At 69.7% G+C, this 43,540-nt stretch carries 41 protein-coding genes (1 of these 41 only partly in view); 31 read left to right on the top strand and 10 right to left on the bottom strand.

The window, feature by feature from the left end; translation table 11 throughout:
• Positions 1-1,774 precede the first annotated feature (1,774 nt).
• On the top strand, positions 1,775-2,443 hold the full coding sequence (locus IH48_RS0116235) for a hypothetical protein (protein ID WP_030904185.1): 669 nt from the start codon (positions 1,775-1,777) through the stop codon (positions 2,441-2,443).
• 178 nt (positions 2,444-2,621) lie between these two features.
• Here IH48_RS0116235 and IH48_RS0116230 read toward each other — a convergent pair whose 3' ends face one another.
• From IH48_RS0116230 to IH48_RS0116210, 5 genes are all read right to left on the bottom strand, one after another.
• The gene (locus tag IH48_RS0116230; RefSeq protein ID WP_051839905.1) at positions 2,622-3,677 is read right to left on the bottom strand and encodes a phosphotransferase; all 1,056 of its coding nucleotides are present in this window, start codon (positions 3,675-3,677) and stop codon (positions 2,622-2,624) included.
• 118 nt (positions 3,678-3,795) lie between these two features.
• Positions 3,796-5,529, bottom strand: coding sequence for a mobilization protein (locus tag IH48_RS0116225; RefSeq protein WP_030904181.1), 1,734 nt, complete (start codon positions 5,527-5,529; stop codon positions 3,796-3,798).
• Positions 5,526-6,170, bottom strand: a complete 645-nt coding sequence (locus IH48_RS0116220) for a plasmid mobilization relaxosome protein MobC (protein WP_420705490.1) — start codon at positions 6,168-6,170, stop codon at positions 5,526-5,528. The genes IH48_RS0116225 and IH48_RS0116220 overlap by 4 nt, the downstream gene beginning before the upstream one ends.
• Before the next feature lie 571 nt (positions 6,171-6,741).
• Positions 6,742-7,998: a DUF3631 domain-containing protein gene (locus IH48_RS0116215; protein WP_037841968.1), complete on the bottom strand. Its 1,257-nt coding sequence runs from the start codon at positions 7,996-7,998 to the stop codon at positions 6,742-6,744.
• A 140-nt stretch (positions 7,999-8,138) separates the two neighbouring features.
• Positions 8,139-8,363, bottom strand: a complete 225-nt coding sequence (locus IH48_RS0116210) for a helix-turn-helix transcriptional regulator (protein ID WP_030904175.1) — start codon at positions 8,361-8,363, stop codon at positions 8,139-8,141.
• A gap of 438 nt (positions 8,364-8,801) precedes the next feature.
• Here IH48_RS0116210 and IH48_RS33365 point away from each other — a divergent pair, with 438 nt between their 5' ends.
• Together IH48_RS33365 and IH48_RS0116200 are read left to right on the top strand one after the other, a co-directional pair.
• A complete protein-coding gene (locus tag IH48_RS33365; RefSeq protein ID WP_051839843.1) occupies positions 8,802-9,122 on the top strand; it encodes a helix-turn-helix domain-containing protein in 321 nt (106 codons plus the stop codon).
• Between the two features lies 1 nt (position 9,123).
• On the top strand, positions 9,124-10,425 hold the full coding sequence (locus IH48_RS0116200) for a tyrosine-type recombinase/integrase (RefSeq protein ID WP_420705493.1): 1,302 nt from the start codon (positions 9,124-9,126) through the stop codon (positions 10,423-10,425).
• 124 nt (positions 10,426-10,549) lie between these two features.
• On the opposite strand, the gene IH48_RS0116195 is transcribed toward IH48_RS0116200, so the two are convergent.
• Positions 10,550-11,146, bottom strand: coding sequence for a hypothetical protein (locus tag IH48_RS0116195; RefSeq protein WP_107059307.1), 597 nt, complete (start codon positions 11,144-11,146; stop codon positions 10,550-10,552).
• 116 nt (positions 11,147-11,262) lie between these two features.
• Between IH48_RS0116195 and hemL the strand changes: the two genes are divergently transcribed.
• The 7 genes from hemL (at position 11,263) to ccsB (ending at position 19,341) form a co-directional block, all read left to right on the top strand.
• Positions 11,263-12,591: a glutamate-1-semialdehyde 2,1-aminomutase gene (hemL, locus tag IH48_RS0116190; RefSeq protein WP_030904167.1), complete on the top strand. Its 1,329-nt coding sequence runs from the start codon at positions 11,263-11,265 to the stop codon at positions 12,589-12,591.
• Positions 12,592-12,699: 108 nt separating this feature from the next.
• On the top strand, positions 12,700-13,383 hold the full coding sequence (locus tag IH48_RS0116185) for a histidine phosphatase family protein (protein ID WP_030904165.1): 684 nt from the start codon (positions 12,700-12,702) through the stop codon (positions 13,381-13,383).
• A gap of 216 nt (positions 13,384-13,599) precedes the next feature.
• Complete coding sequence (locus IH48_RS0116180) at positions 13,600-14,856, top strand: twin-arginine translocation signal domain-containing protein (protein WP_030904163.1); 1,257 nt, start codon at positions 13,600-13,602, stop codon at positions 14,854-14,856.
• 146 nt (positions 14,857-15,002) lie between these two features.
• Entirely contained in the window at positions 15,003-15,638 is a 636-nt protein-coding gene (locus IH48_RS0116175) for a TlpA family protein disulfide reductase (protein WP_030904161.1), read from the top strand.
• A gap of 52 nt (positions 15,639-15,690) precedes the next feature.
• On the top strand, positions 15,691-16,413 hold the full coding sequence (locus IH48_RS0116170; protein WP_051839903.1) for a cytochrome c biogenesis CcdA family protein: 723 nt from the start codon (positions 15,691-15,693) through the stop codon (positions 16,411-16,413).
• 4 nt (positions 16,414-16,417) lie between these two features.
• A complete protein-coding gene (gene resB, locus IH48_RS0116165) occupies positions 16,418-18,235 on the top strand; it encodes a cytochrome c biogenesis protein ResB (protein WP_051839841.1) in 1,818 nt (605 codons plus the stop codon).
• Entirely contained in the window at positions 18,232-19,341 is a 1,110-nt protein-coding gene (ccsB, locus tag IH48_RS0116160) for a c-type cytochrome biogenesis protein CcsB (protein WP_030904155.1), read from the top strand. Before resB ends, ccsB begins: the two co-directional genes overlap by 4 nt.
• Before the next feature lie 64 nt (positions 19,342-19,405).
• Here ccsB and IH48_RS0116155 read toward each other — a convergent pair whose 3' ends face one another.
• Positions 19,406-20,836 carry an alkaline phosphatase family protein gene (locus IH48_RS0116155; RefSeq protein WP_030904153.1) on the bottom strand — a complete coding sequence of 477 codons (1,431 nt, stop codon included), beginning with the start codon at positions 20,834-20,836 and terminating at the stop codon, positions 19,406-19,408.
• Between the two features lie 188 nt (positions 20,837-21,024).
• On the opposite strand from IH48_RS0116155, the gene IH48_RS0116150 reads away from it, so the two are divergent.
• Genes IH48_RS0116150 through IH48_RS0116140 form a run of 3 tightly spaced genes read left to right on the top strand, consistent with a single transcriptional unit; the run spans position 21,025 to position 23,956 of the window.
• Positions 21,025-22,476 carry a menaquinone biosynthesis decarboxylase gene (locus IH48_RS0116150; RefSeq protein ID WP_030904151.1) on the top strand — a complete coding sequence of 484 codons (1,452 nt, stop codon included), beginning with the start codon at positions 21,025-21,027 and terminating at the stop codon, positions 22,474-22,476.
• A complete protein-coding gene (gene mqnP, locus IH48_RS0116145) occupies positions 22,473-23,396 on the top strand; it encodes a menaquinone biosynthesis prenyltransferase MqnP (RefSeq protein WP_030904149.1) in 924 nt (307 codons plus the stop codon). Before IH48_RS0116150 ends, mqnP begins: the two co-directional genes overlap by 4 nt.
• Positions 23,393-23,956 carry a Uma2 family endonuclease gene (locus IH48_RS0116140; protein ID WP_030904147.1) on the top strand — a complete coding sequence of 188 codons (564 nt, stop codon included), beginning with the start codon at positions 23,393-23,395 and terminating at the stop codon, positions 23,954-23,956. Before mqnP ends, IH48_RS0116140 begins: the two co-directional genes overlap by 4 nt.
• Before the next feature lie 17 nt (positions 23,957-23,973).
• Here the strand turns inward: IH48_RS0116140 and IH48_RS0116135 are convergent, their stop codons facing one another.
• Entirely contained in the window at positions 23,974-24,525 is a 552-nt protein-coding gene (locus IH48_RS0116135; RefSeq protein WP_051839901.1) for a rhomboid family intramembrane serine protease, read from the bottom strand.
• Between the two features lie 213 nt (positions 24,526-24,738).
• On the opposite strand from IH48_RS0116135, the gene IH48_RS0116130 reads away from it, so the two are divergent.
• The 7 genes from IH48_RS0116130 (at position 24,739) to IH48_RS0116100 (ending at position 32,142) form a co-directional block, all read left to right on the top strand.
• Positions 24,739-25,440, top strand: a complete 702-nt coding sequence (locus IH48_RS0116130) for a UbiX family flavin prenyltransferase (RefSeq protein WP_030904143.1) — start codon at positions 24,739-24,741, stop codon at positions 25,438-25,440.
• A 74-nt stretch (positions 25,441-25,514) separates the two neighbouring features.
• A complete protein-coding gene (locus IH48_RS0116125) occupies positions 25,515-25,970 on the top strand; it encodes an Lrp/AsnC family transcriptional regulator (RefSeq protein ID WP_030904141.1) in 456 nt (151 codons plus the stop codon).
• Positions 25,971-26,085: 115 nt separating this feature from the next.
• Positions 26,086-27,249: an aminofutalosine synthase MqnE gene (mqnE, locus tag IH48_RS0116120; RefSeq protein ID WP_030904139.1), complete on the top strand. Its 1,164-nt coding sequence runs from the start codon at positions 26,086-26,088 to the stop codon at positions 27,247-27,249.
• A gap of 16 nt (positions 27,250-27,265) precedes the next feature.
• The gene (locus IH48_RS0116115) at positions 27,266-27,808 is read left to right on the top strand and encodes a GNAT family N-acetyltransferase (protein ID WP_030904137.1); all 543 of its coding nucleotides are present in this window, start codon (positions 27,266-27,268) and stop codon (positions 27,806-27,808) included.
• A gap of 50 nt (positions 27,809-27,858) precedes the next feature.
• Entirely contained in the window at positions 27,859-28,158 is a 300-nt protein-coding gene (locus IH48_RS0116110) for a DUF4229 domain-containing protein (RefSeq protein ID WP_234434260.1), read from the top strand.
• A 459-nt stretch (positions 28,159-28,617) separates the two neighbouring features.
• Entirely contained in the window at positions 28,618-29,961 is a 1,344-nt protein-coding gene (locus tag IH48_RS0116105; RefSeq protein ID WP_030904133.1) for a dicarboxylate/amino acid:cation symporter, read from the top strand.
• A gap of 195 nt (positions 29,962-30,156) precedes the next feature.
• Complete coding sequence (locus IH48_RS0116100; RefSeq protein ID WP_078849755.1) at positions 30,157-32,142, top strand: AMP-dependent synthetase/ligase; 1,986 nt, start codon at positions 30,157-30,159, stop codon at positions 32,140-32,142.
• Between the two features lie 109 nt (positions 32,143-32,251).
• Here IH48_RS0116100 and IH48_RS0116095 read toward each other — a convergent pair whose 3' ends face one another.
• Positions 32,252-32,455 carry a cold-shock protein gene (locus tag IH48_RS0116095; protein WP_003967102.1) on the bottom strand — a complete coding sequence of 68 codons (204 nt, stop codon included), beginning with the start codon at positions 32,453-32,455 and terminating at the stop codon, positions 32,252-32,254.
• 641 nt (positions 32,456-33,096) lie between these two features.
• Here IH48_RS0116095 and IH48_RS0116085 point away from each other — a divergent pair.
• The 4 genes from IH48_RS0116085 (at position 33,097) to IH48_RS0116070 (ending at position 36,621) form a co-directional block, all read left to right on the top strand.
• Complete coding sequence (locus IH48_RS0116085; RefSeq protein ID WP_030904127.1) at positions 33,097-33,981, top strand: menaquinone biosynthetic enzyme MqnA/MqnD family protein; 885 nt, start codon at positions 33,097-33,099, stop codon at positions 33,979-33,981.
• Positions 33,982-34,101: 120 nt separating this feature from the next.
• On the top strand, positions 34,102-35,316 hold the full coding sequence (mqnC, locus tag IH48_RS0116080; RefSeq protein WP_030904125.1) for a cyclic dehypoxanthinyl futalosine synthase: 1,215 nt from the start codon (positions 34,102-34,104) through the stop codon (positions 35,314-35,316).
• A 34-nt stretch (positions 35,317-35,350) separates the two neighbouring features.
• Positions 35,351-35,887 (top strand): hypothetical protein, encoded by a 537-nt coding sequence (locus IH48_RS0116075; protein ID WP_030904123.1) that lies wholly within the window; start codon positions 35,351-35,353, stop codon positions 35,885-35,887.
• Between the two features lie 41 nt (positions 35,888-35,928).
• Entirely contained in the window at positions 35,929-36,621 is a 693-nt protein-coding gene (locus IH48_RS0116070) for a demethylmenaquinone methyltransferase (RefSeq protein ID WP_030904121.1), read from the top strand.
• Positions 36,622-36,735: 114 nt separating this feature from the next.
• On the opposite strand, the gene IH48_RS0116065 is transcribed toward IH48_RS0116070, so the two are convergent.
• Positions 36,736-37,233 (bottom strand): GNAT family N-acetyltransferase, encoded by a 498-nt coding sequence (locus IH48_RS0116065; RefSeq protein ID WP_030904119.1) that lies wholly within the window; start codon positions 37,231-37,233, stop codon positions 36,736-36,738.
• Between the two features lie 209 nt (positions 37,234-37,442).
• Between IH48_RS0116065 and IH48_RS0116060 the strand changes: the two genes are divergently transcribed.
• From IH48_RS0116060 to IH48_RS0116030, 7 genes are all read left to right on the top strand, one after another.
• On the top strand, positions 37,443-38,723 hold the full coding sequence (locus IH48_RS0116060) for a geranylgeranyl reductase family protein (RefSeq protein ID WP_030904117.1): 1,281 nt from the start codon (positions 37,443-37,445) through the stop codon (positions 38,721-38,723).
• A 45-nt stretch (positions 38,724-38,768) separates the two neighbouring features.
• Positions 38,769-39,584, top strand: coding sequence for an SAM-dependent methyltransferase (locus IH48_RS0116055; protein WP_030904115.1), 816 nt, complete (start codon positions 38,769-38,771; stop codon positions 39,582-39,584).
• A 435-nt stretch (positions 39,585-40,019) separates the two neighbouring features.
• Complete coding sequence (locus IH48_RS0116050) at positions 40,020-40,625, top strand: TetR/AcrR family transcriptional regulator (RefSeq protein WP_199809952.1); 606 nt, start codon at positions 40,020-40,022, stop codon at positions 40,623-40,625.
• On the top strand, positions 40,622-41,377 hold the full coding sequence (locus IH48_RS0116045) for an SDR family NAD(P)-dependent oxidoreductase (RefSeq protein WP_030904112.1): 756 nt from the start codon (positions 40,622-40,624) through the stop codon (positions 41,375-41,377). The genes IH48_RS0116050 and IH48_RS0116045 overlap by 4 nt, the downstream gene beginning before the upstream one ends.
• A gap of 26 nt (positions 41,378-41,403) precedes the next feature.
• The gene (locus tag IH48_RS0116040; protein ID WP_030904110.1) at positions 41,404-42,282 is read left to right on the top strand and encodes an ABC transporter substrate-binding protein; all 879 of its coding nucleotides are present in this window, start codon (positions 41,404-41,406) and stop codon (positions 42,280-42,282) included.
• A gap of 77 nt (positions 42,283-42,359) precedes the next feature.
• A complete protein-coding gene (locus tag IH48_RS0116035) occupies positions 42,360-43,121 on the top strand; it encodes a nitroreductase (RefSeq protein WP_078849752.1) in 762 nt (253 codons plus the stop codon).
• Positions 43,118-43,540, top strand: the 5' portion of a protein-coding gene (locus IH48_RS0116030) for an SDR family oxidoreductase (RefSeq protein ID WP_030904105.1). The gene runs 312 nt beyond the window's last position; only the first 423 of its 735 coding nucleotides appear in the window; the start codon lies at positions 43,118-43,120; its stop codon lies beyond the right edge, outside the window. Before IH48_RS0116035 ends, IH48_RS0116030 begins: the two co-directional genes overlap by 4 nt.

The raw sequence follows: 43,540 nt of genomic DNA, 5'->3' as shown, positions 1-43,540 counted from the left end.
GCCGCAGCGTCACGCGACGGCCCGTCATCCACCGGCCCAGGACATTACGGGCAAACCGCCGGGTCGATCAGCGATCGAACCCCGCTGACGAATCGAGGCCAATGGGTGGATTGACTCCATAGCGGGGAAGCTGCAAGAAAATACGGATATCGGCCGTCGGTACCCTTGCGGAAAATATGAGTAAACACGCGATTTATGCTCAACTCTGCTGCCGAAACCAGACGAGACGGAAGCATCGCATAGCGGGAAGGCGACCTGTGTAGGAGATGCAATTCTGCGCGGCGGCTAGTGCATCACTTAATTCGAGGATGAAGCGGTCATAACCGACTCATCCACTACGAAACCTCAGAACATCTCAAACTACCCTGAAGGGCCGAGACCGGCAGTCGCCGGTTGTGTTGTGTGCCGTCGTTTCGTGCTGGAACGGGGACATCGTTCGTACGGTCGGGGTTTGTGTGCGTCGACTTGACGGAGTTATTGATCCGGAAATAGAGAGTGTGGTGGCCTGCGGGTTTAATTATTTCCCTTCTTCCGAATAGCTAAAGGAGCGTTAAATTCCGCTTATTTTTTCACAGTGCCCCCTCGACGCGTGAATGGCGCTGGTTGTAGGCTCAGCGGAGCCGGTTGATCACTCAGGGTGAGCGGGGGAGTTTAAGGTGCAGCCCTGATGATTTCGTATGCGCGAGAGGAGAAAAATGAAGCTTCGTGTTCACGGTTCGAGCACCAGGTCGCGGCGAGGGATCGTGGTCGTCGCCGCCGCAATTTCCCTCATGGGTGTAGTCGTTGCGGAACCCGCAATCGCGGCCACTCATGCCTCTGTCTCTCCGAAGGAGCCCCGTCCCGACTGTGGGGACACCGTTTACCTCACGAGTCAGCAGTACTCGGGCGGTAAATGGTCCTTCAAGATCGTCGGGACCGGATTGTCGAAGTGGCTCGGCAGTTCTCATGGCACGATGCACTATCAGGCTGCAGTGCTCGGTTCGACAGTCCAAAAACAGGGTCAGGTGAACGCCACTTCAAGCGCCGGTGCGAGAACGAGCACCATCACTATCTCGGTCAGTAGTGGCCACACAGGGACGGTGGAGGCGGAAATATACAAGGGGAATTATCAGGCTTGCACGACGCAGTTCGAGAGGACCTTCTAGGCCAGCGCTGCTTCCATCGCTGGTTTCGCCGACAGACTAGGAGAACGTGTTGTTTCGTCACGCGATAACAGTCGCTGCCATAGCCTTCGCGGCAGTCGGAGTAGCGCCCGCCGTCGCCAGCGCCGCCCCGGGTTCGCCTGCCCCCACGCCTCTGGTCCTCTCCGCTCCCAAGCCCTTGGACCTACAGCCTCAGTCAGCCAACGGCTGTACGGGATCGCAGGTGTGCATCAACGTCATAGGCAGTGGGCTCCACGTCGATGCCGTCAGCGGAGACGTGAACCTGAGCGGCAGCCTCAAGTGGTGTGGCCGCATTGAGATCAGAATCACCAAGGGTGGCAACACCTACAACGACAAGACGTCCCCTTCTATGTGCGGCACGGCCGGGAAGTCCGCTGTCTATTCCGAGCAGCCGAACGCCAGTTACCCGGACGGATCGCGGGTGTGTGTGTATGCACGGACCTCCAGCGGGCACAATCCTGGTGGCCCCGCTTGCGAGACCGTCGAGAGCTGATCTGACTCGCCCAGGCATGCCGGCCGTCTGCCAGCAGACGGCCGGCGTAGCGGATCCGGTGACGGCATCGCCTGCAGAGCCGATGAGTTGTCGCCCTCACGGTGGGATACTCGAAGCCATGGAGAAGCATGTGCACCCCCCTCTCGGATTCATCCCCTATGGTCTTCCTTTGGACTGGTCAGGGGATCGGTGGATCGAGTTCTACGACGGCTCGCCGGGTCACCCGGTCTGGTCGGTCTGGCTCGCGCATCGAGACAAGGACTCGGCGCTGATCGTCGAGACCGTCGAGGACGCTCGGCACGTCGAGAACATGAAGCCCGAAGACGCTCGTGCCGACATCGCTCTCGCCGCCACTTTCGCGCACCTGAACATGATTCTTCCCCTGGCCACCGATGCCGACCGTGAGCGGATCCTCCGCCCCCTCTACGAGATCGCTGAAGAGGAAGCTGCGCGGGCGGGTGACTGGCCGGCCGAGGAGTGGCAGCTCCACGATCAAGCCTCAGAGACCGTTGTCGGCCGCCGTTGGGAATTCGCGGGCCTCTGGACAGTGGTGCTGCCGAGCCACCTGGGACGTACGGTGATCTTGCACGGACTGGGTCCCGGACCTGACGAACGAACCTTGACCACTGTGACAGACACCTCGCCGTACGGGTTCCATCTGGACCAGCCGCTACATTACGAGGATCTCGGAGATCAGCGTGGCGTCTGGCCGCTTGCCGATCACGTTGCCGCCTCCACCCACCCTGACATCATCCAGCGCTTCGGGCTGGATCCCGAAGCGACTTGACGCTGCCGAAGGCCGGCGTCCGAAGCTGTCACAATTACTTTTCACGTGCAGTGCGCTGAGCGTACATCTCAAGCAGAGGCGGTGGTCCTCGGCAAAGGACCGTTGCTGACCGCGGAGGTCCTGAGGGAACCGCTCTTGGCCAGGATGCCCGCCGAATCCCCTTCTTCCGGGACTCGCTCTAGACCGATCGAACTGCCCCCAAGCGCCGTGGCCCGTGGTGTGTGGCGAACGCTGTTCGCACCTCATCGAAGTGGTCCGTCCACCAATGAAGCAGGGCCTCGTCGGCGAGGAAGAGGTCTCCGAAGGCGGGGTCGCGGCGCTCGAAATAGAACTCCAGCTGCCAGAAGTCCGTCGCTCTCTTCCACCACAGCCGGTGCACCGCGTCGGCAAGATCCCCCTCAGACAGCGGGATCAGTGACCGGTAGCCGGAAACGAACGCAGCTACTCGATCCAGGCTGAAGCGGCCACCCCCACCGAACTGCACCTGGGCGGTCCTGGCGACCTCCTCCGCATAGGAGCGGACCGCGACACGGTCCCAGTCGAGGATGGCGACGATGGCGCCATCCCGCCGTAGGAGGTTGCGGTACTGGAAGTCCCCGTGTGTCCATCCGTGGGGTCCGGCGAGCCGGCTACCTTGTGGCTGCCGGCCGGCGTGTGAGGCAAGGAGGTCCTTCCGCTGGTGCAGGGCCTCCACCGTCTCCTTATCGAAGACTTCCGTCGGCTGGGCGGGAAACCTCGCGCTGTGCTCATCGGCGGCCCTGGAGGCGGTGCCTGCGTCGGTGGTCCTGGGCACCGGTGCCCCGCTCGGTGACGGGGAGGCGTGCCGGGACAAGCTGCGATGCAGCCCGGCCAACAGCTCTCCCAACTGATGGGCTTGATCATGGTCGAGGTCGGTGCCTTGGACGTGAGTGCCCTCCACCCAGGGCAGGGCGCAGAATCCCTGTCCGGCGACCTCCACCACGCACTCGGCGTCTGCGGTCTGCAGCGCTGCAGGGACGGGGAGCCCGTCATGGGCCAGTCCGGGCAGCATGGCCAGGTTCCGCCGTACCTTCGCCAGCGGCACGTCGGTGATCTGCTTCACCGCGTAACTTCCGGTGGACGTTTCCACCAGCCAGTTCCTGTTCATCAACCCGTCGGCAAGGAACCGTCGTCGCCGTACCTCGCCCAGCCCGAAGGCTCCGGCCAGATCCGGGAGCGCGGCGTCAAGGCAAGCTTCGGGGGGCGTCTCGGTCACCCTCGCACGATACGGGCTCGGGGCTCTGGCCGCGGCCCTGGACCGGCGGGTCGGCTGGGCCGGTCCGGCCGACATATGGGGCCTGGCCTGCCCCGCCCGGGCCTCCTTCACACGCCCGTCAGCGGCGAGGTCCATCGGGTCTTGTTGTCGCCTTGTGGGTTGTCGCGGGCGTTGCCGCTTTGCTCGGGTATCGCGCATTCCTGCCGAGAACGGGAGTGCCGGGAGCCGAGCCGTGGGCTTGCGCCGCGCGCGCCGGCGAGCTCGTGTCGGCGCCGGCGTTGAGGCGTTGGAGGCGCCAGATCAGCACCTGCGCGGGGTAGCGGACATCGTCGAGCGGACGCTGCTCGATGGCTTGCTGGAGGGCTCGTTCGGTGTCGTGGCCTGTGGCCTCCGCTTGGGCGAGCGTGGCTGCGAGTGCATTGAACGCGTCGTCCTCCACGACCCGATCCGCGTGTTCGGGCACAACTCGGCGGATGCGGCGGATCTGCCGGTTCACTGTCCGTTGGTCTGGGCAACGCGAAGCGAGGTCGGTCAGGGGCGCGGCTGCGGCCTGTGCGTAGCAGGTTTCGAGATGCCGGAGAGTCTGTCTGGTGGCGGCGACCTGCTGGTCGTGGCAGTGGAGCTGGTGCCAGCGGGTGGCGGCGATGGCGACGAGGACGGCGATGTCGAGGAACATCGCCAGTGCGGCACCGTCGCCTGCAGAAGCAGGATCGCGCAGCATCGTGCGTACAGCGCGGCGAAGGGCGAGGGCATGGTGGTCTTCAGCGCGGATACGGGAGCGGGTGGCGCGCTCGAACGCGGTGGCCGCTCGGCGGAGCTGGGGCCGAAGGGCCTGTGGTGCGAGGAGCGGAAGAGCATCGAGGGCTTCGCCGAAGGCCGCGAGATGGGCCTGAGCGGCCCTGTCATCGGTCTGGTCGAGGTGGTGTGGAATGCGTTCCGCGGCGTCCGCGGCCCGGTGCCACGGGGCACGTCGTAGGTGCTTCTGCTGGCCAAGGGACAGCGGGGTGACGTTGGTCAGGCGTGCCCGGATCTTGGGGAAGGACAGGTCGGGAGCGAGCTTGGAGCCGGAGAACCAGATGGGCTGACCTGCGGCGTTGGTATCTCCTTCGAGGGCGACCTTGTATCCGCGTACATCGCCGGAGGGGAAGCACTGGGCCTCGACGAGGACGCCATCGGCATCACCGAGCAGGCCGAGGAATTCCTCAGCGCTGGTGGAGGCGGCCACCGCCGTGCGAACGGCGCAACGCAGACGCTCGCGAGCCGTTGCGGGCTGGTTGGCACGGTGTGATTGCTCCACCTCGGCGCGGGTGGGGCGTTTGGCGGCTGTACGGTCGCCACGTATGACACGGCGAAGGCTGTACTCCTTCTCGATCGCGGCGAGTTCGCTGTCGGCGGTGAGGTAGTCGTTCCAGTGGCGGGCCGGCCGAAGGTCGCCTCGCACCGTCGTGGCGGCGATGTGGATGTGGTCGTCGGCGTGGCGGACGGCGACCCAGCGGCACCCATCGGCATCGTCTTCGGGGGCGATGCCGGTGGCTGCGACGATGCGGCGTGCAATGTCAGCCCATTCGGTGTCGCTGAGGTGACGGTCTTCGCCGGCGGCCCGGATCGAGCAGTGCCACACCTGCTGCTTCGGAGTGCGGCCCAGGCGTCTGGCTTGGTTGACGCGGAGATTCAGGTCCGCCACAAGGAGCCGCCGGGTGGAGACAGGAGTGTTTGCGCGGCCGGGGTCCGGGGCAAAGCCGTCGAAGGAGGCGACCAAGTGGGGGTCTGTGTGCTCGTTGGCCCTGCCTGGGCCGTAGAGGTAGCGGATGAGGCCGGCGGTGTCCTTGCCGCCGCTGATCTTGGCGATCACTGGGCCGCCGTGCCGGAGACGGCTTGGTCGGCAGTCTCAGCAATGGTCCGCACGGCCGCGTCGACCGCATCCAGGGCTCGCGCGGCATGGGCCAGGGTTGCGGTGTCCCCAGGGTGTGGATGAGCGCCGGAGTTCAGCTTCTTGGTGACCTGGTTGACGAGGTGGCCGATCTTGGTGACCTGCTGGCGCAGGGCGGCCAGCTCATCGATGTAGTCATCGAGCTGGGTGCGCTGGCCAGGCAGCGTGAGGTCAGCTTGGACGTGAGCGAGGACGAGGGCGCCGACGTAGTGCGCGGCGGCGATGTTCATCGATCGTGCCTTGGTGAGGATCGCGGCCTTTTCCTCGACGCTGTAGCGCACGTCGACGCGCTCTTTGCGCTGGGTCTCTTCGCGCCTGCGGCGACGGGCCACCCGGTGCAGCGCGGCGATGTCAGCGGCGCGCGTCGGAGGCGCCGCGACAGGCTGCTTCCCCTCGGGCACCCCCTGGTGCCCGTCCTCCTTCGCCACTCCCGGGGCGAAGGAGCCCTCGCGGTGCCGACCCTTGGACGGTCCAGCGGGATACCTTGCTGCGTCTTCTGCGGTGGTGACGTCGGCGGGCGGGGCGTCGAGCAGGTTGCGTTCCTCACGATGCTGGCTGGGCAAGCGCGTTTCTCCTCGGGGCGTGCGTGATGTGGGGGCGTTGGTGAGGCGTGTGCCCGAGCCGGATCGGCCCGGCCGGCGGGGACCCGGGTGGCGCGGGCGGGGACCGGTCCCGGAAGTCATGCGTGCGGTCCTCGACTGCAGCGGAAGGCGGGACCGTATTCGACGTCCGACAGGCACGGTCCCCCTGACGCTGCGTCACGGGGACCGTCCTCGATCCGGCGGTCCCCGTGCGGAGACTCCGTTCCCCCGGGACCGGCCCGATAGCGGCCGTGTGCAGGACGTTCTGGGGACCGGTCCCCAGAACACCGCTTCGCGGTCCCCGATCCTCTTGGCTCGGTCCCGGCGGGATGCTCGCAGTGCCGTATCGGGACCGCGTCCCCGGTCCCCGAATCCGGCGGCCTCGGTCCCCAGCGTGCGAACAAGAGGGACGGCGTGATGGAGCGACACCCGTCGCACTCGTCGCATGCCTGGTCAGGGCAGGTACGAGAGGCTGGCCCGGTACGGGAGGACTCGTCACGGCGACGGCACTCGTCACTGGACTGACCTGCGCTGCGACGGGTGTGACGAGTGCTTACGGGTGCGGGCCCGCACCTTGCGGGACACTCCCGTCGCGGTTCTCGGCTCCCGGCTCCTCGGGGCAGTAGCGGGCCCATGCGTCCGTGAAGCGGGCGCGGGCGAAGCCCTTGGCCTGCCTGCCGCCATCGAAACGATGGGTGGCGGACTTGATGCCGAAGCCCTTCAACAGCAGAGCCAGGTGACGCGGACTCAGGCCGTTTGCGCCGTACTCCGCCCATGGCGCCTCGTGGTCGTTGACCAGGTCGCACAGCAGGTCACTGGTGCGCAGGATCTCGGGATCTTCACGACGCGCGAAGGCCCGGCGGATGTCGTGCAGCAGGCGGGTCTTCAGGTTCGACTCGTCGTCCTGGCCCACCTCCGCCGCACACATCGACACGCACGCGGCACGCGCTCGCTCCGGCCAGTCGCCGCCCGCGAGTTCCGCGACGATCACCAGTGGCTCCCAGGTGTCCGCTGCCCTGTCCTGGACCGGCATGGTCGGCATCAGGACGGCGGCGGTGTCCATCTGGGGGCGCAACCACGATGCCAGCCGGTCACGTACGGCGTGCAGGGCAGGTATGTCGCGGCGGGAGCGGAACTGTTCGACGCGTTCCCCGTCTTTCCGGCGTTGCATGCGGATCACTACAGCCCGGTCCATGACTGTGTCGGGAAGATCCCCGATCCCGGCAAGTGCGGCCATGGCGAAGGTGGGGAACGCCTGCGGTTTGTGCTCCGGCCCGACGATCCGCAGGGCGGGCCTGTTGCGCTGGTGTCCGGCGTTGAGCAGGCCGCGCAGCTCCTCGTTCTTCTCGGCGGCCTTGATGCTGCCGAAGATGGTGTCGGCCTCGTCCACCAGCAGGGTGGGCGGATCGTCGCCGATGGCGCGGAAGACGACCGCCGGGCTGGTGTTGACCGTGATCAGCGGCCCGCGCACGGTCTCCGTGATCACGTCCAGGAGGCGGGACTTGCCGCACCGCTTCGCCGGCCCGACCACCGCCAGGCGAGGCGCGTGCTGCAGCGCGGGCTGTATGTGCGAGGCGGCCACCCACAGCGAGACCGCCGTCAGCGCCTCGCTGCTGGGCAGGATCACGTACCGGGCGATCGCTGCGCGTAGCTCGTCCAGCAGGGTGGCACCCTCGCTCGCGCTGACTGGTGCGCCGGCTCCGGAGGCAAGGGGACGGGGTTCCTGGCTCTGGCCGGGGATGGCCATGGGCGGCCAAGCCACTGAGTCGGCGGGTGGGGTGGAGTTGGGAGAGGTCGTGGATTCGTCCACAGGCGTTCCTTCCTGCTGTGGCCGGACGGGCAAGTGCCCGGCCACAGCGAGACAGATCGTGCATGCAAGGGAGCGAGGGCGGGGACTGGGCGGCTTCGGCGGCGGCTCGCCGGGAGCCGCCTTGTTTCCCTGCGGTCGTGTCAGACGGCGAGGTCGTAGGTGGCCTGTGCGTTGAGCCAGGCGTCCACCTCGGACCACCGGTAGCGCAGGTGGCGGCCGACCTTGTGCACGTTGGGGCCGATGCCCCGGTACTTCCACTGGTAGAGGGTCTTCACCGGTACTCCGAGGTAGTCGGCGACTTCCGCCGGGGTGGCCAGCGGCCCACGTTGGGAGGCGTGGGCAGGTCGGGGGGAAAGAGTCGGCACAGGGCTCCTTTTCGGTTTTGGACAACGAGGCATGTGCAACACAGCCACACGCGGTGCGGAAAAGTCCAGAGTTGGTTCTTAAACTCTGCAGAACTCACTGGCGGGTGGCAGCGGGGCAATACCGTAAGGGCTAATCGGCGGACGACCAAAAACCATCGGGTGGCTAAGATGCCGTGCCTCACTCCTTGGTCGGCCGCTTGCCCGCAGCGTGGTCACACCTAGTGACCTGTGTCTCTACGGCGAGGAAGTGCCCAGGTGACCGGGGGCTGCGACGTAGGCTCTTGCGGCACCGTCTGTTCGGCGGGGCGACCGGCGGAAATGTCTGACCGTGTCCGCGGATTCCGCGAGTAGGAGCCGATTCCGCTCGGGCGCGACTTCTGTAGAGTTTGTGAACCAACTCTTGCCATAATCCACGGTCGCAAGTTACAGCTACCTGTCATGGCAAAAAGACCTGTTGAAATAGGCGCCGCTGGCTTGCACGCCGCCCGCGCTATCGAGCACATGCGCGTCGCGCGTGGTCTCACCCAGCACCAGATCGCCGCCCGCTGCACCGCGCTGGGCCGCCCCATCACCAACACCGCTCTCAGTCGCACCGAACGGGCCCGACGACGCTGCGACATCGACGACCTCGTCGTCATCGCCCCGGCCCTCGGCATCCCTCCGGCGGCGCTGCTGCCTCTCGGGACCGGTGTCGCTCCTGCACTCCGTGCCGCCGTTCCGCAGATCTCCGACCGAACCCAGGGAGTCGTTCTTGGCTGACGTGTACGACCGCTGGCACAAATCGCACCCCAGGCCAGGTGAGACCGAGTGCGGCGAGCACAAGAGCCGTACGCGGCCAATGATCCCGACATCGGATCACGGAACGGGCAAGCGCTGGCAGGTCCGCTACCGCGACCTCGACGGCCGGCAGCGCAAGGAGCACTTCCACACCAGGGCCGAGGCCGACAAGCGGGCGGCCGAAGTAGACGTCGAGATCCGCAGCGGCACCTACGTCGTCCCCGCCCAGACGAAGCAGACACTCGGGGCCTACGCCCAGAAGTGGCTCGACGCGAACTCGGTGGGCCCGACCACCGCCCTGCGGTACGAGTCCACCGTGCGCAACCACATCGTCGCGCACCTCGGCCGACGCGAGCTGCGCTCCCTGAACAAGCCCTCGACCATCCAGGGCTGGGTCAGGACACTCCAGGACGGCGGCTTCGAGGTGTCGACTATCGAGGGCATCTTCGACATCCTCTCCGGCATCCTCGGCATGGCTGTGGAGGACGGGCTGCTCCCGAAGAACCCCTGCAAGGCGAAGTCGGTCAGGCTGCCGACCGCGACCAAGAAGAAGATCATCCCTTGGCCGCTGGAACGGGTGCGAGCGGTCATAGCCGGGCTGCCCGAACGCTTCCAAGCCGGGGGCAAGCTCGCCTTCGGCTGCGGTCTGCGCCAGGGGGAGGTCTTCGGCTTCGCCGTCGACGACATCGACTTCAAGGGCGGATGGATACACGTCAACCGGCAGGTGCGGCTCGTCGGAACGAAGGCCGTCTTCGCCCTTCCCAAGGGCAACAAAATCCGGTCGGTCCCGCTCTCCGCCCAGCTCGCTGCCGCCCTCAGAGCGCACATGGAGGCGTTCCCGCCGACCCCGGTCACCTTGCCGTGGAGCAAGCCGGACGGTGAACCGAAAACCTTTCGCCTGATCTTCGTCGACGAGAAGCAACGGGCGTACAGCCGGAGCGTTTTCAACATGGGGGACTGGAAGCGTGCTTTGGCCGCCGCCGGTGTGATCCCCCCACGCGAACGTGGGGCGAGGTACCTCCAAGCGGCCCCGGAGGACGGCATGCACGCCCTCCGGCACGCCTACGCCTCCGTACTCCTGGACGCGGGGGAGAGCATCAAGGCGCTCTCCGAGTACCTCGGTCACTCGGACCCGGGGTTCACGCTCCGGACGTACACGCACCTGCTGCCGTCCAGCGAGACGCGGACTCGCAAGGCGATCGATCACGTCTTCATCAACGTCGGGGCCGCTGAGGAGGCGCAAGAGGAGGATGGCGGCCGAGCGCCGGACACGTTTGCCGCGTAAGGGCGCATCAGTGCCCTCGTCCAATCCAATGTGCCCTCAATGTGCCCTGACGGCCCGAGAGTCCGCCCTGCACATGACCCATGGGTGACTGGAGCGCCTGCCTGGATCCCTATGAAATCCCAGGTCAGGGCCACACCAGGCAGTAAGGCTGATGCCCCGCCTCGTGCAGCCGCTTCGAGAAGTCCTGCCACTCGTGGAGCAGTTGGTAGACGTCGAACGCGTCGCGCGGGCCGCCCCTGTCCGGGACCGTGGACCAGATGAAGGCCGCCGCGCCGACCGACTCCTCGCCGACGCCGCGCAGCGGGTCGACCGCCGTCATGGGGAGCTTCACCACCGCGTAGTCCGGGTGCAGCACGACGAGTTCGAGCGGGGGGACGCGGTAGAGGGGCATGCCCTGTATGCCCGTGAGGACCATCGCGGCTATGGTCTCCGGCTTGATCTTGGTGAACATGCCGCCCATGCCCAGCTCGTCGCCGCCGAGTTCCTCGGGGCGCATGGAGATCGGGACGCGGGCGGCCGTCGCGCCGTCGGGCGCGCCGAAGTACTTGTACGTCACCCCCACTCGGCCACCGCTCCTGCTCGCAGGCTGCGGCTGGGCATGGGCCTGCCGTTCGCGTTCGTGCTGGTCGTGGCGGTGGTCATTGCGCCGGTGCTTTCCCCGCCGGGCAGGCTCGGGGCCCAGGCCGTCGGTCCCCTCGCCCAGTCCGCCACCGCGATGCATATCTCCACCCGACCACTCGCAGCTCCGGCCGCGCAACCCGATCATCGTGACAGTGACCTCCCCCGTCGGCGCTCCGTGAAACACCTGTCCGCAAGAACATCCGGGCCTCTGACACCATGGCTTACGTGAGCTTCCCCTTTGATACCGATGCACCAGTTTCGCAGACACTCTTCTCCCGCGCGGCCCGAGTGACGCCGGGCGGCGTCAACTCGCCCGTGCGCGCCTTCGGGGCCGTCGGCGGGACGCCGCGCTTCATGGCGTCCGGCAGCGGTCCCTACCTGACCGACGCGGACGGCCGGGAATACGTCGACCTCGTGTGTTCGTGGGGTCCGATGATCCTCGGGCACGCCCGTCCCGAGGTCGTCGAGGCCGTGCGGGCGGCGGTGGGCCGCGGCACGTCGTTCGGGGCGCCGACCGAGGGCGAGGTCGCGCTCGCCGAGGAGATGGTGGCCCGCGTCGCACCGCTCGACGAGGTGCGCCTCGTGTCCTCCGGTACGGAGGCCACGATGTCCGCGATCCGCCTCGCGCGCGGGTACACGGGACGCGCGAAGGTCGTGAAGTTCGCCGGCTGCTACCACGGTCATGTGGACGCGCTGCTCGCGTCCGCCGGTTCCGGGCTCGCCACCTTCGCGCTGCCCGACACGCCCGGCGTCACGGGCGCCCAGGCCGGCGAGACGATCGTCCTGCCCTACAACGACCTCGGCGCCGTACGGGACGCGTTCGCCGCGCACCCCGGCGAGATCGCCTGCGTGATCACGGAGGCGTCGCCGGGCAACATGGGCGTCGTGCCGCCGCTCGACGGGTTCAACGCGGGGCTGCGCGAGCTGTGCCACGCGAACGGCGCGCTGTACGTGTCCGACGAGGTGATGACGGGGTTTCGCACGTCGAAGGCCGGCTGGTTCGGCGTCGACGGCGTCGAGCCCGACCTGATGACGTTCGGCAAGGTGATGGGCGGCGGGTTCCCCGCGGCGGCCTTCGGCGGCCGCGCCGAGATCATGGGCAGGCTGGCGCCCGCGGGCCCCGTCTACCAGGCGGGCACGCTGTCCGGGAACCCGGTCGCGACGGCCGCCGGCCTCGCGCAGCTGCGGCTGCTGGACGACGCGGCCTACGCGAAGCTCGACGCGGTGTCGCGCGAGGTGCGCGGCCTGGTGTCCGAGGCACTGGCCAAGGAGGGCGTGGCGCACCGGGTGCAGACGGCGTCCAGCATGTTCTCCGTCTTCTTCACGGACTCCGAGGTGCGCAACTTCGACGACGCGAAGGGCCAGGACGCGTTCCGCTTCACGGCGTTCTTCCACTCGATGCTGTCGCACGGCGTGTACCTGCCGCCGTCGGCGTTCGAGGTGTGGTTCCTGTCGACCGCGCACGACGAGCGCGCGGTGGAGCGGATCGCCGCCGCGCTCCCCGCGGCCGCACGCGCCGCCGCGCAGGCCACCCCCGCGCCGTAGGCTCGGCGGGGCCTGGGCGGGCTCCGTGGCGCGCGGGCGCCCGAGCGTATGAGCGTGAAAGCACCTCGTGCGAGCGTACGAGCGCCGAAGGAAGCGTGAGGAAGAGCGATGAGCAAGACCGACGAGCTGACCGTGGTGCACGTGATGCGCCACGGAGAGGTGCACAACCCCGACGGCGTCCTGTACGGCCGCCGTCCCGGCTACCACCTCTCCGATCTCGGCAGGCGGATGGCCGACCGGGTGGCTGAGCACCTGGCGGGCCGCGACGTCGCGTACGTCGTCGCCTCGCCGCTCGAACGCGCGCAGGAGACCGCCGCGCCGATCGCCGGGGCGCACGACCTGCCCGTGGGGACGGACGGCCGGCTGATCGAGGCGGCGAACATCTTCGAGGGCAGGAAGTTCGGGGTCGGGGACGGCGCGCTGCGCAGGCCGGCGAACTGGAAGTACCTGAGCAACCCGTTCCGGCCGTCGTGGGGCGAGCCGTACGTGGACCAGGTCGTGCGGATGACGGCCGCGCTTGCCGCGGCGCGCGATCACGCCAGGGGCCGTGAGGCGGTGTGCGTGAGCCACCAGCTGCCGATCTGGATCCTGCGCAGCTTCGTGGAGCGGCGCAGGCTCTGGCACGACCCGCGGCGCAGGCAGTGCACGCTGGCCTCGCTGACGACCTTCACCTACCGGGGCGACCGGATCGTCTCGGTGGCCTACACGGAGCCGGCGCGCGATCTCGTCCCGGCGCACCTGCTGTCGGGCGCCAAACCCCAGCAGGGCGGCGGTAAGGCGTTCGGCGCATAGGGAACCACCCCGCCGGAGCAATGGTACGAAGCGCGGGACAACCCCGCGTTCGCATCGAATCAGTAAAGATATGATTATCCGGAGAACCGCCGCGTTTGGTGCGTTATCTCACGGTGGGTCGCTTGTAATAAATGTGATGAACCGACAAGTACCTGACCCGTGCTTGCCGGTCGAGAGCGACCGATCGGACAGCGACCGAACACGGATGGGGACGGTATGCGCAGCATCAGCCGTAGAGATCTGCTCGGAGCGGGAGCCGGGGCGGCGGCGGCCGTCGGCCTCGCCGCCTGCGGAGCCGAGAAGGCGGGCGGGCACAAGGCGTCCGCCGAGGCGACCGGCAAGGGCGCCGTGGGCAAGGGCAACGCCGCGGGCCCCCCGCAGCGCCCCATGAAGCTCATCGGGGACGGTTCCACCGCCTACACGGGCAAGCAGCCCAACCAGCCGGCCGCGCCGGTGCGCCTGGAGCCGGGCCAGACGCCCCCGCAGTTCGTCATCTTCTCCTGGGACGGCGCCGGGGAGGTCGGCACCGGCCTCTTCGACCGCTTCCTCGACCTCGCCAAGCAGCACGACGCCGGGATGACGTTCTTCCTCTCCGGCCTCTACCTGCTGCCCGAGTCGAAGAAGGACCTGTACCACCCGCCCAACAACCCCGTCGGCGCCTCCGCCATCGGCTACCTCAGCGACGAGCACATCAAGGAGACGCTCGCCTGCGTCCGCCGCGCGTGGAACGAGGGCCACGAGATCGGCACCCACTACAACGGCCACTTCTGCTCCGGCAGCGGCTCCGTGGGCAACTGGACCTCCGCCGACTGGCGCAGCGAGATCGACCAGGCCGTGGACTTCGTCACCAAGTGGCGCACCAACTGCTCCACCCCGGACGCCGACCCGCTGCCGTTCGACTACCGCAAGGAGCTGGTCGGCAGCCGCACGCCCTGCCTGCTCGGCCAGAAGCAGCTGCTGCCGACCGCGGCCGCGCTCGGCTGGCGCTACGACGCCTCGTCGCCCGGCGGCCTGCAGATTTGGCCCACCAAGAAGGTGGGCCTGTGGGACTTCCCCCTCCAGGGCATCCCCTTCCCCGGTCACACCTTCGAGGTGCTGTCGATGGACTACAACATCCTCGCCAACCAGTCCAAGAACAGCACCCACGGCATGACCTCCAAGTACCCGGCCTGGCGGAAGCAGGCCACCGAGTCGTACATGGCCGGCTTCAAGCGCGCGTACGAGACGAACCGCGCACCGTTCTTCATCGGCAACCACATGGAGACCTGGAACGGCGGCATCTACATGGACGCGGTCGAGGACGCGCTCAAGCAGATCGCCGGGGCGGGCCACAAGGACGTGCGGCTCGTCTCGTTCCGCCAGTTCGCCGACTGGCTTGACGTGCAGGACCCCGCCATCCTCGGCAAGCTCCAGTCGCTCAACGTCGGTGAGCAGCCCGCGGGCGGCTGGAACAGCTACCTCAAGGCGGCGTAGCAGGCACCGGGCCGCGGTCGGCGGGCCGCGGTCCGCCCGTGCTCACAGGCACCGTTCATCCCGTCCTTACAAGGGGCCCTTGGGGCGGCACGGACAGGGAGGGGGGTGGGCAAGAGGGCCCGAATCGCCCATGCGAAACTTTTCACATGAACTTCGGTCGCGCCCCCCGACGCAGCACGCGCAGCCGCTCCCGCCGGGCGGCGCGCGCCGCCGTCCTGCCGGTCGCCGTGGTCGCCGCCGCGCTCGCGCTCGGCGCGTGCGGCAGCGGCAAGTCAGGCGGAGGCGGCAACACCAACTTCGTCGCGAGCAACGAGGACGGCGTCGACACCGTCCCCAAGGCCGACCGCAAGCCCGCCGGCACCCTCGACGGCAAGACCCTCGACGGCAAGACGCTGAACGTCGCCTCGCTCAAGGGCAAGGTCGTCGTCATCAACGTGTGGGGCTCCTGGTGCTCGCCGTGCCGCGCCGAGGCGCCGAACCTCGCGAAGGTGGCGAACGAGACCAAGTCCAAGGGCGTCCAGTTCGTCGGCATCGACACCCGTGACACCGACAAGGGCAACGGCGTCGCCTTCGAGAAGAGCTTCCACATCCCGTACCCGAGCCTGTACGACCCGTCGGGCCGGCTGCTGCTCTCGGGCTTCCCCAAGGGGACGCTCAACCCGCAGGGCGTCCCGTCGACGGTCGTGCTCGACCGCGACGGGAAGATCGCGGCACGCAAGCTCGGCGGACTCGACGTGTCCGGGCTGCGGAAGATGCTCGACCCGCTGATCGCGGAGAAGTGATCCCGTGCACGACGTACAGGTGCTCGCGGCGGCGGGGTACAACCACACGGTCATGAGCGGCGCGCTGCTCATCGCGCTGCCGATCGCCGTCGTCGGCGGTCTCGTGTCCTTCTTCTCGCCGTGCGTCCTGCCGCTCGTGCCCGGCTACCTCAGCTACGTGACGGGTGTCACGGGCACGGACCTGGGCCAGGCGCGGCGCGGCCGGATGGTGGTGGGCGCGAGCCTGTTCGTGCTCGGCTTCACCGTCGTCTTCGTCTCGGGCGGCGCGCTGTTCGGCTTCGTCGGCGCGAACCTCCAGGACTACCGGTCGGGACTGTCGCGGATCCTCGGCGTGGTGATGATCCTCATGGGGATCTTCTTCGCCGGGATGATGCCGTGGATCACCCAGCGCGAGTTCCGCCTCCACAAGCGGCCCGTGTCGGGGCTGACCGGGGCGCCCCTGCTGGGCGCGCTCTTCGGGGTCGGCTGGACGCCGTGCCTCGGCCCGACGTTCGCCTCCGTCAACACGCTGGCCATGAACGAGGGGAGCGCCGGGCGCGGCGCCGTGCTCGCCGTCGCGTACTGTCTGGGGCTCGGGGTGCCCTTCGTCCTGGCGGCGGTCGCGTTCCGCAAGGCGCTCGGCGCCTTCGGCTGGGTCAAGCGGCACTACGCGTGGGTCATGCGGATCGGCGGGGCCATGATGGTCGCCACCGGCCTGCTGCTCGTGACCGGAGCCTGGGACAGCCTCCTGCAACAGACGCAGTCGTGGTCAAGCGGCTTCACGGTGGGGATCTAGCACCATGAGCAACACAGACACGCACGCAGGCGAGGACCTCGCCGGCGGCACCACCCCCACGGACGAGGTGGCCGACGAGCGCGAGCTCGGCGCCGCCGGGTCCCAGCTCTCCACGGCGCCCCGCGAGGAGCCGCTCGCCGCGGGCCCGAGACTCGGGCCGATCGGCTGGGCCCGCTGGTTCTGGCGGCAGCTCACCTCCATGCGGATAGCGCTGCTGCTGCTCCTGCTGCTGTCGCTCGCCGCGATCCCCGGGTCCCTGATCCCGCAGACGAGCGCGAGCTCGAACAAGGTCGACACCTTCCTGAGCCAGCACACGACGCTCGGGCCGATCTACGACAAGCTCCAGCTGTTCCACGTCTACAGCTCGGTGTGGTTCTCCGCGATCTACATCCTGCTGTTCATCTCGCTGATCGGCTGCATCATCCCGCGCAGCTGGCAGTTCGTGGGGCAGCTGCGCGGCAGGCCGCCGGGCGCGCCGTCCCGCCTGACCAGGCTCCCCGCGTACACCACGTGGCGCACCGACACGGAGCCGGAGGACGTACGGAAGGCCGCGCTCACGCTCCTCAAGCGGCGCCGCTTCCGCGCGCACGTCGTCGGGGACGCGGTCGCCGCGGAGAAGGGCTACCTGCGCGAGAGCGGCAACCTGATCTTCCACGTCGCGCTGATCGTGATGCTCGTCGCGTTCGCCTCCGGATCGCTGTTCAAGTCCGAGGGCGGCAAGCTGATCATGGAGGGGGACACGGACGGGTTCTCCAACACGCTCAGCCAGTACGACGACTTCACCTCGGGGTCGCTGTTCGACACGTCGAACCTGCCCCCGTTCTCGTTCTCCCTCGACCACTTCATCGGCACGTACGAGCGCAGCGGCCCCGAGGTCGGCACCGCGCGGAAGTTCCAGGCGGACATCCACTACTCGGCGGGTCCCGGCGACAGCGAGCACAAGGGCGTCATCAAGGAGAACCACCCCCTGGAGATCGAGGGGTCGAAGGTCTTCCTGATCTCCCACGGCTACGCGCCGTCCGTCACGGTCAAGGACGGCAAGGGCAAGGTCGTCTTCCACGGCAACACGCCGCTGCTGCCGTTCGACAAGAACCTCTCCTCCAGTGGCGCCATCAAGGTGATGGACGGCTACCACGACAAGAACGGCAAGAAGGACCAGCTGGGCTTCGCCGCCCTGTTCGTGCCCACGTTCGGCGGCAAGGGGCAGATGCTCTCGCACTTCCCCGCCCCCGACTTCCCGGTCCTCAACATCGGCGCCTACCACGGCGACCTCGGCGTCGACTCCGGCGTACCGCAGAACGTCTACCAACTGGACACCAAGACCCTGACCCCGTTCAAGGACTCCAAGGGCGACATCCTCAAGAAGAGCCTGCTGCCCGGCGAGACCATGAAGCTGCCGAACGGCGCCGGCTCCATCACGTTCGACAAGGGCCCGATCAAGCAGTGGGCCAGCTTCCAGATCACCCACCAGCCGGGCGAGGGCTGGGCACTCGGCGGCGCGGCCGCCGCCATCCTCGGCCTCGCCGGCTCCCTGTTCATCCAGCGGCGCCGCATCTGGGTCAGGGCCGTCAAGGGCCCCGACGGTGTGACCGTGCTGGAGATGGCGGGACTCGGCCGCAGCGAGTCCGCGAAACTCCCCGAGGAGCTTGGCGACCTGGCCGTCACGCTCATTCCCGAGGCGCCCCCCGCGCCCGAACCGGACGCGCCAGAGGCGCCCGAAGCGGACGCGACCGCGCCCGGACCTGACGCCGACGACGCGGGGGAAGCCACCGCCGCCACCGGTGCCGCACCAGCCGACCACGCCGAAGGGGCCGAGAAGTGATCCTCGCCGCCGCAACCAACGAGAACCTGGCTCATACCAGCAACGTGCTGATCTACTCGGCCATGGCCGTGTACATGCTTGCCTTCTTCGCTCACATCTTCGAGTGGACCTTCGGCAGCCGCTCCAAGGTCGCCCGCACGGCGGCGGCGCTTACGGCCGACGCCGGCGAAGGGGAGGCCGCTGCCGCGGAGCCCACCGCCACGGTCACCGTCAAGGTGGCGGCCAAGGGCGGCGGCACGACCGTGCTCGAACGCCCGAAGGTCGTCACCAGGTCCGCGTCAGGATCGCGCAACGTGCCCGACGGCCCCGGGGCCGACGGCGGCGACGTGCAGGGCGACATGTGGGGCCGCATCGCGCTCGCGCTGACCGGCCTCGCGTTCCTCATCGCGGCGGGCGGCGTCGTGGCCCGCGCCCTGTCGGTGCAGCGCGCGCCGTGGGGCAACATGTACGAGTTCAGCATCACGTTCTCGACGGTCGCCGTCGGCGTGTACCTGGGCCTGCTGGCCTCGCGGAAGCTGAACGTCCGCTGGATGGGCCTGCCGCTCGTGACGACCGTGCTGCTGACGCTCGGCCTCGCCGTCTCCGTCCTGTACACGGCGAGCGACCAGCTGGTGCCCGCGCTCCACTCGTACTGGCTGTGGATCCACGTCTCCTGCGCGATCTTCTGCGGCGCCGTCTTCTACGTCGGTGCCGTCGCCACGCTGCTCTACCTCTTCCGCGACCGGTACGAGACGAAGCTCATCGCGGGCGAGAAGGTCAGCGCGTTCGCCACGTCGGTCCTTGAGCGGCTGCCCGCGGCGGCCACCCTCGACAAGCTGGCCTACCGCGTCAACGCCGCCGTCTTCCCGCTGTGGACGTTCACGATCATCGCGGGCGCCATCTGGGCGGGCAGTGCGTGGGGCCACTACTGGGAGTGGGACCCGAAGGAGACCTGGTCCTTCATCACGTGGGTCGCGTACGCCTGCTACCTGCACGCGCGCGCCACGGCGGGCTGGAAGGGACGCAAGGCCGCGACGCTCGCACTGGTCGCCTTCGCCTGCTTCCTGTTCAACTACTACGGTGTCAACATCTTCGTGACCGGCAAGCACTCCTACGCGGGGGTGTGAGCCGAGCCGGCACAGGAAAAGGGTGCGGCCCCGGGTCACCGGGGACCGCACCCTTTCCCGTGTCTCAGCGGCGGTGGCGCCTGCCGCGCTCCTGCCGCGGCACCTTCTGGTCGGCGCCGGGCAGCGTCGGCGCGGGCAGCGTCGCCACCTCGTGCTCGGCCTCGGCCAGCTGCTCGGCGGTGTCGTCCGGCAGCCTCGGCGGACGCGCCGCAGGGCCGCTGAACCCGAAGGCCGATGTCAGGTCGCCGAACGTACGGCGGCGCCACTCGCTGATGTTGGGCTCGCGCACGCCCGTGAGGCGTTCGAGGAACCGCAGCACCGACGTGTGGTCGAAGGCGTCGCCCGCGGCCCAGCCGCCCACCGTCCACGGCGAGATGATGACGCACGGCACGCGGAAGCCGCCGCCGATGGGCAGCCCGTCGATGAACTCGTCGGCGGTGCCGGCCTTGGGTGTCGGCGGTACGACGTGGTCGAACAGGCCGTCGTTCTCGTCGTAGTCGAGGATGAACGCGGTCTTGCGCCACACCTCGGGGTTGGCCGCGACCGCCTCGATCTTCGACGCGACGAAGTCGGCGCCGGCCGCCGGCAGGTAGTCGGGGTGCTCGGACTGGGTGCTCGTGGGGATGATCCAGGACACGGCAGGCAGGCGGTCCGCGCGCGCGTCACGCTCGAACGCGTCCGCGGGGCCGGGGCGCACGCCCTTCTCGTACAGCGGGTCGCCCGGCTTCGCGTTCCTGAAGTTCGCGAAGTTCTCCAGCATGTTGCAGCCGTAGTCGTCGTCCTCCTGGTACACCTTCCAGGACACGCCCGCGGCTTCGAGCCGCTCGGCGTAGGTGGTCCAGGTGTAGCCGGCGTCGGGCGCGATGTTGCTGATGATCGGGCCGCCGTGGGTGCCGTTCGGGTCGACCGTGCCGGTCATCCAGAACATCCGGTTCGGCCAGGTGGGGCCCATGATCGAGCAGTAGTAGTTGTCGCAGACGGTGAAGGCCTCCGCCAGCGCGAACTGGAACGGGATGTCGTCGCGGGTGTAGTAGCCCATCACGTAGGGGGCGTTCTTGCCGTCGGCCGCGCGGTGCGCGGGCAGCCAGTTGTCCATCCGGCCGCCGTTCCAGGCGCTGTGCTGCACGGCCCAGGCGTGGCTCGTGGAGGGGATGGCCTGGGCGCTGGTGGTGTGGGTGTCGAGGTGGAACGGCAGCAGGTAGCCGTCCGGGTTCACGGGGTCGGGCTGGTGGAAGACGGACCTGCCGTCGGGCAGGCGCGCGGCGTGCGGGTCGGCGAAGCCGCGCACGCCGCGCAGCGTGCCGAAGTAGTGGTCGAACGACCTGTTCTCCTGCATGAGGCAGACGACGTGCTCGATGTCGTCGAGCGAACCGCGGTTCGGGGGGCCCGCGGCCACCGCCTCCTGGACGGAGGGCGGCAGGAGGCCGAGCGCGGCGCCGCCGGCGACGGCGCCCGCGGCGGAGCCCATGAGTCTGCGACGGGTCATTCCGGGCATGGGGAAACCCACTTCCGTTGAGTCGTGAACGGACAGACCGCGCACGACTCTCTCGCAAACAGGCGTTCTTGCGGGGGAAGTTGGGAGAACCAGTGATCAAGCGCCGGCAAAATCGCGGTGGCTGCCCGCGGTGGCACCACGCGGCCCGGTGACGGGAGGGGCGGGCCGGGTGCCCGATACTGGAGGGCATGGCTTACGACGATCTTCGCTCGCTGCTCAGGGCGCTGGAGCGCGAGGGCGACCTCAAGCGCGTGAAGGCAGAGGTCGACCCGTACCTGGAGGTCGGCGAGATCACCGACCGGGTCAACAAGGCCGGCGGCCCGGCGCTGCTCTTCGAGAACGTGCGCGGCTCCGTGATGCCGCTGGCGATGAACGTGTACGGCACCGACCGGCGGCTGCTCAAGGCGCTCGGCCTCACCTCGTACGGGGAGATCGGCGAGAGGATCGGCGGCCTGCTCAAGCCGGAGCTGCCGCACGGGTTCGTCGGGGTGCGGGACGCGTTCGGCAAGCTGGGCTCGATGGTGCACGTGCCGCCGAAGAAGGTGAAGGAGGCGCCCGTCCAGGAGGTCGTGCGCACCGGCGACGACGTCGACCTGGACGAGCTGCCCGCGCTGTTCACCTGGCCCGAGGACGGCGGCTCCTTCTTCAACCTGGGTCTCACCCACACGAAGGACCCCGAGACGGGCGTCCGCAACCTGGGCCTCTACCGCCTCCAGCGCCACGACCGCCGCACGATCGGCATGCACTGGCAGATCCACAAGGACAGCCGCAACCATTGCGCGGTGGCCGCGCGGCGCGGCGAACGCCTCCCGGTCGCGATCGCGTTCGGCTGCCCTCCGGCCGTGACGTACGCCTCGACGGCGCCGCTGCCCGGCGACATCGACGAGTACATGTTCGCCGGGTTCGTGCAGGGCAGGCGGATCGAGATGGTGGACTGCAAGACGGTCCCGCTGCAGGTGCCCGCGGCGGCCGAGGTCGTGCTCGAAGGGTGGCTGGAGCCGGGCAGGACCCTGCCCGAGGGGCCGTTCGGCGACCACACCGGCTTCTACACGCCGCAGGAGGACTTCCCGGCGCTGACGATCGACTGCGTGACGATGCGCAGGCGGCCGCTGCTCCAGTCGATCGTGGTGGGGCGGCCGCCGACGGAGGACGGCCCGTTCGGCCGCGCCACCGAGCGGTTCTTCCTGCCCCTGCTCAAGATCATCGTGCCGGACATCGTCGACTACCACCTGCCGGAAGCGGGCGGCTTCCACAACTGCGCGATCGTGGCGATCGACAAGAAGTACCCCAAGCACGCGCAGAAGGTGATGCACGCCGTGTGGGGCGCGCACATGATGTCGCTGACGAAGCTGATCGTCGTCGTGGACTCCGACTGCGACGTGCACGACCTGCACGAGGTGGCGTGGCGCGCGCTGGGCAACACCGACTACGCGCGCGACCTGACGGTGGCCGAGGGGCCCGTCGACCACCTGGACCACGCCTCGTACCAGCAGTTCTGGGGCGGCAAGGCGGGCATCGACGCGACGAGGAAGCTGCCGGAGGAGGGGTACACGCGCGACGGCGGCTGGCCGCATATGGTCGTACCGGACCGGGAGACGGCGGCGCTGGTCGACCGCCGGTGGAAGGAGTACGGCCTGTGAGTACGACGGCGGACGAGGCGCTCGGCAGCCCGGGACCGGCCGAGCACGGCAGCAAGGTGAGGGCCTTCCTGCGGCTGGTCATGATCGAGCACTCGGTGTTCGCACTGCCGTTCGCGTACATCGCCGCGCTGACGGCGATGGAGCGCCTCGACGGCTCCGTGCACTGGTGGCGGCTGCTCCTCGTCACGGTCGCCATGGTCGGCATGCGGACGTTCGCCATGGCGTGCAACCGGATCATCGACCGCGAGATCGACGCGCGCAATCCGCGCACGGCCACGCGCGAGCTCGTGACGGGCGCGGTGTCGGTGCGCTCCGCGTGGACGGGCGCGATCATCGCCCTGCTGGTGTTCCTCGCCGCGGCGGCGCTGCTGAACCCGCTCTGCCTGGTGCTCGCGCTGCCTGCCGCCGTGCCGATGGTGGTCTACCCGTACGGGAAGCGGTTCACGTCGTTCCCGCACGCGATCCTCGGCGTCGCACAGGCGATCGGCCCGATCGGCGCGTGGATCGCGGTCACCGGCGCGTGGTCGTGGGACGCGGTGATCCTCGGCGTCGCGGTGGGCGTGTGGATCGGCGGCTTCGACCTGATCTTCGCCTGCCAGGACGTACGCGCGGACCGCGCGCACGGCGTGAGGTCCGTGCCCGCCCGCTTCGGCATCCCGGCCGCGCTGCACGGCGCGCGCGCCGCGCACCTCGTCACCACGGGCCTGCTGGCCTGGTACGGCGCGGCGATCGGCGCCGGCGCGTTCTACTGGGTCGGGCTCGCGGTCGTCGCGGCGGCGTTCGTCTACGAGCACACGATCGTCCGCCCCCACGACCTGTCCCGCCTGAACAGGGCGTTCTTCCAGGTCAACGGTTTCATCGGCATCGCGCTCTTCGTCTTCGCGCTGCTGGACCTGATCGTCGGGGGCTTGCGGGGATGACCGAGCCGGGACGTCTGCGCTCGCGGCTCGCCCCGTACGAGGACGCCCTTCCCGGCCACCGGGTCGAGCTCGTCGAGGCGAGCATCGTGGCGCACCGTGTCCGTCCCCACCACAACGCGACGATCCGGCGTGTGTGGAACGCCCTGAGGGCGCAGCTGTCGGGAGAGTGGGGCTTCACCTCGGACGTGGCTTTCGTCTTCGACGGGGAGACCGAGCTCTGCCCAGACCTCGCGGTCATCCCGGAGCCCGAGGTGGCGGAGAACCGCAGCGCCTACGACCCTGACCTCATCGAACTCGTCGTCGAGGTCGTGTCGCCGGGCAGCGTGCGGCGGGACTACGAGATCAAGCCGCGCCTGTACGCGGCCCGCGGCATCGCCAACTACCTGGTCTTCGACCCGTACCAGGCGCACTGCGTGACGTTCTGGCACCCGACCGCCGACGGGTACCAGGGCCGGGACACCATCCCGTACGGCAAGGACATCGCCCTGGACAGCGGGCTCGGCGCTCTCACGATCGACACGTCCGAGCTTCCCCGCGACGCGGCGGCGCCGACCGGCTGACCTCGCCGGCCGGGCCGCTACAGCCCCGGCGGCAGCGTGCCCGGAGGTGTGCGGCGCTGCCTGCGGAAGAGGAACGCCGCCAGGACCCCGCCCACCAGGCCGAACGCGTGTGCCTGCCAGCTGATGCCCGGGGTGCCTGGCAGTGCGCCGAGCAGGATCGAGCCGTAGACGGCCAGGACGACCAGGCCGAGCACGACCTCCCACACGCGGCGGTTCACGAACCCCGTGACCACCAGGTACGCCAGCAGGCCGAAGATCACGCCGGACGCGCCGATCGTGACCGAGTTGCCCGGGGCCGTCAGCCACACCCCCAGGCCGCTGACGATCGTGACCGTCGCGACGATGCCGAAGAACCTGGCCAGGCCGCCCAGGGCCACCAGGAAGCCGAGGACCAGCAGCGGCAGGGTGTTGGACGCGAGGTGTGCCACCCCGCCGTGCAGGAACGCCGCGGGGACGATGTCGAGCAGTTCGCCCGGCCTGCGCGGCGTGATCCCCAGGGTGTTGAGCGAGCCGCCCGTCGCGTCGTCGATGCCGAGCAGTATCCACAGCAGCGCCACCCACGCGACCATCACCGCGCCCGCGGCCTTCACCCGGCCTCCAGTGGGGCGGCCCGCACCCGTGGCGGCACGCGCGGCGCCGGTCCACGCGGTGCGTGCCGCCGGATCCGTCCCGTCCGTCCGATAGGTCATCCCAGCAGCCCCCTGTCCCGAGCCCGACGGACAGGAAACGTCCGGCACCCCGCCCCCGGTTCCTGCCGGGCGCGGCCGGATAGGCTCACGTCCGTGAGTTCGCCAGGGCAGCACGCACCGCAGCTCCGCCGGCCCTGGGTCGTCGGGGTGTCCGGCGCGTCCGGCACGCCGTACGCCGCCGCCGTGCTGCGCGGGCTGCTCGACGCGGGCGAGAGCGTCGACCTCGTCGTCAGCAGGGCCGCCCGCCTCACGCTCCTCGACGAGACCGGCATCTCCTTCCGCGACGCCCACTGGCAGGGCGATCTCGCCGCCTGGCTCGCGCGAGGAGCCGACGGCACGCCGGACGCGTTCAGCGCCCGCGACCTGTCCGGCGTGCGGCACTGGGCGGCGGGCGACCTCGCCGCGGGCCCTTCGTCGGGCTCCTACCGCACGAAGGGCATGCTGATCGTGCCCGCGTCGACGGCCGCCGCCGCCGGCGTGGCGCTCGGCCTGTCCAAGGACCTGCTCCAGCGGGTGGCGAGCGTGACGCTCAAGGAGCGGCGTCCGCTCGTCGTCGCCGTGCGCGAGACGCCGCTGAACGGGCAGACCCTGCGTCACCTCGTCGCGCTCGACGGCCTCGGGGCCGTCGTGCTGCCCGTGTCGCCCGGCTTCTACGCGGGCGCAGGCCACATCCAGGACCTGGTCGACTTCGTCGCGGGCCGCGCGCTCGACGCCGTCGGCGTGCGGCACGGCCTGTACCGCAGGTGGGAGGGGGAGCTGGGCGGCGGATCCCGGCCCCCCGAAGCGGGATCGTAGGGCTGTCGGCCGTTCGGCCTTCGCTCTGCCTTGTAAACTTGCCGAATCGCTGAATGATGGAAGGCATCATCCATATGGACGCCGTGGACACGCAGCTCATCCAGGCACTCAGGGAGAACGGCAGAGCCTCGTACGCCGAGCTCGGCAGGCTCGTCGGGCTCTCGGGCCCCAGCGTCACCGACCGGATCAACCGCCTGGAGTCCGCGGGCGTCATCACCGGCTACCGCGCGACCGTGGACTCCGCCTCGCTCGGCCTCGGCGTGGTCGCACTCATCGGCATCTCGCTGTCCGACGCGGCCGACCACGAGGACGTCGCGCACCGCCTGCGCAACCTGGGGGAGATCGAGGACTGCTGGTTCATCGCGGGCGACGACTCGTTCATGCTCAAGGTCCGCGCCTCCGACGTGGACAGCCTGGAGCGCACCATCCGCCGCCTGAGCGGCACGGTGGGCGTGTCCAGGACGCGGACGACCGTGGTCCTGTCCACCAAGTGGGAGAACAGGGTCGGCCGTATCCCCGAGGACGACTGACCGACTGACCGACTGATCGGCGAACGGGGGGTCGCCGGGAGTGTCAGTACGGGGGCGTAACCTCAAAAAGGCCCACAGACGGGCCGAACGATCAGCCACAAGGGAGGCGTTCTTTATGGACGCGGGGCTCAAGCGCGAGCTGGAGCAGAAGGTCCGAGGCGGCGAGCGGCTGTCCCGCGAGGACGGCATCGCGCTGTACGAGTCGGACGACCTCGCCTGGCTCGGCGGCCTCGCCCACGAGGTGCGCACGCGCAAGGCGGGTGACGCGGTGTACTTCAACGTCAACCGCCACCTGAACATGACGAACGTGTGCACGGCGTCGTGCGCGTACTGCTCGTTCCAGCGCAAGCCGGGCGAGAAGGACGCGTACACGATGCGCATCGAGGAGGCCGTGCGCCTGGCCAAGGCCATGGAGGGCGACAACCTCACCGAGCTGCACATCGTCAACGGCCTGCACCCGACGCTGCCGTGGCGCTACTACCCGCGCTCCCTGAAGGCGCTGAAGGAGGCGCTGCCCCAGGTGTCCCTGAAGGCGTTCACCGCCACGGAGATCCACCACTTCGAGACGATCTCCGGCATGTCCGCCTCCGAGATCCTCGACGAGCTGATCGACGCCGGCCTCGAATCGCTGACCGGCGGCGGCGCCGAGATCTTCGACTGGGAGGTCAGGCAGCACATCGTGGACCACCGCACCCACTGGGAGGACTGGTCCCGCATCCACCGCCTCGCGCACGAGAAGGGCCTCAAGACCCCGTGCACGATGCTGTACGGGCACATCGAGGAGCCCAGGCACCGCGTGGACCACGTGCTGCGCCTGCGCGAACTGCAGGACGAGACGGGCGGCTTCCAGGTCTTCATCCCGCTGCGCTACCAGCACGACTTCGTGGACATGAAGGACGGCAAGGTGCGCAACCGCCTCCAGGCGCGCACGACGATGGCGACAGGCGCGGAGGCGCTGAAGACGTTCGCGGTGTCGCGGCTGCTGTTCGACAATGTCCCGCACGTCAAGGTGTTCTGGGTGATGCACGGCCTGCAGACGACCGCGCTCGCGTTGCAGCACGGCGCGGACGACATGGACGGCTCGGTCGTCGAGTACAAGATCACGCACGACGCGGACAACTATGGCACGCCGAACAAGATGTCCCGCGAGGATCTGCTGGACCTCATCCGCGACGCGGGCTTCCGCCCCATCGAGCGCAACACCCGCTACGAGACGGTGCGCGAGTACCCCGGCGCCGACGCGAACCGCCGCGAGTCGCCGCAGCCGATGCGGGTCTGACCAGGGGAGTGGCGCTATGACCCTGACGTTCACGCTCGACCCGACCTTCCAGGGGGAGCATGGCCGCGCCCTGCGCGACGGCCTGCTCGCCCTGTGGGCGGACGTGTCGAACGCGGGCGGCGCGGTCGGCTTCGTACCGCCGGTCACGCCCGAGGACATCCGGCCCGAACTGGTCAAGCACCTGGCCGCGATGGCCGAGGGGCGCACGCGCCTGCTGGTGGGCCACGACGCGAACGGTGAGGTCGCCGCCTGCGCCTTCCTCACCGCCAACACCCACCGGCTGATGCGCCACTGGATCTGGGCCTACACCGTGATGGTGCACCCCAGGCACCAGGGCAAGGGGTACGGCAGGGCGCTGATGGCCGCGGCGGCCGACGCGGCGCGCGGCTTCGACGGCATCGAGGCGATACGGCTGACGTGCCGCGGCGGCACGGGCGCCGACCGCTTCTACGAGGCCTGCGGCTACAAGGAGGTCGGGCGGGTGCCCGGCGGCATCCGCGTGGCCGACGGAGACGACAGGGACGATGTCTTCATGCTGCTCCCGCTGGGAGCGGCCTGAGTCCCCCGTGCTTCACTGGAAGCACCAGCCCGGAAGAGAGAAGGCGCGCAGTGATCCGGCAGCCAGGAGTGACAGCCCGCTACACGATGGCGCGTATCGCCATCTTCCTCGGATGCATGGTCGTGATCGCGGCCCTGGTCAGGGTCGGTCTGCTGCCTCGGGGCATCGGCGGCTCGAACCCCATCTGGGTGGTGCTCCTCGCGCTCGTGGTGTCCGCGCCCATCAGCTTCGTCGTGCTGCGCAAGCAGCGTGACGAGATGTCGTTCAAGCTCTCCGGCCGGCTGGAGCGTACCCGCGCGAAGATGGGCGCCAAGATCGAGGCGAACCGCGCGCAGGAGGACGCCGAATAGCGCGCGCAGAGCGCGTAGTGCGCGCAGGAGCGCGCCGGAGCACCGCCGTGTGATCCGTCCCACAGGTGCTGCCGCCCCCGTGTCCCCAACTGCTATGGGGAGCGGGGGCGTTGTCATGCCCGGCGCCAACTTGGCTGAAAGAATGGCTTTGAGTATCTCAAAGCCATCGTGTTGACTATCGGCCATGAAGAGATCCGTGCGCCTTGAACATGACATGAGCATCCCGCTCGTGTCGCGTCGGCATGTCGATCTCTGCCGCTGCATGTCCGCGGTCTGTTGCCGTTCGGTCTGAACCACCGTCCGGCCCCGCGCCCGCACAGCGGCTCCCTACGCGCCCGATCCCGCCACCGCCCCCGGCCCTTCACCCCACGGGCCCCCGGCGCCCGGGCCCGAGCGCTCTCCCTTGTGCGTGGCTGCCGGCCCCACCCTTCCCATCCACGCCACGTCAGGAGTGCGTTCGTGTCCGCGAACACCACCGCCGGTTCCGCCGGCCCCGCAGGACCCCGGAGCCGGTCCATACCCAAGGTCCCGTTCTGGGCGCAGATCGTCGCGGGTCTCGTCCTCGGGGCCCTGCTCGGCTGGCTCGCACGCAGCCAGGACATCAGCTGGCTCACCACCACGCTCGACAAGGTCGGCAGCCTCTTCGTGCAGTTGTTGAAGCTGGCCGTCGGGCCGCTCGTCTTCTTCGCGATCCTGGTGTCGATCACCAACCTCCGCAAGGTCAACAACGCGGCCAGGCTCGCCACCCGCACCCTGCTCTGGTTCATGGCCATGTCCCTGATCGCCGTGGCCATCGGCCTCGCGATCGGTCTGATCACCAACCCCGGCGCCGGCACCGACCTCACCCCGAAGGACGGCAAGCTGCCGGAGCACTCCGGCTCCTGGATCGACTTCCTGACCGGCATCATCCCCACGGACGTCATCACGCCGTTCAGCGAACTCAACGTCCTGCAGATCGTGTTCATGGCGGCCGTCGCCGGCATCGCCGTACTGAAGGTCGGCGAGCGCGCCAAGCCGGTCCTCACCCTCAGCGAGACCGTGCTCGAACTCCTGCAGAAGGCGCTGTGGTGGGTCATCAGGCTCGCGCCTCTCGGCACCGTCGGCCTGATCGGCTACGCCATCTCCGACTACGGCTGGAACCTCATCGGCAAGTACGCGACGTTCACCGCCGACGTCTACGTGGGCTGCGCGATCGTGCTCTTCGTCGTCTACCCGCTGCTGCTCGCCACGGTCGCCAAGGTCAACCCGCTCCAGTTCTTCAAGGGCGCCTGGCCGGCGATCCAGCTCGCCTTCGTCTCCCGCTCGTCCGTCGGCACCATGCCCGTCACGCAGCGGTCGGCCGAGCGTCTCGGCGTGCCCAAGACGTACACCTCGTTCGCCGTGCCGTTCGGCTCCACGACGAAGATGGACGGCTGCGCCTCGATCTACCCGGCGATCGCCGCGATCTTCGTGGCGCAGATCTTCGACGTGCACCTGGGCGTGCAGGACTACATCCTCATCGCGTTCGTCTCCGTCATCGGCTCCGCCGCGACGGCCGGCCTCACCGGCGCGACGGTCATGCTGACGCTCACCCTGTCGACGCTCGGACTGCCCCTTGAGGGCGTCGGCCTGCTGCTGGCGATCGACCCGATCCTGGACATGATGCGCACGGCCACGAACGTCGCCGGGCAGATCGTCGCCCCGATCATCGTCGCCGCCCGCGAGAACATCCTGGACCGCGAGGCGTTCGACGCGGCGACGGCTTCCCCGATCGACGAGGCCGACGAGGTGAGCCGCGAGAAGGAGCTCCAGGTCGCGGCCTGACGCCCAGGCCGCCCGGCCACGCCTTCGCGGGCCCCTCCCTCCCGAGCGGGAGGGAGGGGCCCGCGGCGGTTTCCGGCCAACCGCGCGGCCGGTCCGTCCTGTTCCGGTCGTTCCGGTCGTTCCGGTCGGCGGTTGTGCGGGGGCCCGGTGCCGATGTGGGCGGACCCGGTGCCGGGGACCGGCGGGTTCCGCATAATGGCCACCGGGCCGAGAGGGTCGGCCCCTGAGCGTCCCTCAGGGACGCCGTACTCCCAGGAGCCGCCCGTGTCCACCGCCGCATACGGGGCGCAAGCGCCTGCGCCGTCGCCCGCCGCCCCCGCGCCCAGGGTCGTCGCGCTCGACGGGGTCGTCAGACAGGTCACGGCCCCGCCGCTCGCCGCACCCGTGCGAGGCGGCTCGCTCGCCGACATCCCCTACGAGAACGCCCGCCAGGAACCGGGCGCAGTCGTCATCAGCCGCAAGCTGCCCGACGGCGGCTGGGGAGACGTGAGCGCCGCCGCGTTCGCCGAGGACGTCGGCGCCGTCGCGCGCGGCTTCGTCGCCGAGGGGCTGCTGCCGGGGGACCGCATCGCGATCATGGCCCGTACGACCTACGAGTGGACGCTGCTCGACTTCGCGGCCTGGGCCGCGGGTCTGGTGCCCGTGCCGGTCTACCCGACGTCGTCCGCGTACCAGACCCGCTGGATCCTCCAGGACTCCGGCGCCGTCGCCTGCGTCGTGGAGGACGCCGAGCAGGCCGCCCTCGTACGGCAGGAGCGCATGCGGATCTCCCACCTCGCGCACGTGTGGGGGCTGGCGGACGGCGGCATCGAGCGGCTGCGCGAGGCCGGCGCGGGCGTCGGCCCCGACGTGCTGGCCGAGCGCCGCGCCGCGCTGTCCCCCGACAGCCTCGCCACCCTCTGCTACACCTCGGGCACCACCGGGCGCCCCAAGGGCTGCGCCCTCACCCACGGCAACTTCTTCGCCGAGGTCGACAACGCCGTCGAGCTGCTGTACCCGGTCTTCACGTCCGTCAGCAAGGCCCCGCCCTCGATCCTGCTGTTCCTGCCCCTGAGCCACATATTCGGCCGGATGGTCGCCGTCGCGTGCCTGCGGGCGCGCGTACGCCTGGGCCACGCGCCGTCCGTGGAGACCGGCGCCCTGCTCGACGACCTCGCGGGCTTCCGGCCCACGTTCCTGCTGGCCATCCCCTACGTGCTGGAGAAGGTCTACAACACGGCGCGCGCCAGGGCCGAGCGCATGGGCCGCGCCTCCTCCTTCGACCGGGCCGCGCGCATCGCCCGCCGCTACGGCGAGGCGCTGGAGGCGGCCGAGCACGGCACGGGCCCGGGCCCTTCCGCCGCGCTGCGGGCGGCACGGGCCCTCTACGACCCGCTCGTCTACCGCCGCATACGCGCGGCCCTAGGCGGCCGCGTGAAGTACGCGATCTGCGGCGGCTCACCCCTCGGCCGCAGGCTCGCGTCGTTCTACGCGGGCGCCGGCATCGAGGTCTTCGAGGGATACGGCCTGACGGAGACCACGGCCGCCGCCACCTGCACGCCGCCGCGCCGGCCCCGCATGGGGACCGTCGGCCTGCCCATGCCCGGCACCGCGGTCCGTGTCGCCGACGACGGGGAGGTGCTGCTGCGCGGCGGGCACGTCTTCACCGGCTACTGGGACATGGAGCGCTCGGAGGCCGTCCCCGCGACGGGCAACGGCGGCTGGTTCGCGACGGGCGACCTGGGGGAGCTGGACGGCGACGGCTACCTGACGATCACCGGCCGCAAGAAGGACGTGATCATCACGACGGGCGGCAAGACCGTCGCGCCCGCGCCGCTGGAGGACTGGCTGCGCGCGCACCCGCTGATCAGCCAGTGCCTGGTCGCCGGCGACAACCGCCCGTACGTCACGGCGCTGATCACCCTCGACCCCGAGGGCCTCTCGCACTGGCGCGCCATGCGCGCCAGGCAGGCGGGGGCCGCGCAAGGGGGAACCGAGGACGAGGCCCTGCGCGGCGTCCTGCAGCGGGCGGTGGACGAGGCGAACCGGCTGGTCTCCCGCGCGGAGTCGATCCGCCGCTTTCTGGTGCTGGACAACGACTTCACCGAGGCCGACGGCTACCTGACTCCGTCACGCAAGCTGCGCCGCGCCGAGATTACGAAGGATTACGCGGACTCGATAGCGAAGCTGTACGAGCAATAGCGTCAGCGTTTCAGGGCAAAAGGCAGGGGCCCCGTCCCGCCGCTTTCACGCGACGGGGTGGGGCCCCTTGGTACTGCTCAACTCGTTACGCGATCGCCGACCCGGGCAACTAGGCCGGGGTGACGTTCTCCGCCTGCGGGCCCTTCGGGCCCTGGGTGACGTCGAAGTTCACGACCTGGTTCTCCTCCAGGGAGCGGAAGCCAGACGCGTTGATCGCGGAGTAGTGGACGAAGACATCCGGGCCGCCGCCGTCCTGGGCGATGAAGCCGAAGCCCTTTTCAGCGTTGAACCACTTGACGGTTCCGGTAGCCATAAGCCCTCCTTGGGCCAAAGGGTTGCCCTGCTCCAGAACCTGCGATGAAGTCTGAAAACTACAAAAGCCTGCGGGGTCACATGCTCCGCAGGCTCTGTACTGCAAGGGAAACCAAACTGCAACTTGCGGCGAGCCTAGCACGGGCCGTCCGCGTGGCGGTAGAGGCAAAGATCATCCGTTTACGGAGGTCACCCGGACGCCTGACACCACCACGACCTGCTGACGGGCGTCCGGGCCCCGCCCCTCCCCGGCCGCGGCCCGGGCGGGTGCCCAAGATGGCGCGATCGACGTCCGGGCCCGGGGCCCATCCCTGCGTGGGCAGCGGCACCGTGCTGCACGCGCGCTGTACGTGCTGTACGCGCTGTACGTCAGCGGCGACGGCCGTGCGTCGTCCGACGCCACCCTGAGCGCCGTGTCCGCCGGCACCGGGAAGCCGAAGCGGCGCAGCGAGAGCGGCAACCACTCCGCCTCGCCGACCGTCTCCGGCCGTACCGTCCTGGTGAGCAGCGCGGTCGGCTCCACCGTCTACGCGGTCTCGGACGGCGACCTGTTCGTGGTCCGTGCGTGCGTGACGGGCGCTCCCCACGTCGTGGCCGTCGGCACTCCGGGTTTAGCCTCACGATGTGGACACTCCAGAAGAAATCACGCCTGCCCGGGATTCCGCTTCGGCAGCCGGGGCCGGCCACCGCCGAATCCGGCCGCGCGTCGGCCACATCCAGTTCCTCAACTGCCTGCCCCTGTACTGGGGGCTCGCGCGGACCGGGACCCTGCTCGATCTGGAGCTCTCGAAGGACACCCCGGACAAGCTGAACGACCAGCTCGTGCGAGGCGAGCTGGACATCGCCCCGATCAGCCTCCTGGAATTCCTGCGCAACGCCGACGAACTCGTCGCGTTCCCCGACGTGGCCGTCGGCTGCGACGGCGACGTCATGTCGTGCGTGATCGTCTCGCAGGTGCCGCTCGACCGGCTCGACGGCGAGCGTGTGGCCCTCGGCTCCACCTCCCGCACGTCGGTGCGCCTCGCCGAGCTGCTGCTCTCCGAGGCGCACGGCGTCCATCCCGAGTACTTCCGGTGCGCGCCCGACCTGGGCCTGATGATGCAGGAGGCGCCCGCGGGCGTCCTGATCGGCGACGCCGCGCTGCGCGCCTCGCTGCACGACGCGCCGCGTCTGGGGCTCCAGGTCCACGACCTGGGGGCGATGTGGAAGGAGTGGACGGGCCTGCCGTTCGTCTTCGCCGTGTGGGCGGCACGCAAGGAGTACCTGGCGCGCGAGCCGGAGACCGTGCGCCAGGTGCACAAGGCGTTCCTCGAGTCCCGTGACCTGTCGCTCGAAGAGGTCACCAAGGTCGCCGAGCAGGCGGCGCGCTGGGAGTCGTTCGACGCCCCGCTGCTCGAGGAGTACTTCACGACGCTGGACTTCCGCTTCGGCCCGCGCCAGATGGAGGGCGTCAGGGAGTTCGCCCGGCGCACGGGCCCGACGAGCGGGTTCCCCGCCGACGTCGACGTGCGGATCCTCGGCCGCTGAGCGTGCGGCGGGCGCCGCATCCTTCGGTAAGACCTGCCTCCCGTGGTGGCCCCCTTCAGGCCACCACGGGAGGCGTACGCTGAAGCGGTTGTCTTACCCCGTATGGAAGGACCCGTTCCGGTGACCGAGAAGGCCGACCGTCCGTCCGTTGACATCGCCGGGACCCTGGACCGCGCCGCCGCCGGGGGCCGCATCACGCCGGAGGAGTCCGTCGTCCTCTACCGCGACGCGCCCCTGCACGCGCTGGGCGCCGCGGCCGACGCCGTGCGCCGCCGCCGGTACGCGGGCACCGAGCACATCGCCACGTACATCATCGAGCGCAACATCAACTACACCAACGTGTGCGTGACGGCCTGCAAGTTCTGCGCCTTCTACGCGGCGCCCAAGGACACGGACAAGGGCTGGAGCCGCGACCTCGACGACATCCTGCGCCGCTGCGCGGAGACCGTCGAACTGGGCGGCACCCAGATCATGTTCCAGGGCGGCCACCACCCGGACTACGGCGTCGAGTACTACGAAGAGGCGTTCGCCGCCATCAAGAAGGAGTTCCCGCAACTGGTCATCCACTCCCTCGGCGCGTCCGAGGTCGAGCACATGGCCAGGATCTCCGGCGTCTCAGCCGAGGAGGCCATCCGCCGCATCCACGCGGCCGGCCTCGACTCGTTCGCCGGCGCGGGCGCCGAGCTGCTGCCCGAGCGGCCGCGCAAGGCGATCGCCCCGCTCAAGGAGTCGGGCGAACGCTGGCTGGAGATCATGGAGACGGCCCACAAGCTCGGCGTCGAGTCGACGACGACCATGCTGATGGGCACGGGCGAGACGAACGCCGAGCGGATCGAGCACCTGCGGATGATCCGCGACGTGCAGGACCGCACGGGCGGCTTCCGCGCCTTCATCCCGTACACCTACCAGCCGGAGAACAACCACCTGAAGGGCCAGACGCAGGCCACCCTCTTCGAGTACCTGCGGATGATCGCCATCGCGCGCCTCTTCCTCGACAACATCGCCCACATCCAGGGCTCCTGGCTGACGACGGGCAAGGAGGTCGGCCAGCTCTCCCTGCACTACGGCGCCGACGACCTGGGCTCGATCATGCTGGAGGAGAACGTCGTCTCCTCGGCGGGCGCGAAGCACCGCTCCAACCGCATGGAGATCATCGACCTGATCCGCAAGGCGGGCCGCGTGCCGGCGCAGCGGGCCACCACGTACGAGCACCTCGTCGTCCACGACGACCCGGCGAACGACCCGGTCGACGACCGCGTCGTCTCGCACATCTCCTCCACGGCGATCGCGGGCGGCACGGCGCACCCGGAGCTCAAGCTCCTCGACGCCAACTGAGGCGTCCGGGGTCTGTGGGGAATGGGGGACCGCGGTGCTGACGATCCACCACCCGAGTGGCGGGGTGCGTACCGGACCTGACGGAGCCGCCACCCACGGCCTCGCGGTCGTGGCCGACGGCGGACGCCTCGCGGCCCTGGGCCCGTACGGGGAGATCTCCCGGACGTACGGGCCGCTCGGCGCGCGTGAGCGGACCTGGGACGGCGTGCTGGAGCCGGGGCGTCACGCGGCGGACGGCGCCGCCCTGCTGGAGACGGTCTACTGGCCCGACCCGCGCGAGGCGGACGCCCTCGGCACCGGGCCCGTGCCCGTCGCGTCCGTGCCCATGACGGACGCACGCTGGAGTGCCAGCGCGCGCCGGGGTGTGCAGCGGCTGCTCGCACGCGGGGTCACGGCGGTCACCGGGCCCTTCTCGCGCCCGCAGGTCGCGGCGGCGGTGTCCCGTGCGGGCCTGCGGGAGAGCCCCGCGGACCTTGTGGCGGGCGGCCACGCCGACTTCGCGGTGTTCGACGCCGGCGGCGACTGCGTCGTGACGGTGCTCGCGGGGCGCCTCGTCCACCGGCGCGCCTGAGCGAGCCGTGAGCGTGGGGCGCCGCCTGCTTCAATGGGCGGATGACCCGTGCATCCCTGGACAAGAAGCCGCAGGAAGTCGCCACGATGTTCGACGACGTGGCGGCTAAGTACGACCTGACGAACGACGTGCTGTCGCTCGGCCAGGCCCGCCTGTGGCGCAAGGAGGTCGCGAAGGCCGTCGCCGCGCGCCCCGCGGAGCGTGTGCTCGACCTCGCGGCCGGCACGGCCACGTCCTCCCAGCCCTTCGCGCGCACCGGCGCGTACGTCGTGCCCTGCGACTTCTCCCTCGGCATGCTGCGCGAGGGCAAGCGGCGCTACGCCTGGATGCCGTTCACGGCGGGCGACGCCACGCGCCTGCCCTTCGTCGACGAGGCCTTCGACGCGGTGACGATCTCCTTCGGGCTGCGCAACGTCGAGGACTCGGAGCAGGCGCTGCGCGAGTTGCACCGGGTCACGAAGCCGGGCGGGCGCATCGTGATCTGCGAGTTCTCCGACCCGGTGTTCGGCCCGTTCCGCACGGTCTACCAGGAGTACCTGATGCGCGCGCTGCCGCCGGTGGCCCGCGCCGTCTCGTCCAACCCGGACGCGTACGTCTACCTCGCCGAGTCGATCCGCGCCTGGCCCAACCAGCGGGGGCTCGCGGCGCGGATGAGGCGGTGCGGCTGGTCGCGGGTCGCGTGGCGGAACCTGACGGGCGGGGTCGTCGCGCTGCACAGGGCGGTACGGGAGTAGCCACGGCGGTGCACGGCTCCCGCCGGAGCGCCACCCGGGGGCGCGGCCGCAACCCGCCCGTGCCGGCGCGAGCCTGCCCCCGCCAGCCGGCCCCCGCGGGGCTGAACCGCAGGGCTACAGCGCGAGCTCGTACTGGTGCCCCACGAGCTCCGTACTCGGCACCGTCTTCGACGCGTACGTGAACGTCTTCGCCAGCCGCATGCCCAGCCGTCGCGTCACGGCGATCGACCGCTCGTTGCGCGCGTTCACCATTGCCACGACCTGTTCGACGCCCGCCGCCCGCACCCGATCGAGCGTCGCCCGCGCGGCGGCCGTCGCATAGCCGCGGCCCCAGTGGGCGCGCCCGAGGCGCCAGCCGATCTCGATCTCGCCGTACGGCCCGAACGACTCGTGCGGCCACGGCTGCGCGCCCGTGAAGCCGATCACCTCGCCCTCCGCGTCCACGAGCGTCCACAGGCAGAAGCCGCGCTCCGCGGCGTGGCGGCGCTGGCGGGCCGTGAGCTCCTCGTACACGGACACCTCCTTCGGGCGGCCGCCGTGGAACTCCATGACGTCCGGGTGGGCGAAGATGCGGTGCCACGCGTAGGCGTCCTCGTCGGTGGGGACGCGCAGTTCCACCGGCGGATACGGCCGGGACGCATCGTGCCGCTGATCGTTCGGCGCATCATTCGGCGAATCATTCACGGAGGGTGCCCTTCGAGCCGGCTTGTCGGTACGCCCCCATAGACTGCCCATGTCCGTTGCCTTTCGATACTTCACAGCGCAACTTCCAGCAGCTGTATCGAGCCGGTATCCGCGCCGACCCTTCGGGAGCCCCCGCCGTGACCGAGCCCCTCTCCGAGAACACCGCCGACGTCATCGTCGTCGGGGCGGGCCCAGCCGGCTCGACCACGGCGTACTACCTGGCCAAGTCGGGTCTCGACGTACTGCTCCTGGAGAAGACGGCCTTCCCGCGCGAGAAGGTGTGCGGCGACGGCCTCACGCCCCGCGCGACCAAGCAGCTCGTCTCGATGGGCATCGACATCTCCGAGGAGGCCGGCTGGCTGCGCAACAAGGGCCTGCGGATCATCGGCGGCGGCATGCGGCTGGAGCTGGACTGGCCGGATCTCGCCGCGTACCCGGACTACGGACTCGTCCGCAAGCGCGACGACTTCGACGAGCAGCTCGCCCGGCAGGCCCAGAAGGCCGGCGCGCGCATGTACGAGCTGTGCAACGTCGGCGCGCCGATCACCGACGGCACGGGCCGCATCACGGGCGTGCACGCGAAGCTGGGCGAGGAGAAGCGGCCGGTCACGTTCCACGCGCCGCTGGTGGTCGCCGCCGACGGCAACTCGACGCGCCTCTCGGTCGGCATGGGCCTGCACCGGCGCGACGACCGCCCGATGGGCGTCGCGGTGCGCACGTACTTCACCTCGCCGCGCCACGACGACGACTACCTGGAGTCGTGGCTTGAGCTGTGGGACAGGCGCGGCGCCCAGGAGCGCCTGCTGCCCGGCTACGGCTGGATCTTCGGCATGGGCGACGGCACGTCGAACGTGGGCCTCGGCATCCTCGACTCGTCGGCCGCGTTCAACGAGCTGAACTGGCGCGAGGTCCTCAAGGCCTGGTGCGCGTCGATGCCGGAGGACTGGGGCTACACGCCAGAGAACATGACGAAGCCGATCCGCGGCGCCGCGCTGCCGATGGCGTTCAACCGGCAGCCGCACTACACGCGCGGGCTGCTGCTGGTGGGCGACGCGGGCGGCATGATCAACCCGTTCAACGGCGAGGGCATCGCCTACGCGATGGAGTCGGGGCAGCTCGCCGCCGACGTGATCGTCCAGGCGCACGCGCGCGCCACGCCCGCGCTGCGCGAGCGCGCGCTGCAGCGCTACCCGCAGGTACTCAAGGACACGTACGGCGGCTACTACACGCTGGGCCGCGCGTTCGTGAAGCTGATCGGCAACCCGACGATCATGAAGCTGGCGGCGCAGCGCGGCCTGACGCACCCGCTGCTGATGAAGTTCACGCTGAAGCTCCTCGCCAACCTGACGGACCCGACGGGCGGCGACGCGATGGACAGGATCATCAACGGTTTGACGAAGGTCGCCCCCAGGGCGTAGCTGAAGGAAGCGGCTTTTCCACCTCTCACCCTCACGGGAGCAGCGATGACGGACACGCCGGACGGCAGGCCCAAGCGCCAGATCGACACCTCGCGGGCCAGTTCGGCGCGTCTGTACGACCTGTACGTGGGCGGCAAGGACCACTACGGCGTCGACAAGGACGCCGGCACGCGCCTGACGGAGGCGTTCGGCAAGGGGTCCATCCAGCGCATCGGCACGGGCGCGCGCCTCTTCCACGACCGCGCCGTCCGGTACGCGGCGCGCGAGCTGGGCATGGACCAGTACCTGGACGTCGGCGTGGGCGTCCCGAAGGGGCCGAACACGCACGAGATCGCGCAGGCGGTCCACCCGGCGTCCCGCGTCGTCTACGTGGACAACGACCCGATCGTGCTGCGCCACGCGGAGGCGCTGCTGCAGAGCGGCCCCGAGGGCGCGACGGACTACGCGGAGGCCGACCTCCGCGAGCCGGACGAGGTGCTCGCGATCGCCCGCAGGACGCTCGACCTGGACCGTCCGGTCGCGCTGATGCTCTGCTCGGTCCTCCAGTTCGTACCCGACGACGACGAGGCCCGCGCTGCCGTCACGGCGTACCTCTCGGCGCTGGCCCCGGGCAGCTGCCTGATCTTCAGCCACGTGACGGACGACTTCGCGCCTGAGGCCTGGCGCGAGACGGAACGCGTCTACGCGGAGCAGGGCATACCGGCCAACGTCCGCCCGCGAGCGGCGATCGAGTCCCTCGTCGCGGACCTCGACCTGGTCCCGCCCGGCCTGGTGGAGGTCCACACCTGGCACCCGGACGGCACGGACACGTCGTCCGACCACACGCACCTCTACGGCGCGGTGGGCCACAAGCGCGCCTGACGCCCGCCCGCGCGTGACGCCGCCCGTGCCTGACGCCCGCCCGTGCCTGACGCCGCCCGTGCCTGACGCCCGCCCGTGCCTGACGCCCGCCCGTGCCTGACGCCGCCCGTGCCTGACGCTCGCCCGTGCCTGACGCCGCCCGTGCCTGACGCCGCCCGTGCCTGATGCTCGCCCGCGCCTGATGCTCGCCCGCGCCTGACGCCGCCCGCGCCCGCCGCGCGACGGGCCGGCGAGCCGCCCGGCCCTCACCGCCCCGGCCGGGCGGCCCACCGGGGCGTCCTGGCCGGGGTCCGCAACGGTGGCTGAACGTACGACCGCGCGTACGCGATCTACGCCGCGCTCGTGCGGCCACGCCTGAACCAGACGCCCTCACGGCGCCATGCCTTGACATCTGGCATGCGGCCGGCCACCATCGAAACGATGGAAACTATAAGAGTGTCCTCAGTTTCTGATCGGCAGCGGGCCGAGCTGATCCTCGACGCGGCCGCCGAGCTGTTCCTCGGGCCGGGCCCGGGGCGGGTGAGCATGGACGACCTGGCCCGGGACCTCGGCATGGCCAAGAAGACGATCTACCGGCACTTCCCCGACAAGCACAGCCTGATGACCGCCGTGCTGGACCGGCAGTTCGACGCGATCGAGCGCACCTTGGTCACGGCGGCCGATGAGACCCGCGGCCGGCCGTTCAGCGAGCAGGTACGCCAGTTCCTGATCGCGGCGTGCGGTGAACTCGGTCGGATCGGCGCGGCGCAGCTCGCGGCCGGGCGCGGTGACGCGGTCCTGCGCCGGTACGTGGAACAGCGCATCGACGCGGTGGTCTACCAGCGGCTGGACGAGCTCTTCCGGGACGGGCACCGGCGCGGACTGCTGTCCGCGCCGCCAGAACTGCTCGGTGAGATCACCCGGGGCGCGGTGGAGCGGCTGTTCAACTCACGGCTGCCACGCGAACTCCACTGCACTGCGGCCGATCTGCTGCGGACGACCGTCGAGACCGTCCTCCACGGCGCGATCCGCCCCGCCCATGAAGGTGAGGTCACATCATGATCAGGACAACCGGCAGGGTCGCATTGGTCACCGGAGCCAGCAGCGGGATCGGCGCGGCCACCGCGCGCCTGCTGGCCGAACGCGGCATGCGCGTGGTGGTCGACTACAGGCAGAGCGACCGAGCGGCCAAGGAGGTCGTCGCCGGCATCGAGGACGCCGGCGGCCAGGCCATGGCCGTCAAGGCCGACGTGCGTGACCCCGTAGCGGTCGACGCCATGATCGAACGTGTCCGGGCGGAATGGGGCGGCGTCGACGTGCTGGTGCACAACGCGCTCACCCCCTACGCGATCAAACCGTTCCAGGACATGACCTGGGAGGAACTCGGCGGCAAACTCGACGACGAGATCCGCGCAGCCTTCACGGTCACCAAGGCCGTCGTGCCCGCGATGACCGAACAGAGGTGGGGGCGGTTGATCTACCTCGGTACCGGCCTGAGCCGCCGTCCCCGCGCCGGCATGATCGCGCTGGGCGTCGCCAAGGCCGCACTCGCGCAATTCGGCCGCTACCTGGCCCAGGAACTGGGCCCGCTGAGCATCACCGTGAACGTCGTGGAACCCGGCCCGGTAGCCGAGACCAGGATCTCGCAGGTACTCGACGACGAGGAGAAGCAGCGGCAGATCACCGCGACTCCACTGGGCCGGCTGGCCGTACCGGCGGACGTCGCCAACGTGGTCGCCTTCTACGCCGGCGAGGACAACGCCTTCATGACCGGCACGACCGCCGCGGTCAATGGCGGCATGTCAATGTACTGACATGCCAATGTACTGAAAGGACGGTCATGCACACCATCGATCTCGCCCATGTCGGGCGGGGCCTGCACGAGGAACTCACCGCCTACATCGCCGATCAGGAGAACCTCTACGCCGACGAGGGTGTACGCGTCGCGCTGCACGACGGCTGTTCCTGGGACGAGGAACGGCTGCGGCACGTCGTCACCATCGGGCTGGGCCGTGCGCTGCTGTCCCGGCTGACCAGCGGAATCCCTTGGGTCGCGCTCAACGTCAACACGCACCGGCCGTTGTTCTGGTTCCTCGCCCGCCCCGGTCCGACCTCGCCGGCCGATCTGGCCGGCCGGCGGCTCGCGGTGCACGCCCCGCACACGGCCCCCGGATGTTTTGCCCGCATCGTGCTGCGCCAGGCCGGCCTCGATCCGGACCGCGACGTCGACTGCGTCTTTCGGCAGCCCGGCGACTACGGCATGGATCTGCGCCGGCTGCGCGACGGCGCGATCGACGCCGCTTACGTCGGCAGCACCATGGCGCCGGAAGCGATCGCCGCCGAGTACGGCTGGCAGGTGCTGGCCTGGGTCGGCGACCACTTCCAGATCCCCACAGTGGGCTTGGCCGTCGACCCCACCCACATCGCGCCGGACGACCCCGCCGTCCTGGCCGTCGTACGCGCCCACCGGCGTGCCTTGACGGTGATCCGCGACGATCCCGACACCACGGTGCGGCACATCCGTACGTTCCTCGGCCGGCACACCGCGGACGAGGCCCGCGCCCACTACAAAACATTTATCGCGCCGTATTTCACGACCGATGGCGCGGCCGACCTCGCGGTGGGGGCCGCCGCGATCAGCGCGGTCGCCGCTGATCTCGGCGTACCGGAGTCTATTGCCGCCTCCGATTTCTACCGCACCGCAACCGTCACACCATAAGGGTCGGCCTCACCCGCATCAAAGGGGTGGAGAAGCCAGCCGCATTGGTCCGGCATTCGAGCAGGGAGCCGCGCAGCATGGATGTATACGAGGCGGTCACGAGCCGGCGAGCGGTGCGCCGATTCACCGACCGGCCGGTCCCGAGAGAGATGCTGGAGCGCGTGCTGTCCGCCGCGGCATGGTCGCCATCCGGATCGAACCTCCAGCCGTGGCATGCCTACGTGCTGACCGGCGAGCCGCTTACCGAGCTCAAAAAGCGCGCCGGAGAGCGGGCGGCCGACGGGGAGCCCTGGGACGATCGGGAATACGAGATGTACCCGCAGGAGCTGAAATCTCCCTATCAGGAGCGGCGATCGGATTTCGGTGAGAAACGCTACGGCGCGTTGGGAATTCGACGCGACGACTGGGATGCGCGCCGAAGGGCAGCCACCGAGAACTGGGCGTGTTTTGGCGCCCCCGCCGCCCTGTTCTGTTACATTGACCGCGAAATGGGCCGGCCTCAATGGTCCGACGTCGGAATGTATTTGCAGACTGTCATGCTGCTGCTGCGCGCCGAAGGGCTGCACAGCTGCGCGCAGATGGCTTGGTCGGTCTACCGCAGGACCGTCGCGGAGGTCCTGTCCCCGCCGGAGGGGCTCATCCTCTTCTGCGGCATGTCGATCGGGTACGGGGACGCCACGGTCGATCGTGGCCGCATAGGCCGGGCCCCACTGGCCGAGACGGTCACGTTCGTCGACGGGCAGCGACGCATTCCGTTCAGCACCGCACCGGCACGCTCATCGCCCCGAACCATCCAGGGCACCGGTCCGGACAACATCAACCGTAGGGGTGTGTCATGAAAATCTCCGTCCTTGGCACCGGACTGATCGGCTCGCAGGTGATCCACCTGCTCACCGCGGCCGGCCACGAGGCGACGGGGCACTCCCGCTCGACCGGACTCGACCTGATCACCGGCGAGGGCATCGAGGACGCCGTTCGCGACGCGGATGCCGTCGTGAATGTGACCAACTCGCCGACCTTCGACGATGCCTCCGTCGACTTCTTCCGCACCACGGTGACCAATCTGCTGGCCGCTATGGAGGCGGTCGGCGCCCCACACCTGGTGACGTTGTCGATCGTCGGCGTCGACCAGGTGCCCGATCTCGTCTACTACCGGGCCAAGACGCTCCAGGAGGAACTGGTCAAGGCCGGGCCTGTGCCGTACTCGATCGTGCGCGCCACCCAGTTCATGGAGTTCGTCGGGCCGACGATGGACTGG

Source organism: Streptomyces sp. NRRL F-5126 (genome assembly GCF_000721265.1).
Lineage (GTDB): Bacteria > Actinomycetota > Actinomycetes > Streptomycetales > Streptomycetaceae > Streptomyces.
Note: the sequence above shows the minus strand (reverse complement) of the source record. Positions and strands in the feature narration are given on the sequence as shown.

Coding starts and splice junctions, on each gene's coding strand:
- IH48_RS0116150 (WP_030904151.1), top strand. CDS start 21,025: ATGGCTTACGACGATCTTCGCTCGCTGCTCAGGGCGCTGGAGCGCGAG.
- IH48_RS0116135 (WP_051839901.1), bottom strand. CDS start 24,525: ATGGTCGCGTGGGTGGCGCTGCTGTGGATACTGCTCGGCATCGACGAC.
- IH48_RS0116045 (WP_030904112.1), top strand. CDS start 40,622: ATGATCAGGACAACCGGCAGGGTCGCATTGGTCACCGGAGCCAGCAGC.
- IH48_RS0116175 (WP_030904161.1), top strand. CDS start 15,003: ATGAACTTCGGTCGCGCCCCCCGACGCAGCACGCGCAGCCGCTCCCGC.
- resB (WP_051839841.1), top strand. CDS start 16,418: ATGAGCAACACAGACACGCACGCAGGCGAGGACCTCGCCGGCGGCACC.
- mqnE (WP_030904139.1), top strand. CDS start 26,086: ATGGACGCGGGGCTCAAGCGCGAGCTGGAGCAGAAGGTCCGAGGCGGC.
- IH48_RS0116155 (WP_030904153.1), bottom strand. CDS start 20,836: ATGCCCGGAATGACCCGTCGCAGACTCATGGGCTCCGCCGCGGGCGCC.
- IH48_RS0116195 (WP_107059307.1), bottom strand. CDS start 11,146: ATGCATCGCGGTGGCGGACTGGGCGAGGGGACCGACGGCCTGGGCCCC.
- IH48_RS0116035 (WP_078849752.1), top strand. CDS start 42,360: ATGGATGTATACGAGGCGGTCACGAGCCGGCGAGCGGTGCGCCGATTC.
- IH48_RS0116055 (WP_030904115.1), top strand. CDS start 38,769: ATGACGGACACGCCGGACGGCAGGCCCAAGCGCCAGATCGACACCTCG.
- IH48_RS0116095 (WP_003967102.1), bottom strand. CDS start 32,455: ATGGCTACCGGAACCGTCAAGTGGTTCAACGCTGAAAAGGGCTTCGGC.
- IH48_RS0116235 (WP_030904185.1), top strand. CDS start 1,775: ATGGAGAAGCATGTGCACCCCCCTCTCGGATTCATCCCCTATGGTCTT.
- IH48_RS0116180 (WP_030904163.1), top strand. CDS start 13,600: ATGCGCAGCATCAGCCGTAGAGATCTGCTCGGAGCGGGAGCCGGGGCG.
- IH48_RS33365 (WP_051839843.1), top strand. CDS start 8,802: ATGGCAAAAAGACCTGTTGAAATAGGCGCCGCTGGCTTGCACGCCGCC.
- IH48_RS0116040 (WP_030904110.1), top strand. CDS start 41,404: ATGCACACCATCGATCTCGCCCATGTCGGGCGGGGCCTGCACGAGGAA.
- IH48_RS0116115 (WP_030904137.1), top strand. CDS start 27,266: ATGACCCTGACGTTCACGCTCGACCCGACCTTCCAGGGGGAGCATGGC.
- IH48_RS0116140 (WP_030904147.1), top strand. CDS start 23,393: ATGACCGAGCCGGGACGTCTGCGCTCGCGGCTCGCCCCGTACGAGGAC.
- hemL (WP_030904167.1), top strand. CDS start 11,263: ATGGCTTACGTGAGCTTCCCCTTTGATACCGATGCACCAGTTTCGCAG.
- IH48_RS0116070 (WP_030904121.1), top strand. CDS start 35,929: ATGACCCGTGCATCCCTGGACAAGAAGCCGCAGGAAGTCGCCACGATG.
- IH48_RS0116125 (WP_030904141.1), top strand. CDS start 25,515: ATGGACGCCGTGGACACGCAGCTCATCCAGGCACTCAGGGAGAACGGC.
- IH48_RS0116100 (WP_078849755.1), top strand. CDS start 30,157: ATGGCCACCGGGCCGAGAGGGTCGGCCCCTGAGCGTCCCTCAGGGACG.
- IH48_RS0116185 (WP_030904165.1), top strand. CDS start 12,700: ATGAGCAAGACCGACGAGCTGACCGTGGTGCACGTGATGCGCCACGGA.
- IH48_RS0116170 (WP_051839903.1), top strand. CDS start 15,691: ATGAGCGGCGCGCTGCTCATCGCGCTGCCGATCGCCGTCGTCGGCGGT.